The 57,671-nt window shown below is 37.1% G+C and carries 46 protein-coding genes; 15 read left to right on the top strand and 31 right to left on the bottom strand.

Annotated elements, in window-relative coordinates:
- Positions 1-349 precede the first annotated feature (349 nt).
- Entirely contained in the window at positions 350-1,576 is a 1,227-nt protein-coding gene (arcA, locus tag FC81_RS00255; protein ID WP_057741760.1) for an arginine deiminase, read from the bottom strand.
- 31 nt (positions 1,577-1,607) lie between these two features.
- On the bottom strand, positions 1,608-2,744 hold the full coding sequence (locus FC81_RS00250) for an ABC transporter ATP-binding protein (RefSeq protein WP_057741757.1): 1,137 nt from the start codon (positions 2,742-2,744) through the stop codon (positions 1,608-1,610).
- A gap of 129 nt (positions 2,745-2,873) precedes the next feature.
- Between FC81_RS00250 and FC81_RS00245 the strand changes: the two genes are divergently transcribed.
- The 8 genes from FC81_RS00245 (at position 2,874) to FC81_RS00210 (ending at position 11,233) form a co-directional block, all read left to right on the top strand.
- Complete coding sequence (locus tag FC81_RS00245) at positions 2,874-4,172, top strand: ABC transporter substrate-binding protein (protein WP_057741754.1); 1,299 nt, start codon at positions 2,874-2,876, stop codon at positions 4,170-4,172.
- Between the two features lie 5 nt (positions 4,173-4,177).
- A complete protein-coding gene (locus FC81_RS00240) occupies positions 4,178-5,032 on the top strand; it encodes a carbohydrate ABC transporter permease (RefSeq protein WP_057741751.1) in 855 nt (284 codons plus the stop codon).
- 4 nt (positions 5,033-5,036) lie between these two features.
- The gene (locus tag FC81_RS00235) at positions 5,037-5,855 is read left to right on the top strand and encodes a carbohydrate ABC transporter permease (RefSeq protein ID WP_201781893.1); all 819 of its coding nucleotides are present in this window, start codon (positions 5,037-5,039) and stop codon (positions 5,853-5,855) included.
- Between the two features lie 42 nt (positions 5,856-5,897).
- Entirely contained in the window at positions 5,898-7,262 is a 1,365-nt protein-coding gene (locus FC81_RS00230; RefSeq protein WP_083478706.1) for an MATE family efflux transporter, read from the top strand.
- Between the two features lie 80 nt (positions 7,263-7,342).
- Positions 7,343-7,768 carry an iron chaperone gene (locus FC81_RS00225; protein WP_057741741.1) on the top strand — a complete coding sequence of 142 codons (426 nt, stop codon included), beginning with the start codon at positions 7,343-7,345 and terminating at the stop codon, positions 7,766-7,768.
- A gap of 219 nt (positions 7,769-7,987) precedes the next feature.
- Positions 7,988-8,911, top strand: a complete 924-nt coding sequence (locus FC81_RS00220; RefSeq protein ID WP_057741738.1) for an ABC transporter ATP-binding protein — start codon at positions 7,988-7,990, stop codon at positions 8,909-8,911.
- Complete coding sequence (locus FC81_RS00215; RefSeq protein WP_057741735.1) at positions 8,904-10,520, top strand: ABC transporter permease; 1,617 nt, start codon at positions 8,904-8,906, stop codon at positions 10,518-10,520. The genes FC81_RS00220 and FC81_RS00215 overlap by 8 nt, the downstream gene beginning before the upstream one ends.
- A 65-nt stretch (positions 10,521-10,585) precedes the next feature.
- Complete coding sequence (locus FC81_RS00210; protein WP_057741732.1) at positions 10,586-11,233, top strand: TetR/AcrR family transcriptional regulator; 648 nt, start codon at positions 10,586-10,588, stop codon at positions 11,231-11,233.
- A gap of 108 nt (positions 11,234-11,341) precedes the next feature.
- On the opposite strand, the gene FC81_RS00205 is transcribed toward FC81_RS00210, so the two are convergent.
- The 5 genes from FC81_RS00205 to FC81_RS00185 all read right to left on the bottom strand — a co-directional run bounded on the left by FC81_RS00205 (position 11,342) and on the right by FC81_RS00185 (position 14,538).
- A complete protein-coding gene (locus tag FC81_RS00205; RefSeq protein ID WP_057741729.1) occupies positions 11,342-11,578 on the bottom strand; it encodes a PspC domain-containing protein in 237 nt (78 codons plus the stop codon).
- Positions 11,579-11,594: 16 nt separating this feature from the next.
- On the bottom strand, positions 11,595-12,539 hold the full coding sequence (locus FC81_RS00200; protein WP_057741726.1) for a DUF4097 family beta strand repeat-containing protein: 945 nt from the start codon (positions 12,537-12,539) through the stop codon (positions 11,595-11,597).
- A complete protein-coding gene (locus tag FC81_RS00195) occupies positions 12,539-13,156 on the bottom strand; it encodes a DUF1700 domain-containing protein (protein WP_057741723.1) in 618 nt (205 codons plus the stop codon). Before FC81_RS00195 ends, FC81_RS00200 begins: the two co-directional genes overlap by 1 nt.
- On the bottom strand, positions 13,156-13,479 hold the full coding sequence (locus FC81_RS00190) for a PadR family transcriptional regulator (RefSeq protein WP_057741721.1): 324 nt from the start codon (positions 13,477-13,479) through the stop codon (positions 13,156-13,158). Before FC81_RS00190 ends, FC81_RS00195 begins: the two co-directional genes overlap by 1 nt.
- Positions 13,480-14,124: 645 nt before the next feature.
- Entirely contained in the window at positions 14,125-14,538 is a 414-nt protein-coding gene (locus FC81_RS00185) for an OsmC family protein (RefSeq protein ID WP_057741718.1), read from the bottom strand.
- Between the two features lie 170 nt (positions 14,539-14,708).
- Between FC81_RS00185 and FC81_RS00180 the strand changes: the two genes are divergently transcribed.
- The gene (locus FC81_RS00180) at positions 14,709-15,203 is read left to right on the top strand and encodes a ferritin (protein WP_057741716.1); all 495 of its coding nucleotides are present in this window, start codon (positions 14,709-14,711) and stop codon (positions 15,201-15,203) included.
- Between the two features lie 75 nt (positions 15,204-15,278).
- Here the strand turns inward: FC81_RS00180 and FC81_RS00175 are convergent, their stop codons facing one another.
- The 9 genes from FC81_RS00175 to brnQ all read right to left on the bottom strand — a co-directional run bounded on the left by FC81_RS00175 (position 15,279) and on the right by brnQ (position 27,210).
- Complete coding sequence (locus tag FC81_RS00175) at positions 15,279-15,932, bottom strand: ABC transporter permease (RefSeq protein WP_057741714.1); 654 nt, start codon at positions 15,930-15,932, stop codon at positions 15,279-15,281.
- Entirely contained in the window at positions 15,925-16,869 is a 945-nt protein-coding gene (locus FC81_RS00170) for an osmoprotectant ABC transporter substrate-binding protein (protein WP_057741712.1), read from the bottom strand. Before FC81_RS00170 ends, FC81_RS00175 begins: the two co-directional genes overlap by 8 nt.
- Before the next feature lie 13 nt (positions 16,870-16,882).
- On the bottom strand, positions 16,883-17,512 hold the full coding sequence (locus FC81_RS00165; protein WP_057741709.1) for an ABC transporter permease: 630 nt from the start codon (positions 17,510-17,512) through the stop codon (positions 16,883-16,885).
- 3 nt (positions 17,513-17,515) lie between these two features.
- Entirely contained in the window at positions 17,516-18,745 is a 1,230-nt protein-coding gene (locus FC81_RS00160; protein ID WP_057741707.1) for a betaine/proline/choline family ABC transporter ATP-binding protein, read from the bottom strand.
- Between the two features lie 233 nt (positions 18,746-18,978).
- On the bottom strand, positions 18,979-20,781 hold the full coding sequence (locus tag FC81_RS00155) for a DUF2207 domain-containing protein (RefSeq protein ID WP_057741705.1): 1,803 nt from the start codon (positions 20,779-20,781) through the stop codon (positions 18,979-18,981).
- Between the two features lie 250 nt (positions 20,782-21,031).
- The gene (locus tag FC81_RS00150) at positions 21,032-24,241 is read right to left on the bottom strand and encodes a CotH kinase family protein (protein ID WP_057741703.1); all 3,210 of its coding nucleotides are present in this window, start codon (positions 24,239-24,241) and stop codon (positions 21,032-21,034) included.
- A gap of 283 nt (positions 24,242-24,524) precedes the next feature.
- On the bottom strand, positions 24,525-25,226 hold the full coding sequence (locus tag FC81_RS00145; RefSeq protein WP_057741700.1) for a LiaF transmembrane domain-containing protein: 702 nt from the start codon (positions 25,224-25,226) through the stop codon (positions 24,525-24,527).
- The gene (locus FC81_RS00140; RefSeq protein WP_057741696.1) at positions 25,223-25,678 is read right to left on the bottom strand and encodes a LytTR family DNA-binding domain-containing protein; all 456 of its coding nucleotides are present in this window, start codon (positions 25,676-25,678) and stop codon (positions 25,223-25,225) included. The genes FC81_RS00145 and FC81_RS00140 overlap by 4 nt, the downstream gene beginning before the upstream one ends.
- A gap of 128 nt (positions 25,679-25,806) precedes the next feature.
- Positions 25,807-27,210 carry a branched-chain amino acid transport system II carrier protein gene (gene brnQ / locus FC81_RS00135; RefSeq protein WP_057741694.1) on the bottom strand — a complete coding sequence of 468 codons (1,404 nt, stop codon included), beginning with the start codon at positions 27,208-27,210 and terminating at the stop codon, positions 25,807-25,809.
- Positions 27,211-28,105: 895 nt separating this feature from the next.
- Here brnQ and FC81_RS00130 point away from each other — a divergent pair.
- Complete coding sequence (locus FC81_RS00130; protein ID WP_057741691.1) at positions 28,106-29,734, top strand: peptide ABC transporter substrate-binding protein; 1,629 nt, start codon at positions 28,106-28,108, stop codon at positions 29,732-29,734.
- Positions 29,735-29,820: 86 nt separating this feature from the next.
- Here the strand turns inward: FC81_RS00130 and adhE are convergent, their stop codons facing one another.
- Complete coding sequence (gene adhE / locus FC81_RS00125; RefSeq protein ID WP_235804604.1) at positions 29,821-32,502, bottom strand: bifunctional acetaldehyde-CoA/alcohol dehydrogenase; 2,682 nt, start codon at positions 32,500-32,502, stop codon at positions 29,821-29,823.
- A gap of 329 nt (positions 32,503-32,831) precedes the next feature.
- Here adhE and FC81_RS00120 point away from each other — a divergent pair, with 329 nt between their 5' ends.
- On the top strand, positions 32,832-33,680 hold the full coding sequence (locus FC81_RS00120) for a DUF72 domain-containing protein (protein ID WP_057741686.1): 849 nt from the start codon (positions 32,832-32,834) through the stop codon (positions 33,678-33,680).
- A 394-nt stretch (positions 33,681-34,074) separates the two neighbouring features.
- Here FC81_RS00120 and FC81_RS00115 read toward each other — a convergent pair whose 3' ends face one another.
- Positions 34,075-34,854 (bottom strand): DUF1003 domain-containing protein, encoded by a 780-nt coding sequence (locus FC81_RS00115; RefSeq protein ID WP_057741684.1) that lies wholly within the window; start codon positions 34,852-34,854, stop codon positions 34,075-34,077.
- Between the two features lie 586 nt (positions 34,855-35,440).
- Positions 35,441-37,369 carry a PTS sugar transporter subunit IIABC gene (locus tag FC81_RS00110; RefSeq protein WP_057741682.1) on the bottom strand — a complete coding sequence of 643 codons (1,929 nt, stop codon included), beginning with the start codon at positions 37,367-37,369 and terminating at the stop codon, positions 35,441-35,443.
- A gap of 210 nt (positions 37,370-37,579) precedes the next feature.
- Between FC81_RS00110 and treR the strand changes: the two genes are divergently transcribed.
- Together treR and treC are read left to right on the top strand one after the other, a co-directional pair.
- Complete coding sequence (gene treR, locus FC81_RS00105) at positions 37,580-38,314, top strand: trehalose operon repressor (RefSeq protein WP_057741680.1); 735 nt, start codon at positions 37,580-37,582, stop codon at positions 38,312-38,314.
- 41 nt (positions 38,315-38,355) lie between these two features.
- Positions 38,356-40,026: an alpha,alpha-phosphotrehalase gene (gene treC, locus FC81_RS00100; RefSeq protein WP_057741677.1), complete on the top strand. Its 1,671-nt coding sequence runs from the start codon at positions 38,356-38,358 to the stop codon at positions 40,024-40,026.
- Between the two features lie 129 nt (positions 40,027-40,155).
- Here treC and FC81_RS00095 read toward each other — a convergent pair whose 3' ends face one another.
- A complete protein-coding gene (locus FC81_RS00095) occupies positions 40,156-41,358 on the bottom strand; it encodes a glycosyltransferase 87 family protein (protein WP_057741674.1) in 1,203 nt (400 codons plus the stop codon).
- A 284-nt stretch (positions 41,359-41,642) separates the two neighbouring features.
- Here FC81_RS00095 and FC81_RS00090 point away from each other — a divergent pair, with 284 nt between their 5' ends.
- Positions 41,643-42,455, top strand: coding sequence for a CHAD domain-containing protein (locus FC81_RS00090; RefSeq protein WP_057741671.1), 813 nt, complete (start codon positions 41,643-41,645; stop codon positions 42,453-42,455).
- Between the two features lie 319 nt (positions 42,456-42,774).
- Here the strand turns inward: FC81_RS00090 and FC81_RS00085 are convergent, their stop codons facing one another.
- The 11 genes from FC81_RS00085 to FC81_RS00035 form a co-directional block, all read right to left on the bottom strand.
- Positions 42,775-43,899 carry a family 8 glycosyl hydrolase gene (locus FC81_RS00085; RefSeq protein ID WP_057741873.1) on the bottom strand — a complete coding sequence of 375 codons (1,125 nt, stop codon included), beginning with the start codon at positions 43,897-43,899 and terminating at the stop codon, positions 42,775-42,777.
- Between the two features lie 11 nt (positions 43,900-43,910).
- Positions 43,911-45,221: a glycosyltransferase family 2 protein gene (locus FC81_RS00080; protein ID WP_057741668.1), complete on the bottom strand. Its 1,311-nt coding sequence runs from the start codon at positions 45,219-45,221 to the stop codon at positions 43,911-43,913.
- A gap of 152 nt (positions 45,222-45,373) precedes the next feature.
- Positions 45,374-46,234 (bottom strand): hypothetical protein, encoded by an 861-nt coding sequence (locus FC81_RS00075; RefSeq protein ID WP_057741665.1) that lies wholly within the window; start codon positions 46,232-46,234, stop codon positions 45,374-45,376.
- 253 nt (positions 46,235-46,487) lie between these two features.
- A complete protein-coding gene (locus FC81_RS00070; RefSeq protein WP_268871893.1) occupies positions 46,488-47,318 on the bottom strand; it encodes a YitT family protein in 831 nt (276 codons plus the stop codon).
- 356 nt (positions 47,319-47,674) lie between these two features.
- The gene (locus FC81_RS00065) at positions 47,675-49,237 is read right to left on the bottom strand and encodes a glycoside hydrolase family 31 protein (RefSeq protein WP_057741659.1); all 1,563 of its coding nucleotides are present in this window, start codon (positions 49,235-49,237) and stop codon (positions 47,675-47,677) included.
- Position 49,238: 1 nt separating this feature from the next.
- Positions 49,239-50,480, bottom strand: a complete 1,242-nt coding sequence (locus tag FC81_RS00060) for an MFS transporter (RefSeq protein WP_057741656.1) — start codon at positions 50,478-50,480, stop codon at positions 49,239-49,241.
- Between the two features lie 113 nt (positions 50,481-50,593).
- Positions 50,594-50,917 carry a PTS sugar transporter subunit IIA gene (locus tag FC81_RS00055; RefSeq protein ID WP_057741654.1) on the bottom strand — a complete coding sequence of 108 codons (324 nt, stop codon included), beginning with the start codon at positions 50,915-50,917 and terminating at the stop codon, positions 50,594-50,596.
- A gap of 50 nt (positions 50,918-50,967) precedes the next feature.
- Positions 50,968-52,356, bottom strand: a complete 1,389-nt coding sequence (locus FC81_RS00050; protein WP_057741651.1) for a glycoside hydrolase family 1 protein — start codon at positions 52,354-52,356, stop codon at positions 50,968-50,970.
- 6 nt (positions 52,357-52,362) lie between these two features.
- Positions 52,363-53,670: a PTS sugar transporter subunit IIC gene (locus tag FC81_RS00045; protein ID WP_057741648.1), complete on the bottom strand. Its 1,308-nt coding sequence runs from the start codon at positions 53,668-53,670 to the stop codon at positions 52,363-52,365.
- A gap of 36 nt (positions 53,671-53,706) precedes the next feature.
- A complete protein-coding gene (locus tag FC81_RS00040) occupies positions 53,707-54,024 on the bottom strand; it encodes a PTS sugar transporter subunit IIB (protein ID WP_057741645.1) in 318 nt (105 codons plus the stop codon).
- A gap of 387 nt (positions 54,025-54,411) precedes the next feature.
- Positions 54,412-56,316: a BglG family transcription antiterminator gene (locus tag FC81_RS00035; protein ID WP_057741642.1), complete on the bottom strand. Its 1,905-nt coding sequence runs from the start codon at positions 56,314-56,316 to the stop codon at positions 54,412-54,414.
- Between the two features lie 309 nt (positions 56,317-56,625).
- Between FC81_RS00035 and FC81_RS00030 the strand changes: the two genes are divergently transcribed.
- Positions 56,626-57,600 carry an asparaginase gene (locus FC81_RS00030; RefSeq protein ID WP_057741637.1) on the top strand — a complete coding sequence of 325 codons (975 nt, stop codon included), beginning with the start codon at positions 56,626-56,628 and terminating at the stop codon, positions 57,598-57,600.
- Positions 57,601-57,671: the final 71 nt, after the last annotated feature.

The raw sequence follows: 57,671 nt of genomic DNA, 5'->3' as shown, positions 1-57,671 counted from the left end.
AAATTGCTTCAAACAAGCAATAACTTCCTCAGTACTCACATCTATCAATGAGACATACTTAGCACTCTATCGGTTGCAACCCGGTCATTGAGCACGCATGCACCCACCAACAGCTCAGAGACCATCTTTAACCGCTCTTCATGATCTGCCCTCACACTATCAGCAGTCGCTTCTATCCTACTAACCGGTTTACTCTTCTCTTCAACGCAAAAATTATCTTGATTAAAATCATATGATAATAAAATTAAAAAGTCAACATTTTTATACTATAGAAGTTTGTGCTAACCTAGTTGAAGAAAGCGTTTGTTAGATACTCACATCTATTTGACGATACTACGCAGCTTAGCTCTTATATTTTCTCACGTAAGAGTGGCAACGACATGCAACGTGGGCCACCACGACCACGAGATAACTCACTGGACGAGATCTCATGAACCTTTATCCCATGTTTACGCAGAAGATCGTTCGAGATATAGTTTCGATTATACGTAACAACCTCACCTGGCGCAATCGTTAATGTATTGCTCCCGTCATTCCATTGCTCACGTGGAGCAGCTATCTCATCTCCAGCACCTGTATATATCAGGTCAAGCTCATCTAATTGTAAAGTATCTTTTAAAACACGTTCAAGACTAGAATATTTCAGATATTCAATCCCAGCATCAGCTGGATGTAAGACCCAAATATCCATCTCCTGATTTTTTTGCATAATATCAGGATATACCGTAAATTGATCATAATTTACCATTGTAAATACAGTATCCAAATGCATCATCGCGTGGTTGCACGGAATCTTAAGCGCAATGACAGTATCATAGCCTGAATTGTTTTTAAACAATTTATCTGCCAGTGCTTCGATTGCTTCCGCAGAAGTTCTTTGGGAAATGCCAACTGCCACCACGTGTTCGTTAAGCACCAGCACATCCCCACCTTCAATCCGCGTCTGACTATTTCTTTGATGCCAATAGGGAATTTTATCCTGTGCAAAAAATGGATGCTGTTTTAAAATATACTCAATAAAAAGTGTTTCGCGTTGTCTTGCCCTAAAAGTCATCTTACTAATACTTGCTCCTTTGCCAATAATTGCTGCTAGGTCACGGGTAAAATATAAGTTAGGCATCGGAGCCATGATGAACGGATTATCATCAACTTCCGGAAAACTCCGTAGATTTCTTAATTCATCGCCAAGCAGACCTTTCCGTATCCCAGCCATGAGTTCTGTAATCATTTTTCTTGGCTCTAAACTATTTAAGTATGTTTTTAAAGCTGTATGTGTTAGATTATCTGCAAAACCTGAAGCAGTAATAATCTCTTCTAAGAAATTACTTTTTATCGTTTTGTTCTTTAAAATATCTGTCATCAAGTCATCCAAATATAAAACATGAGTTCCATTTTGGCGTAAAATTGCCGCAAATTCCTCATGTTCTTTTTGAGCCTCAGGCAAATATGGAATATCGTCAAAAAGTAAGCCATGCATTGTTACTGGTGTAATATTCTCAATTTCTTTTCCTGGCTGTTTCAATAAGACTACTTTTAATTTACCAATTTCAGATTTTATTTCAATTTTGAGATCCATCTAACTAATCTTCCTTCCCACTGTACTGCCTTTACCTTTCTGCAACATCCCTTAAATTTAAACCAGTTTGTTCATCAAAAAAATAAATGTCTTGTGCTTTAACATCGATCCACAGCTTCTTCACATTGCTTTCATCCGCAATTTTTTCAACTGTCTCCACGACAATGTTAGTCCCACCGTCTGTTTTTAAATAGACTAAGGTGTGCGAACCCATATACTCAGCCAGTGTCTTTTCTGCTTCAAAGGAAAAATATTTATCTTTCGTCTGCTTCCCTGGTAACCGTTTTGAAACTGCTACTTGAGCAGCCTTTTCTGGACGAAAGCCTAAGACGATCTTCCTAGAATTATCTGGCAGTAGTGCTTGATCTATAATCCCGTTAAGATTATATCTCTGGCTTCCAGTGCTAAAGATTCCTTTCGAATCCAAAGTCCCCCGCAAAATATTCATACTTGGTGAACCGATAAAACGTGCAACAAAAAGATTACGTGGTTGGTCATAAAGTTGGTTTGGACTTCCATATTGCTGGACAACTCCATCCCGCATTAATAGAATTTTATCAGACATCGCCATTGCTTCTGCTTGATCATGGGTCACATAGATCGTGACTGTTTTTAGCTGCTGGTGCATCACAATAATATCTTGCCGCGTTGAGACCCTTAGTTTTGCATCTAAGTTTGAGAGTGGCTCGTCCATCAGAAAGATCTTAGGATCACGGACCAGCGCACGTCCCAATGCAACTCGCTGTCTTTGCCCGCCAGATAGCTGGGCTGGCTTCCGTTTTAAAAAATCAGACAACCCTAATCTCGCGGCTGCTTCTTTTACTTTTGTATCAATAGTTTCTTTGGATAATTTACTAAGTTTCAGGTTAAAAGCTATATTGTTATAAACTGTCATATGCGGATATAGTGCATAATCTTGGAAGACCATCGCGATCCGTCTTTTTTGTGGTGGAATATTATCAAATCTTTTACCATCAATCAGGATCTTCCCACGAGTTATTTTCTCTAATCCTGCAAAGCACCGCAGTAAGGTTGATTTTCCGCATCCTGACGGGCCAATAATCGAGATAAATTCTTCATTATCAATTGCAAGATTAATATCTTTTAATGTATCCTCATCTGCATTTTCATATCTCTTATACAGGTGCTCTATCTGAACTTTACTCACCATGGCGGCCTCCTTATGTGTATCCTTTGATTTTATCTATCTCCTGTTTCATAATAACACTATAAGATTATGATAAGAATTATAATGATTCGTTGACTTTGACAGCAAGTAAGAATAGGAGGCGGTGTAATGTTTCTCAAAAAACGCAAGTTCAGTGCAATCCTCTTTGTACTGAGCTTACTATTATTTGTGACAGCGGGCTGTACCTCTAAATCTCAGCCTAGTAATAGTAGCAAAATCACGCTCAACTTCTTCAATCAGAAACCAGAAATCAGCAGTCAATATCAGAAACTGGCACGAATATACACTAAGGAACAACCTAACGTCTCTATTCAAATAACAACCTCAGGTCAAGGTGGTGGTGCTGCCGCACTTCAAGCCAAATTTGCTTCTGGTGAAGCCCCAGATATTATCATGCTTGGCGGTCTACCTGAAATCGATCGCTACAAAAATCACTTAGTCAGCTTGCAAGGCCTACCGGCAACTAAAATGATCCTTCCTAGCTTGCGTAGCGGTGGAGTCTCAGACGGTCGTCTTGTCGGTTTACCTGTTGATCTTGAAGCTTATGGCTGGTCTTATAATAAAGAGGTTTTTGCTCGTGCCGGGGTTGATGCTTCAGCTATTCATAATTACTCCGATTTCGTGAAAGCGGTTAAAAAGATTGATTCACAAAAAGCTAAACTTGGTTTAAACGGTGTCTTCGGCTTTAACGGCGCTGATACCAATTCAATCGCCTCTGTCTCAGCACAGTTTACTTCACAAGCCTATGACAATGATCAAGTTAAGGCCTTCAAAAGTACAAAGTTTCCTTGGAAATATGGTTCGCAAATGCATAATTATTACACCTTAATCAGAAACTACAGTGTCCAACCAATCCTATCCGTTAAATATGATCCTTCTGTCCAAGATCTTTTCTACAACGGCAAGGTAGCTATGATCCCCCAAGGAAACTGGATCGTCCCGACACTTGATGGTATTGAAAAAGGCTTTGTTCAAAAAAAGTTAGGCATGTTGCCATTCTTCGTTAGAAATGATGGCTCTGATCGCCTTCTTACTGGTTCATCTTGGTATCTTGGTGTTACTAATGATCATCCTAAACGTGAAAAAGCCGCAAAAGATTTTGTTAATTGGATGTTTACATCCAGAAAAGCTGAAAATGTCATTATTAATGAAATGCGCTTTGTTCCTGCAACTAAGAACTTTGATGTTTCACGGTTACCCGATGATCTATCTAAAGATATCTACCGGATCGGTTCTTCTAAAAAAGCACGTGCTCCCATTCATAAACAGTATCCTAATGGTTTTGCCACTCAGGTCCTTGGACCATATATTCAGCGTTACTTCGTTAATGATATTTCATGGACCGAATTAGAAAAGGTAATAACAACTAAGTACCAACAGTTGCGTGACATTCAAAGTGGGGAGTGAAACGAATGCTTATAAAAAAACATCAGTACTGGGCCTTTGTCCTACCGGCTTTACTTTTTATCATTTTAATCATTGCTCTGCCGTTTTTAATTGGTATTTATTATTCATTTACTGATTCAAATGGCTTAAATTCTTCTTTCATTGGTCTCAAAAACTATCAAATCCTCTTTCGTGATACGATCTTCCTGCAAAGCTTATGGTTGACCGTTAAATTCTCAGTCGTCTCAGTCCTCTTAATAAACCTGATTGGTCTAGCTTTTGCTTTGATCGTTACTAGTTCAGACAATCGTTTTAACAAGGCACTGCGGACAATCTTCTTTATGCCTAACCTGATTGGAGGTATTTTACTAGGTTTTATCTGGCAATTTATTTTTACCTCAGCCTTCAAAGCTCTTGGCGGCAGTTTGAATTTAGATTTTTTTAACGGTTGGCTCAGTGACCCCGCTACAGGTTTCTGGGGGATCGTTATCTTATTCGTCTGGCAAATGAGTGGTTATATTATGTTGATTTACGTTTCCTTTTTAAATTCAATCCCGCAAAATACAATTCAAGCAGCCCGACTTGATGGGGCCGAACGATGGCAGATCCTAATGTTCATCAAACTCCCACAACTTGCTCCTGCCTTCACCATTAGTTTATTCTTGACCTTGGCTAATTCATTCAAACTTTATGAGCAAAACCTTGCTTTAACTAACGGGGGACCATATCGTTCCACTGAGATGATCTCTATGTATATTTACAATACAGCTTTTGTTAACTTTCAACAGGGTTATGCCCAGGCTGCTGGAATTATTCTCTTTTTCTGTGTAACTTTAGTCTCATTCTTACAATTAGCACTTTCAAGACGGGGGGAGCGATAATATGCTGCAGAAAAGAAGTCGTAAATTCATTAGTTTAACTATTTTCAGCATCATTGGTTTATTTTGGGTATACCCCTTTGTCATCGTCGTTATTAATTCAATGAAAGGTAAACGCGGTGTTTTCCAAAATCCACTTTGGTTTACCAAGGATTTTTCATTAAATAACTTCAAAACAGCTTTTCAAGCTTTAGACTTTGCTCATAGCTTCTTTAATTCTCTTATCATCACATTAGGAAGCGTAGCGCTAATTACAGTGGTCTCTGCTGCTGCGGCGTATGCTATCTCACGTGTGAAAGGACCATTCAGTTCTATCATCTACTACATCTGCGCTGGAACAATGCTTATCCCTTTTCAATCTATTATGATCCCGCTTTTATCGCTTTTTGGAAAAGTTGATTTTTTAAATAGGACTAGTCTAATTATTATGAATACTGGCTTGTCTGTTAGTTTATCCATTATTCTTTATTATGGAGCCTTTCAGGGTGTTTCAAAAAGTTTGGATGAAGCCGCTGCCCTAGATGGAGCCTACCCTTTAAAGACATTTGTATTCGTCATCTTCCCAGCAGTTAGTCCAATGACAGGCACGGTAATCATTCTTAATGCAATGAAGATCTGGAATGATTACCTCCTGCCATCCCTTGTCGTTAATAAAGACGGAATGTACACAATTCCACTTAAAATGTATTCCTTTTTCGGCGAAACTAACAGTGAATGGCAACTCGCATTAGCCGGTTTGGTTTTATCCATGATCCCAATTATCGTTTTATTCCTTTTACTACAAAAACAAGTTATGACTAGTGTGACTGAAGGTGCAATTAAATAAGATCTTTACCTTAGCTACTTATTACATCTTTTATAGGAGGAGATAGCAATTTTAACTAGCGGCAAGCCTTGGAAAGTTATTCTAAATTTTGGCTGGCCAATTCTACTAAGCGGCTTATTACAGCAGCTCTACAATTTTTCTGACATCATGATCGTTGGACAACTGATGGGAGCAAATGCTGTGGCCGCAATTGGGAGTACTGCCAGCTTAGTCGGTTTTATTCTCGGATTTGCACAAGGCATGACAGCAGGGATGGGTTTGTTGTTAGCTAATTCTTTTGGTGCGCACAATCCACAGCAAGTAAATCGACGTTTTAGTCTCAGTGCTGTTATCGCCTTATTCGTAGCTTTCATTCTGATGTTAGTCGGTGTTTTATTAGCTGGTGAAATTCTAGTTCTATTAGGTACTCCAACAACTATTCTTACAGCCGCGCAAACTTATATCCAGATTATTTTTGCTGGGATTCCAATTTCAATGGCGTTTAATTTCTTATCGAATATGCTGCGGTCAATTGGTAATAGTCGCACTCCATTGCTTTTTCTTGGAATTTCAAGCATCGCCAATATTATTTTTAACTTTATCTTTATCCTAGTCTTTCACTGGGGAATCGCCGGTTCTGCTTTGGCAACTGTCGCAGCTCAATTTATTTCAGTTGCCCTTTGTTTTTGGTACATTTATCGTAATGTTCCTCTACTTTACTGGCATAAACCCCTAAACATTAAGTTTAAGGAAATTAACATCCAACTTGCTTCTGGAATTCCCATGGGACTCCAATTTTCCATCATTGCAATCGGAGCCATCTTAGTCCAACGTTCACTAAACCAATTAGGCACAGATGCTATCGCAGCTTTCTCAGTTGCTTCAAAAATTGATCAGGTTTCAATGCTGCCGATGTCCGCGTTAGGTACTGCTCTTGGCACTTATGTTGCTCAAAATGCAGGTGGTCAAAAATATCAGCGTGTCTTAGCGGGAATTAAACAGACCTTTGTTCTTTCCGTACTAATGAGTATCGTTATTACTTTAATGATCTTGTTGAGCAGCCGTCAATTAACTTATCTTTTTATCTCTAACCCTAAAGAAATGTTATTATCATTGACACAGACTTACTTTAGACTAGTCACACCTTGGTATCTGTTGCTTTCAGGACTCTTTATTTTACGATTTACCCTGCAGGGGTTAAATTATAACTTTCTCCCTATGTTAGCTGGAGTAATTGAGTTACTAATGCGTGCTCTTGCAGCCATCTTTCTAGTCAGCATTTGGGGGTTCGTTGGGATCGCTCTTTCAGCTCCGCTTGCTTGGTTAGGCGGTAGTATAACATTGCTTTATCGCTTCTGGAAAGCCATTAGGCGAGTCCAGCAATCCATCGCCTTGCAAGAACGCAGCCAAGGCTTACCTGATGAATAATCTTATTTCCAGTTAATATTTAATTTTTGGCTTACGATATCCGCCTGTATTAACTTAACGACAAAGAACGGAGTGAAATAATGACACAAAAAAGCTTTTCTGAATTTGAACGTGCCGCTATGAAAGAACGTGCCCAAGAATTACGCGCCGAAAGTAATAAAAAGAGAAATCCGGCTGCTGATTTATTAGAAAAAATTGCTGAGCTACCGTCAGATGAAGCTTTTATTGCTTCTAACTTGCATAAACTAGTCCACGAAGTCGCTCCTACCTTACAACCTAAAACATGGTATGGCATGCCTGCTTACGCTGATAATACGGGTCAGGTCGTTCTTTTTTTCCAAGCCGCATCTAAATTTAAAGAACGCTACAACACACTTGGCTTTAATGGTGTTGCTGCTTTGGATAGTGGTAAAATGTGGCCTACTGCTTATGCACTTACAGTTTGGGATGATGAGGTCAGCCACTTCATTCGTAAGCTCATTATCAAAGCTATTTCTAAAAATTAATTTTAGTATTTTTAAGAGGGTTGATCTACACGCACAAATTTAAAGATTAAAATTAACGATAGTCATCAAAGCTGAAGTAGAAATTATTTTTGCTTCAGCTTTTTCTTTTTTATATCTTAATAATGACTCACAAGTCATTGACCAGCTGGTCATTAAGTATTATACTTACACTATCAATTAACCGCGCTATATTTAACCCAAGAAAGGAGCTTCATTCTAATGTCTGAAACAGTTCTTAAAATTAATAACCTGCAAAAAAAGTTTGGTAAATTAGCCGTTTTAAAAAATATTACTTTTAGCATTCAACGAGGTGAGGTCTTTGGCTTTATTGGTCCTAACGGTTCAGGAAAGTCAACCACTATCCGTATTCTTCTAGGTATTTTACGTGCCAATGGCGGTAGTGCTACTATTTTTGGACAGGACGTATGGCAAAATGCAGTTAGTATCCACCGTAGAATTGCTTATGTACCCGGTGATATTTATCTTTGGCCTAACCTAACAGGTGGCGAAATTATTGATCTCTTCTTAAAACTGAACCAACAGAAACATTCAACTAAAACGGATGAATTAATTAAGCAGTTTCATCTTGATCCGACGAAAAAAGCACGCACTTATTCTAAAGGTAATCGTCAAAAGGTTGCTCTCATCGCTGCTTTTTCAACAACTGCTTCTTTTTATATTTTTGATGAGCCAACAAGTGGACTAGATCCACTGATGGAAGAAATTTTTCAAAAAAATGTCTTGGCTTTAAAAGAACAAGGCAAAAGTGTTTTGCTATCTAGCCATATTCTTTCTGAAGTTGAAAAGATGTGTGACCGTATCGGAATTATTCGTGACGGTCAAATTATTGAAACAGGAACATTAGAAGATATGCGGCACTTGACTCGTACAGCTATCACAGTGGAGATTCAAGAACCCTTAACTAATATTCAACATCTGCCTAGTGTGCATAATTTCACTCCTATTTTAACAGCTGATAAAACTAATAAAGTTAGTTTTACCGTTGATTCTGAGAATATAAATCAACTAATGGAGCAACTAGTTAAGCATAAAATTATCAGTCTACAAAGTACCCCGCCAACTTTAGAGGATCTCTTCTTGCGCTATTACAATCATCATGAAGGAGGAGGAGAACATGAGTGATAATCTTTTCAATCAATTAGGTTACCTCACACGAATTTACCTGCGACGTGATCGATTATGGATAGCCGGTTGGTTAGTTGCTATTGTCGGGTTAATCGCCGGAACAGCAGTTTCTTTTGATGGTATCTATGGTACACAATCCACCTTGGCTTCAATTGCAGCAACCCTTAAAACACCCGCGATGATTGCTTTGTTTGGGCCTTTTCTTGCTAAACCACCATATACACCGGCACTTATTTTTGTAAGTGAAATGATGGTCTTTATGGGCTTGTTCTTTGTCATAATGAATATTTATTTTGCGGTCAAGAACACTCGTGCAGATGAGGATAATGGCGTTACCGAAGTAATCAGAGCACATGCTGTTGGGAAACTAAGCCCACTAACAGCTGTTGTAATTGAACTTTTTTTGATTAATTTACTAAATGGGATTCTCATCGCTATCTCTTTATCCTTTTCAGGGATGACTGGAACTGACACTAATGGTAACTGGCTCTTAGGGTTAGGCTTTGCTGGCTTTGGCTTTATGTTCGGTATTCTTTCACTACTACTAGCACAACTGGCCAGCAATGCCCGTGGAGCGACTACTTTAAGCTATCTCGTATTGGGTGCTGCCTATATTGCTCGTATGTTGACAGATGTTCAAAACAAGAATTACACCTGGTTTACAGTCTTTGGATTGATTGAAAAGCTAGCTATTTACACCGCAAATAACTGGTTGCCCTTACTTTACATGGGACTCTTAACACTTTTCTTTCTTACAATTACAGTTTTTCTCAGCCTACAACGTGATATTGGTGCTGGCCTACTACCAGCAAGAGCTGGCCGGCGGCGTGCCTCATTTTTCCTGGCTAATCCACTCAGCCTTATTTTACGCCTAGAACGCACCAGCATTATTGTCTGGGTATGTGGAATGTTTATCTTAGGCATCAGCTATGGTTCTATTTTCAGTAATATTGGTGACTTGATAAAAACCAACCCTATTATCGCGGATTTAATGAGCTCTGATGCACTTAGGGATAGTAATCAAGCTCTAATCTTAAATTTTGCCGCTACTTTATCTGTAATTTTTGCTATCATTGCAACTATTCCTGCAATAATAATTATTTTAAAAATCAATAATGACGAGAAAAAAGGCTGGCTGGAACAGATTCATGCTAAAGGAATTTCTCGCTTAAATATTCTCAGTAGTTATACAGCAGCCGCTTTACTTTGCGAAACCTTGTGTCTTTTATTTGCTTTACTTGGGATGGGAATTGCTGGTATGGGTGCGCCTGACCCTGTTCCTTTGGTACGTTTTTTACGGGCCTTCGTGGGCTATCTTCCAGCACTTTATGTTGTCACTGGGATCAGTCTTTTTCTTACAGCATTCATCCCACATCTGCAAAATATCGCTTGGCTACTTCCAATCTATGGTATCTTCTCCTTATACTTTGGAGAACTTTTAAAACTACCGCAATGGGCTAAAAACTTAACGCCCTATGGTTGGGTCAATCGTGTTCCACTCGCAAAAGTTGAATGGAGCCATGGATTCTTAATGTTACTTTTAACATTAGGGCTGATCATGGTTAGTTACTTGGCCTATTCACGCAGAGACTTATCTGGAACTTAGTTTGCTTATAGCTATATGTATCTATTATAATCATTACTTAAAGACTAGTTTAAAGGATGGTTAAAATGGCAATTTCAAAAGATAGTCCTAAGGATCCGCTCAAAATAAAACGTATTATGAAAAATGCGTTGCTTATCTTTGCTCAAGAAGGCTATCGTGACACCAAAACAGATAAAATTGCACAGGCAGCTGAGGTTTCCAAGGGTACACTCTTTCGTTATTACCAAAATAAGGCTAATTTATACTTGGCAACTCTGCGTTACGCTATGGATCGCGTTGATAAAGCTGCCGATTATTCTGTATGGACAGGTGCGGATGACCTTGTTGAGATGATTATTCGAGCAACTAAATACAAGATCGAACTGCAACTAGCTTATCCTACTGAATTCAAGCTTTTATTACATGCATATGGTGCACCTAGCTCACTACCTGCTCAACTGCGAGCAGAAACCCAACAAATTTATGCCCAAAACACACAGAAAACATTCGAAACCTTAATTACGCCTGTACTTCAGAAGATGCCGCTGCGTAAAGATATCCCTCTTCCACTGATCAGAAAAGCGATTACTGCTCTTGTTGACCTCGTTCAGCAAGAAGCACAAGACTTTATCAGAAAACATCCAGATGCCGCCATCAGTGATTTAGAGGAAATCATTATGCATGCCCAAAGTTATATGAACATCCTGCAAGATGGATTTAGCGCACCCGAATAAATAATTCCAATCTGAAGGTGCCCCATAATTGTTAGTTTCTATGTCTAACAATTATGGGGCACCTTCAGATTTTGATTTAAACTCTTTACTCGAACTAACTTTTCATTTCTATTCCCTAAATTCACCCTCGATAATATCATCTTTATGTCCTGTATCGCCTTTTTCAGGCATAATTGCTGCCGCAATAGCATAGATCAGCAATCCTAAGATAAGGTTTCCCGGGAAGATAATTAATATCGCGCCTATAATACGTGTCCATGACTTGTCCAAGTTAAAGTATTCTGCCACACCACCAAAGACACCAGCTACAACTTTATCACTCGACTTAGTTAACTTTTTCTTCATAGCAAACCATCCTTTTCTATTTAACTTTATTATCACCATCAGTGGTTATTAACTTCAAAATATCTGTTGTTTTACTATTCCAAACCAAATCATTATTTGAATTACGATCATATAAATAATTTGTTCCATCTGATGTTATTAGGTGATAACCACCCACTTGCGCATCTCTAACAGTATTATCACCATCATTGTTATTAACACTGTATGTCCCTATAACACTGATCTGTTCTGCCTCAAAATCACCATCCTGCATTTTTAAACTACCGTCATTCAACCGCATCTCAGCGTAATTAACATCCCCATCTTGATTTTGGATTTTTAGCTGTTTGATTTCACCCTTTTTCATTGTTAGATCACCATCATTTTGCGATATCGTACCTGAACTCAAGTTAGTTTGATTAGCCGTTATCTCTCCATCTTGAGAAGCAAGCTGTACATTAGATGCGGTAACATTAGCTAATTTGATATCACCGTCAGCCACTGTTAATTTTAGTGTAGCTGCTTTTTGGTTATCTAAAGCGATCATTCCAGAATCCGAACGTACCTTAACAGTTTTTAAAGAAATATCTTGTGGGACAGTAATCGTTATTTGATCTGTATCTTCACTATCACCATTATAGTTGAAACCGAGATTAACTGCATTAAATTTACCTTCAGACTGTTTGATAATCAGTCTCTGATGCTCTGTACTTACACTTGGTTTATATCTATCCCGGCCTGTATACTCAACTGCATACTTATCGCCTTTTACAAGTTTGACTCCTGTTTCAGAAGTTCTAACATCAATGGTATTAAAGCTGCTGATGTCAGTATATTTTTTAGTTATCAGCTTACTCCGACTTATCTTTGGCTGCCAGTTATCAAAGGTGATATTTTGGGCTCCATTCATTCGTATTCCAATTCCCAATAATACAAGTCCAATCACAAGTACCAGCCAGCCCCATTTAAGCATCTTTGTCATCAAGCTTCAGACCTCCCCTGGCGCTTCCTAGAGAAACGCTGGTACAAATACCTTGCAAAGTTTGCTACTACCTGTAAGATAGCGCTACAAACCCAATAAAGCAGTGGCATGGCAATCATTAACCCGCCTAACGCGGCAATCCCACATCCGAGGTAAAAAATACCAACTGTAAACTCTGTGAATAGCATCAATAATCCTGTATAGAGACAGACTGCTGTTAGAATGACCAGTGTTAGTAACATAGCCACCACAATAATTATGGCGGTCAAGATCATACTCATGAGCAAGATCAAGAGTATGCCGCCAATCCCCAGTGTCATTGGGGCGGAAATTATTGCCAGAATTATAATCCAGATCATCTTTGAATTCGAACGCGGGGACCTTTTGATATTATGATGCCTTTGATCTTCATCGATTTTAATTGAATGGTCTGCTAGAATTTTACGACTTAACTGCTTAGCCGTCCCCAACTTGTTCTCAAGTTCTGTTTTTGTCTGTAAACCTGCATCTTCAACATATTCACTGTAAAAATCAATTACATCATTCGTCTCCTCAGCAGTCAGCGGGCTTAAATAACGTTCAAGTTCGACAAAATAAACTTTCTTATCCTCTTCCATTATCTGTCCTCCTCCGCTGCACCTGAGAAAACTTTGTCCAAGCTGTCTTTATAGTTGTTCCACATTGTCAGTACTCTTTTAAGATGTACTTGACCAGTAGCCGTAATTTTATAGTACCGTCGATTTCTTCCTTGGTAAGATTGGTCATATGTCGTTAAATATCCATTGTTACGCATTCTTCTCAACACTGGATACATTGTCGACTCAGAAATACTAATTGCTTTTTGCATATCTTGCGTTAAAGCGTAACCGTAATAATCCTTCTGGGCTAGCAGTGCCAATACCAATCCATCTAGCAAATCCGCTGTCACTTGAATTTTCATAGTATCCCTCCCATAAAGTATGATATGTGTTTCTATCATAGTTATTTACAGTAATATTATATAACATATAGTATTATATTTCAATAAATGCATAACTATTATTTAGAATAATTTATAAAACAACAAAAAAGACTACATTAAAATTTACTTTTAACCTAGTCTTTTGCTTGTTCCATATAAGTACGCTCTTCCACAAGCTGTCTTCTTTAGTTACAAAAACAGCCCTGCTGATCTCAAAAAATAGCTTCGTGACAATATACAAGTTATTAAGTTCTTCAATATTAGCTATTTGCTTCACTGCAACTTAGAAAAAATGATGTCTGATACTATTAAAGGATCTATGAAATATATTTTTCTCCTTAATTTCTTTACGGAATGTCACACATTCAATCAGTCCACCTAAAGAAATAGAAACCAACACCATTAAAACCACTAAGTATATTACCTGTTCATTTGAAATCAACATTGGTAGCCTCCCTATCCTGAAAATCATCTCCTCTTTTAAGGTACACCTAACTTTTTTGTTTTGCAAATCAAAACAGCTTTTTTTTAGAATTATTTTTTAACTTTATCTCTTTTCACTGATTAAATCGTTTTAATTAAGTACTCTACTAACTCAAAAATTCGTGCAGCTGTTATACCTAATTAGAATTCTTCTACTACCTCGATCGTATAATTATCATTACTACTCAATAACTTTGATACAGGACAATTTTGCTCCGCTAATTTTACAAATCTTTTGGCTGTTTCTAACTCAACACTGGGTATTCTAATCCGGGCTTTAACTAAAAACTCTAAGCCTTTGCTTCCCTTAACCATTAAAACCTTAACTCTTACTTCTGAAGTATGTTCAAGACCTTGTTCACGCTCTATTGCTTGCAAAGTGGCATTCATGCATGTACTCAAAGAGAGCCCCAAAAGTTGTTCTGGATTTGTTCCTTCTGCTTGGCCGCGTGGATTACTGATTGCAATCTTTAAACCATCTTTAATAAATGCATGACCATTAAGACCATCTTTATTTATTGCTTCTGTTTCATACAGTACTTTTTTCTCTACCATCATTACACCTCTTTCTTTATTTATCTAAAGTATATCGCGCAGTTTCTCCTTTTACATTGTAGAATGCTCATCAATAAGCAATTAAATATATATTCTCTTTTTCTCCACTTAAGCTCTGCTTTAATTTAAATGCCAATAATGCTAAAATGACAGCAGAAAGGTGGATAATTATGGAAGAAAAGATATATACATTGTTAAATGAACAAGTTAACAAAGAGTTCCAATCAGCTTATGTTTATTTGGATTTTTATAATTTCTTTGAAGAAAAGTCTTTGGACGGTTTTTCAAAATGGTATAAAGATCAGGCAAATGAAGAAATAAGCCACGCATGGAGATTTATCAACTATTTACATGATATGGATCAACAGGTCAAGTTAACTCCAATTGAACATAAATCGCAAAAATACAGTTCTGTTAAAGAAGTCCTTGAAGGTGGACTGCACCATGAACAATATATTAGTGGATGTATCCGTGATATTTACAGCCAAGCTAATGAAACTAAAGACTTCGAAACTATGAACTTTTTAAACTATTTTCTTTCTGAACAAATTGAAGAAGAAGTTAACGCACGTAATCTTATTGCAAAGTATGATTTTGTTGGTGAAAGCGGCGTTCTAGGGATGAACGGTATCTTGCAAAATAGTAGTGATCATCAGGCTCAATAAACTTGCTTAGCAATTAAAAAGGACTAAAGTCAAAAATATTTTGGCTTTAGTCCTTTTTAAGTTATACCATCAGTCTCATGCTTTTTTAGGTTCAAGTCTTCTTTGTAAAAAACCTAAAACTAAATCTGAAACAATTGCCATTAGTGCGGTTGGCAGAGCTCCAGCTAAAATAATTGCACCACCGCCTGTTGCGTTGGTTCCGCGAACAATTATATCACCTAACCCGCCAGCTCCAACAAAGGCCCCAATCGCGGTAATACCGATCGCCACAACTAAAGCATTCCTGATTCCTGCCATAATAACAGACAATGCTAGTGGGAGCTCAACCATATAAAGGATCTGGAAACTGGTCATTCCCATTCCTTTACCAGAATCAAGGATCGTCTTATCAACACTAGTCATGCCAGTATACGTATTCTTAAGAATTGGCAATAGTGAATATAAGAAAACAGTAAAAATAACAGTATTCACACCTAACCCTAATCCCAACATAACGATTGACAACATCGCTAAGGAAGGTACAGTTTGAATGACATTAGCAGCACCGATCACAACTGCACTCAGACGACGTCTGCGGGCAATTAAGATCCCCACTGGAATACCAACGATCGCAGCAATTAAAACACCATAGATCGAGATTAAAAAATGGCGGGTAAATTGGCTTAAAACGTATGAGCCATTATTAGCTAGATAATACCAAAACTGTTCCCACGTGCTCAAATTAGTCATTCTTGTCACTTCCTTTAAAGTACTGATGTTTCGCCAAGAATTGTTGCGCCACAACTGCAGGTTCGAGTAAATCATTATCGACCTGATAGTTTAATGACTGCATTGTTTTTAAATCGATCTTCCCATCTAAGCGGTGTAAAAGTGGTGCTAGTTTTGGGTACTTTTTCAATAAACTATCATTAACCACCAGTGAACAATCATACGGTGGGAAGAAACGCTTATCATCTTTTAATAGTTTTAATTTATAACTTTTAATTCGTCCATCAGTGGAATACCCCAATACAGCCTGCATCTTTCCCGCCTCAACTGCATCATAAACCAAACCTATCTGCATTGGATAAACTCTTTGAAAGTTAAACCCATAAGTTTCAGAGAAGTCTTTGTACCCATCACCCGGACGGTTCATCCATGAACTATCGACCCCTGCATTCATCTCAGCTGCATACTTTCCTAAATCTGAAATTGTTTTAATATTCTTTTCCTTAGCCGTTTCTTGGGTCACCATAAAAGCGTATGTGTCTGCAAATCCATAAGTTGGAAACCAAGTTTGGTTGTATCTCTTTTTAAATTCCCTTTTTACAATCTGTGTCGCTTTTTGTGGATCCTTAACTACCGGCAGTTGCAAGGTCCCTGTTATATCAGTTCCTGTATAACGCGTCGCGGAGATATCTGCATCACCACGAATCATTGCTTGATGTGCCACAGTAGCTGAACCCAGATTGCTAATCAAAGCTGTTTTGTATCCTAACTCGTGGTTGATCAACTCAGCCAAAATATTAGCCATAATTTGTGATTCCGTTGAACTTTGTGATGCTATTCTAATTGCATCTTCTCCAGATCCACTAACACCAGGGAACGAACAGCCCGTCAAAAGGAACAGAGTACCGCCTAAAAACAACACTAATCTTACTAAAACTTTTTTAGTTAGTTTAAGCATTCATCCTTCCTCCTTACGATCTTAGGCTAACAGGTGTCAGCCATTTTTCTAATCGGCCCAATAAATAATCTGCAAGGAGAGCTAAAAGTGTTACAGGAATCGTCCCACCAATAATCAGATCTGGCTGAAATAAGTTTAAACCATTAAAAATCAGGTCGCCTAGTCCACCAGCTCCAATATAAGAGGCTAACGTTGCCCATGCAATAACGTAGACAGCTGATAACCTAATCCCTGCCATAATAACAGGAATCGCCATTGGAATCTCTACTTTTAAAACTGACTGTAGAGGTGTCATCCCCATTCCCTTAGCACTGTCCTTGAGAATTGGATCGACATCCTCCATTCCAATATAAGTATTCCGTAAAATTGGTAAAAGTGAATAAATAAAAAGTGCGATAATCGCTGGAATTTTTCCGATCCCGAAAATGGGGATCATTAATGCTAATAATGCTAGTGACGGTACGGTCTGCAGCATGCTTGCAATCCCAATCACAACTTTAGCAGTTTTCCCAAAGCGAGTCAGTATAACACCTAGCGGAACTGCGATTGTAATCCCTAGTGCTAGAGCTATACCCGAAATATAAAGTTGTTCCCATGTTTTAGTTACTAATTCACTGCCATGCTGATTTAAGAAATCAATCATCGGCTACACCTCCTTTGAACTTGAGGCTGAATCACTTTTTGTCGGATTGTCTTTATTTTCAGTATTTTCAAGCCCGGGTGCTCCTTCTTCAGCATCAGAATCACCCCAGATTGTGTCATACACCATATCTACTATCGCAGCACGAGTCACAATTCCGCGCAACTTTCCTGCATGATCAACAACTGGTACATACTTTAAACCACGCTTTAATATACGATCTACAGTGTCTCGCAACAAGGTATCATCGACCACATAAAAAATCTTGGTATTTAAAATATCTGAGACACTAGTTGCATGACGATAACTTTTGTCTAATGTCTCAATATCGATATAACCCTTTAGGTAATTATCATCATCTGTTACCAGTAGAGTATCCACTCTTCGTTTCCGCATCAAACGAATAGCTTCAACTAACGAGCGACCCGGCGTAATCGAAACCGGATTTTTAAGCATAATTTCACTAACAGTTGTAACATCTGCCCGTGCTTGCATCAATCGGTCTTCACCAATAAGCTCCTCCACAAAACTATTGGCTGGATGCTGTAAGATCTCGCTAGGTGTCGCATTTTGGATAACATGACCTGAATCCATCACAACTATTTGAGTTGCTAGCTTTAAGGCTTCATCCATATCGTGAGTAACAAAAACAACTGTTTTACCCAACTTTTCCTGCAAGTGCTTAACAAGTTCCTGTAGGCTCTCACGTGTAATCGGGTCTAATGCCCCAAACGGTTCATCCATCAAGATCAGATCTTGGTCAGCTGCCAAGGCCCGAATAACCCCTACACGTTGCTGCTGCCCTCCAGATAATTCAGATGGGTAACGTTCCAAAAAATCTTCTGGAAGTTCAACTAGTTTAATAAGTTCTTCTGCCTTCTTGCGTCTTTTTTCTTCTGGCCATTTCAACAATTTAGGTACAAGCGTGATATTTTCATAGATCGTCATGTGCGGCATCAAACCAATGTTTTGGATAACATAACCAATTTGCCGCCTTAATTTGACTGCATCTGTCTTATGTATGTCTTCTCCATTGTATAAAATAACTCCACCACTTGGTTCAAGCATACGATTAATCATTCGCATAGCAGTTGTTTTCCCTGAACCGGATCTACCAATAAAACAGACAAAGTCACCTTGATTGATCGTTAGATTTACGTGTTCTATCGCAACATTTCCACCGCGATAAACTTTTTCAATATCTTTAAAAGTTACAATCGGATTTTTCTCTGGCATACAGAACCTCCATCAACAAGTATTTAATACTTCGCTTTCATTTTAACATAATAAACTTCCCCCCGCGTTTATTAAGCCTACAGCCTCGTTAGGCATTTTCTTATCTTCGCTATTAAATATAATTTATAACAGGACTAGAAAAAGACTAGATCAAAAGTTATTTCTGATCTAATCCTTCACTTATTTTACATAATTTTTGTTTCTTGTAACTTACAATTATTCAATCTAGGCCACTAGAAAGCTCCACCACCGGAACCACCACCAAAACCGCCAGAGGATCCGCCGCTAAAGCCGCCAGAGCCCCCGCTTATTGAAGATGAACTACTTGTAATTGCACTTGAAAAACTATTGTTAAAAGCTGTTCCAAAATTAGTTGCCCCTAGGATAACGATCGGGTAGTAGACACCAAAATTAGTTTCAAGCTCTTCTGCTGAAAAGTTAGTCCGCAATTCTTTGATAACCTTTTTAGCTAGTCCAAAAGCTACTGCATATGGCAAAATCTGCTCCCACAAAATAAGATCACCAACCTTCTTCATATCAAAACGCCCAATATCTTGTAACATTTTCTTAAAACAGGAGATTTGATAGAATAACTGCCATCCGCTTGTCGAATATTTCGGTCTTCGTTTACGATAGGAATAACATAGGATAATATTCATTATAATCGCACCAATTAGTAGCCAACTCCACCACTTATCCCAGAAGACAGCTATTGTAATAACTAATAAAAAACTACTAATAATCGTGGCCCATAATGCCGCAATTCGCAAACCAGCATTTACTTGGTCATAGTATCCTAAGTCACGGGCCTCTCTAAAGACTCGTTTCTGCCAAGATGAAAATACAGCGTACAGCTGTGAACTATGTTTAGGCTTTTTACCAAACTTATCTAGTTGCTTTAATGAAAAGCTGTTGCCGTCCCCAACTTGTGTAAAGAGCAATTTTAACAAACTATCCTTATCCAATAGTGATTCGTTAAGCAGACTCACCGTATAATCATTTTTCTTAGATCCAGTCTTCTCGATCGTAATCTTCTTAGCAGCTGCTAATTCAAGTAAATAAGCACTGAATGCTTTTGAATCAGGATCCTTATTCTCAATAATTATCTGTGTAATTTCCGCTGAATGTAACGGTATTTCGTAAGAATGAACTAATGGGGGTAATGAATCCTGGGGGTTTCCTGGGTTCCGCCACCGCCAGAGCCACCAACCAACAGTACTCAATAGGCTCACTGCAAGGACAGTATATTTAATAACAGTCGTTCTTTGCCGACTGCGCTTACGTTCTTCATTTGCTTTACGAGCCAATTCTGCTTCTTGCTGCTGCAGCTTCTGTTTAACATTCTTATCTACTTTATTAGGATTATCAGGGGTCACGCTTATTGGAAATAGCAAGTGGCTCTCAATAAACTGGTTTTCTGGATTCTCTTTTGCTCTGATCAAAACCTGTCCCGCCTGTTTTTTAACAGTCGTTTGGCCATCCAATGTTCCATGTGTCCAGCCTTGAAGCTCCTTAATATTATTTTGCGGCAGTTGAATCTTTATCAAGACATTTTTCAGAGGAACATCCCACTTCTCACCGATTATCTTCCAGTTTAATTCAGCCGTATCATTATAGTTAGTTATTACCCCATGCAATAAGTAACGATACGTAAAAGTTGCAGAATCATCTGAAATAGCATGAAAAAGTTTAAGCCTCAAATTATCATTTGTCTGTTGCAATGTATAAGTATTATTAGCCTCCGTCTCAGCTTGCTGCATGTTTGATGTGACTCCATTTTGCAAGACTGAAACATTAACGTTAGAGGCTCCCTTTATTCCACGTAAATCTTGATTATAATAAACCCCATGAAAATCTCCATCAAATTTATATGTAATTCTTTGTGTTAGTTCTGCGTCACCATTTTTTAAAACGTTAACATCAACATGATAGCGTGTAATATCATATTCGTTATCTGCGTGTACAGGGGTAGTCAAAAAGAAAAATACTCCGCATAATGCTGCTATAAATCCTAGTACCCACCATTTATTTCGCATTAACTTATCCTCCATTTTAATTTCTACTGCTCTTTCTAGAGATCATTGCAGACTCTTCCCCCCTTAATGTACCAAATATTTTATTCATGTGCTAGTTTAGCAATAGCCATCTTTTTAACTATCTTCGGTTTCTTCACCTTTAAAAAGAGCTTACTATCGATAGCTCAATTCGATAGTAAGCTCTTTTTTAAAGGTTATTGTTATAAAATACTTTTGAAGTTATATCCGACAAAGCAGTCAACCTTACCTTTTAAATCTTCCACTGCTTATCCAATGTCGACAGACGGGTCGCAATGACATTAGCAAAATCACTAACTGAAACGTACTTGCGGTGGACATCACCACTGTTTACCTCAGGCCAAATAGCATCATTATTCTTGTAATTTGCTTCGCCTATTTGATTAAACCAATCTGCATACATCTTCTGGACACTAGCAGTCGACAAGACACCCTTGCGTAAATCACTGTATCTTTTAAGTAAATCTGTCTTATGGTGTGTATAAATCTGCTGTAACAAGTTATTAAGTGCAATATTACTATCAAAATTATTAGTAACACTCTTGACCTTACCTGTCCAATTATTATTCCATGACGTATCTAAATCATACGGCATAATAACCCATTTAGAATTATTAGTTGAGATATAAGTTGTGTTCTTAGCAGTCCCATCAGTATTATCAATTGCAGCTGAGAAAATAATAAAATCGATTGCAGCCGGTACATCAAGATACTGTTGTTCTAACTGATAATATTCATTATCCGTTTTGGCATTAGCAATTTTATTCAATTCACTTACTCTATCCGCAGTTGCTTGACTGACCTTATCTGGTGAAATAACTGAGAAACTATGGTTAAAGTCATCAACTGTTGTTGCTGCTTTTTTAAACTCAGTTGCATTATCCCAGTAATCACCTATTATCGCGATATCTGAAGCAGTGTCATCATCAAGCTTATATAGTTTTGCTTGGTTATGTGTATTTAAAGTATAAACACCTTGATCATTACCATTTATAATTAACTCAAGTGGGAAGCCGTTAATTTGCCCATAATTAGGCATCTCTTTAACTATGCTAGTACTTAGATTACTACGTGAGTCCGTTATTCGCTTAAATAATGCCGCATTCACAACATTAGTTCCCATTGTAGGATCAACATAATTAGATTTTAAGTTAAAACTGTCTGTCTTCAGCCAGCCATCGCCAAACTTGATTTTAGCCTCTTGTGTTAATTTATCATCACTAAACAGTTTGATCCGATAACCCTTTTTGACCCACTTGAGTGAACTATCTCCTTGCCATTTGATTGTAGCCCATAACTGTTGGACTTGTTGATCAGGCAAAGTTATTTTTAGTTTAATTACTTTTTTATTTTCTTTAGAAATACCTGACATATCGCCTTCGACCGTGACTGTTCCCAGCATGTTGCTGATGTTTGCGTCACTGTAGAAAACACCGTCACTATTAAAGATATAAATCAAATTATCAATATTTTGACGTCCAACGGTCATTTGGCCAGTATCTTTGTTGAAATAATATCTCTTACCGGCCAGAACCTGCCAACCATACTGCATTTGACCATCATTATTATAATAAACGCGTTTTTGTTGTTCGGGGATATTCTGGAAACCGGTCTGCATTGCACCAGTGTTTTTATCAAAGAGATACCAGTAACCGCCTATTCGCTGCTGACCATACTGCATCCAGCCATCATTATTGTAATAGACACGTTTTTGTTGTTCAGGGATATTCTGGAAACCGGTTTGGATCGCACCAGTATTTTTATCAAAGAGATACCAATAACCGCCTAGTTTTTGCTGGCCATACTGCATATGACCCTGATTATCATAATAAACACGTTTTGCTGTCCCAGGAATAGTCTGAAAACCGGTTAACATCGCACCGGTATCTTGGTTAAAGAGATACCAGTAATTGCTTAGATGCTGTTCTCCATACTGCATTTGACCAGCATTATTATAATAGACACGTTTTCGTTGTTCAGGAATATTCTGGAAACCAGTCTGCATCGCACCGGTATCTTTATTGAAGAGATACCAATAACCACTTATCTGCTGCTGACCATATTGCATTTGGCCCTGGTTGTTATAGTAAACACGTTTTTGCTGTTCCGGGATAGTCTGAAAACCAACCTGCAATGCACCTGTTCTTCTATCAAATAAATACCAATAGTTGCCTAACCTTTGTTGACCATACTGCATATGACCCTGGTTATTATAATAAACACGTTTTGCTCCCTCAGGGATAGTCTGAAAACCAGTTTGCATTGCACCGGTATCTTTATTGAAGAGATACCAGTAATTGCTTAGATGCTGTTCACCATATTGCATTTGACCTTGATTATTATAATAGACACGTTTTCGTTGTTCGGGAATATTCTGGAAACCAGTCTGCATCGCACCGGTATTTTTGTCAAATAAGTACCAGTAATTAGCAATGTGCTGCTGACCGTATTGCATCCGTCCCTGATTATTATAATAGACACGTTTTCGTTGCTCGGGAATATTCTGGAAACCGGTCTGCATTGCACCCGTATTCTTATCAAATAAGTACCAATAGTTAGCAATATACTGCTGACCATATTGCATCTGACCTAGGTTATTATAATAGACACGTTTTTGCTGTTCCGGTATGTTCTGAAAACCAGTCTGAACCGTGCCAGTCTTAACATCAATTAGGTACCAATGACCATTGATTTTAGTTTGAACAAAAGCATTGTTTGCCCGCGGACTGGTAGCAGTTGTTTTAACGTTTGCACTTAAACCTTCTATTTTATTTTCTGTTACAGTTGGTTCAGTTACATTAGTAGAATTACTCTTAGCATCGGCCACAACAGCTGTATTTTCTTTTTGACTAGCTTCATTCTCAGTTACAGCCTTTGAAGCTGCATCATCAGTCGAACTCGCTTCCTTGGTGTTAGATGTTGTTGCTGCTTGATGCGTATCTTGTGATGATTGCGCGCTTTGTGATGACTGCGTACTTTGTGATGATTGTGTACTTTGTGATGACTGCGTACTTTGTGATGATTGTGTACTTTGTGATGATTGTGTACTTTGTGATGATTGTGTACTTTGTGATGACTGCGTATCAGCAGAAGAGGTTATTTGTTTATTTGGAACCTGTTGTTGATCAGCTTGACCTTTTGACTGTTTAGTTTGTGCCGTTGAAGTTGACTTAGTAATTGTTGCTGTACTGGTGTTTTTTGTTGGCGCTTGTTCTTTTTCTTTTACACCAACACTGCTTTGTGACTCCGTTTGAATTGATGAAGTAACCTGATCTGAGTTGACCTTGCTACTTTGAGGGACTACTACCTGTGCTGTTTCAGCATGAACTGTAGGCCCTCCTGCATAGAAGCCCAACCCAATTGAAAGACCCACTAGCGATGCAAATAGCCAGCGTCGACCTGCCTTATACATTTTATAATGTATTTTTTTATCTCCGTGCATATTTCGCCATCTCCTCTTTATAATTCATTACCGTATCAATGATACCGCTTAACTACTACATATGTAAAATTAAAGGCTATTAAAATACCCTTTAATTTTCAAGAGTATAAAAATCGACTTGATTATTATGTCAAAAAAACTAGTGGGTAGAGTTAAAATTATCTTTTAACTCTACCCACTAGTTTTACTTTTATACAATATAGATTACTGCCTCATATTAATTAGTTTTTTAACTACATTTTATAATTATCAGGCCACTGTTTCTCTACAGAAAATCATCATTCTAAACATAATGAATCGTAACTCCACTTAGTCTTAAACTTCCTTTCAAGAAAACAGTTGGTCCATTGACTACGGTAGCACGTCTCTTCTCATCTAATCCGCTCAAAAAAGAATCGACTTGATCTATAACTCTCCATTCTTTTGGAAAATAAAGTTCAACACCACTATAAGCGGCACTAATATTGATTTCTGCACTATCCTCTGCAATTACTGCATTATCAAAATAAACTTTCATCCCAGAAAAACTGGCATCAATATCCGCACGCTTAAAGTTCTTTGATTGTACATACTGAATACTTGAATTCATATTGCCATTTAATTGGACGTAAGAATCATCTTGTCTTGCTTCTGTTGTTCTACTAAACGAATTTTTATGTGATCCCCACGACCATGCTGCTGGTCTTGTTTGAAACAGAAGTGACAGACCTATGCTTACTAAAACAGCTGCTCCGAGAATCGTCCACGGTACGAGGTGTTTTATTCCCAGTGGTTCAGCATATAGTATACTTAGAAAAGCTAATGAAAAAACTATCCCTGCAATAGCCTTATGCATTAAACTCTGCACAAGTGCTGCTATTAAAAACAACGTAATAATAATACTCCACAAACTGACTTGGGCACTAATCCAACCCATCTGTCCTGCAATCAGGACGACCGCACTCATTAAAAATAATAATCCCCAAAACCATCTTTGTCGTTTCATCTTTCTTCTTCCCTTTCTTCTAGGCGCTCTTTCAAATTTTTATAATATTTACGTGAAACATAGATTTGTTTATGTGAATTTTGAAATTGAACAAGGTTTGAAGATACAGAATGAGTTAATGCAAAAATTTGATCTATATTTAAAATAGCTGATTTGGAAACTCGTAAAAATTTCTGCGGTAAAGTTTTCTCTAATTCATATAGCCGGGCTTTAATACCATAGACATCATTTGCCGTGTGTACATATAGTTGCCGTGCACTTGTTTCAAAGAAAAGAATAGTCTCAGTTTTTAAATAGTACTTCGTCATTCCTTTATAAACTAACAGCGGCTCCTCCTCTTCTAGCGACTGAAGATTTTGGGTTAGCTGTTTTACTTCTTTACTATAACGTGCAGCCCGAATAATAATTTCTGTTTCGTTTAAATCACTATCAATATCAACTCTTATCTTCATAACTGCTCTCCTTCATATCCTTAGTAGAACACGTTTTGAATATAGGGTAAATAATTTTGACGTAAGTGGTACATTATCTTGTTTAAGTGGTTTATTTTATTAAAATGCAACATCAAAAAATTACTATTCTAAAGACTTTCATTATCTTTAGCTGCTATCTTTTCTGAAATATTATCATTCTCAGTTATTTTTTCTGTATTATGATTTTTTCGCCAATGCAACAAGAGACCTAGTACTAATCCGATCGCTGTCGGTAGAATCCATCCAAATCCAACTTCTGAAAAGGGCATGTATTGGTAATACTTATCTAAAGCAAGACTAAAAATATTTCTAATTACTGCCGGAGCAGCATTGATCCCGTCTAATACTGCAGCTAAACTCGTGAAGAACAGTGTTGGTCGATAAACAACGTTATCAAGTTTGAACATAAAAACAAGTAATGAAAGTAGAATCAACGCCATTGCTAACGGATATAAAAACATTAACAACGGTGTTGCCCATGCAATAATCTGTGTTAAACCTAGATTAGAGGTCCCAAATGAAGCAATTACCGTGAAAACCAAGAAAAAATTATAACTGATTTTAGGAAAGATACTGTGCATATCTTGTGCAAAAGATGTTACCAGACCCATAGCAGTCGTAAATACCGCCAACGTTCCCATTATACCTAAGAATGCTGCCCCAAAAGAGCCCAAATAATACTGTATGATTTGTCCAAGTGCGATTCCACCATTTGCAGCAATTTTAAATTGCCCTAAGCTCGTTGCGCCTAACATAATCAAACCAATATAAATCACTGCCTCCACACCCATTGCTAGCATTCCTGTTTTTACTAAAGAGCTAGCGATCTTTTTAGGATGAGTAACCTTCAAAAAACTAAGTGCCTTTATGATAGTTACACCAAAGGCTAATGCTGCTAAAGCATCCATCGTGTTGTAGCCTTCTAAGAAACCATTCGCAAAGGCTGCTTTGTGGTAACTAATTGTAATATTTTGATGCAAGCTTCCCATTGGATTAATAAGGGCGACCAGAAAAATAACCGCTAGAAGAAGTAAGAACAATGGATTAAGCCATTTACCAATATAGCGTGTAAGCTGTACTTGATTTTTGGCAAATAAATATACTAGCAAAAAGAAAACCGCTGAAAAGAGAAATAAACCCATTGTTTGATATTTAGCAGGCAACACACCAGCAAATGCTAATTGATATGCAGTTGATGCTGTACGTGGAGTCGCGAACAACGGTCCCAAAGATAAATGTGTCACTATTAAGAAAAAAGCCGCAAATTTTTTACCAGCTGGTGCTCCAAAATCATATAATCCATTACTTCTGGAAACCCCTAGCGCTATTAACGCTAACAATGGTATTAAAACACCTGTTACCAGGAAACCCACAGCTGCTGGGAGCCAGTTATTTCCAGCTAATTGGCCTAAATATACTGGAAAAATAAGATTTCCTGCCCCAAATAACATTCCGAAAATTAATGATGCAATTAAACCCATCCCTTTAAAACCTAATTTATTTTTCTTCATAATACAACCTCTCTCCTTCTCTTACCCAGAAAATTTATACTTGTCCTTTTACTTCAAATCTTTCTATTCTAACCAAAACAAAAGCGTCCTTGGAATAAAATCCAAGGACGCTTTTAACGCGGTACCACCTTCATTATTTAATATCTGCTATTATAAAAACAACAAAAATTAAACTCTCATGCGCAGCTCTAACAAGAGCGATGCATTAGCACTTTAATGGGTGCACACATCAGTAACTAAAGAATTGATCATTCTTTTCGTTACCGCTACTCAAAGATTACAAACAGCACCTAACCAGATATTCTTTCACCTAATGAATACTCTCTATGCAAGCTGACGGTGCTGTTCCTTCTTCTCGACGTATCTTAATCGATTATTAATGTTAAGATATATTATTCTGTAAAATACACCAAAAGTCAAGGGACTTTTCATTTTTGATCACTGTATATACAATTTTTTCTTGTAATATAATTAATTTAATCTGTTTAAATTTAAAATACTTAGTCAGGTAGTAGAACTTACGATAGTTTATAGAAAAGTTAAAATTAAACGTTGACTTCTTAATTTTGGTTGCTATAATATAATTATTCATTAATAAAGCTGGCTAACAGCTAAAAAATACGGGAGGTTAGATGGACATGACGCATTTTTATCAGGATACTAGATCTTATTCAACAATAAATATTATTAGCCTAGTCATTATTAACATGCGTGATGTGTTGTCTAATGTCTCGGCTTTTTAAGTAAACCAGGTATTAGATCCATCGCGCGGATGCAACTACTGCAGCGATGGGGAGTGAACTTAGAACAATAACACCCACCTGCAGCAATCAAACTGCGTGGTGGGTGTTTTTTTGTTTTATGGAAAGCTGAGTACTCCCAAGGAGGAATTTTCATGTATTGGAAAAAATTTTTATCTCTCTCTGTTACTTTAGGTGCTTGTACTTTAGCACTTGGTGCATGCGGCTCTAAGAACGCTGGTCAAGCATCATCTCAACAAACATTACGTTGGTCAGAACCTTCTGAACTGCAGACATTAGATCTTTCTAAAGTTGTTGATACCGTTAGTTCTGACATGATTGCTAATAGCACTGAAGGTCTCTACCGCTTAGGGAAAAACAGTAAAATCGAGCCTGGACTTGCTACAAAAACTCAAGTTTCAGATAACGGTCTGCAATACACTTTCACTTTACGTAATAATAGCCACTGGTCTAATGGTGACCCTGTAACTGCTAAAGATTTTGTCTATTCCTGGCGCCGGACCGTTGCTCCAAAAACGGGCTCTGAATATGCCTATATTTTTGAAGGAATTAAGAATGCTGCAGCTGTTACAGCAGGCGAAAAACCAGCTTCTGAATTAGGTGTCAAAGCCGTTGGTAAATATAAATTAGTTGTTACTTTAGATAAAGATCTTCCTTATTTCAAACTACTGATGGGTTTTACCCCCTTCTTTCCACAAAACCAAAAAGCTGTTGAACAATTTGGCTCAAAATACGGGACTTCAGCCAAGTATATGGTCTACAATGGTCCTTATAAAATGACTGGGTGGACAGGCTCCAATTTAAAATGGCAATTAACTAAGAATAAGGGTTACTGGGATAAAAAGAATGTTAAATTAGACAATATTTCTTTCCAAGTAGCGAAGAGCCCTACTACTTCCTATAATCTTTACCAAGACAACAAGTTAGATGCAACTTATCTAAATGCTGAACAGGCTAAGCAGTTACGCAACCATAAAGACTTTGTTTCTTTAAAACAATCACGTTCTAATTACTTAGAATTTAACCAAACAAAAAAGGAATTTCAGAATAAAAAAATTCGTGAAGCAATCTCATATGCAATCGACCGTCAACAATTAGTTAACAAGGTCTTAGGGAATGGTTCACTCGTCTCTAAAAGTGTTGTTTCAAAAGGCTTAAGCAGCCATAAAGGTCAAGACTTTACGGCCGCGGCTACTACATCAACCGGAGCTCACTACAATAAAGCTACTGCTCAAAAATTATGGAAAGAGGGTTTAAAAGAATTAGGTGTTAAAAAGCTAAGTTTTTCTTTACTAGGTGATGATGACGATGCTAACAAAGATGTCTCAACTTATCTTCAGAGCCAGTTAGAAACTAACTTGCCCGGCGCTGATGTTTCTGTTTTAAATTTACCCAAGAAAACAAGGATCACTCGTTCTACTAATGGTCAATTCGATATTGTTGTTTCAGGTTGGGGCGCTGATTTTTCAGACCCTATCAGTTTCTTAGATTTATTTACTAAAGATAATTCATATAATAATGGTAAGTGGGATAATCCACAATATGATAAACTAATTACAGCTTCAAAAACAACTGATGTTAATAATTCGGAAAAACGTTGGGCTGACTTAGTTTCTGCTTCAAAATTATTAAACAAGGAACAAGGTGTCGCTCCGCTCTACCAACTATCACAAGCACAAATGGTTAAAAGTAATGTCAAGGGTGTTATCTATAACACGGCTGGTGTCGCCTTTAATTTCAAAGAAGCTTATTTAACAAAATAAGCTAATTACGCTATCTGTTAACACTAAAAAAGGTTAGGCCAAAGATAATTTTGGCTTAACCTTTTTTAGTATTCTCTGTTTAAAAATTAGAACTGGTCAATCAGTAATTGACGAATTTCTTCTAACCGTGGCTGTCTTGGGTTAGCTGGTGTACACTGATCGTTATAAATCAAATCAACTAACTTATCAAGCGAAGCATCAAACTGCTGCTTAGTTACACCATTAGCTGATAAAGTCGGAACAACTTCAACTTTCTTCATCAGTACGGCAATTTTATCGCAAAATGCTTCAACTAATTCTGCATCTGTATTACCCTTCAAACCTAGATAACGTGCGATATCAGCGTAATCTTTTTGACCACGATAGACTTCGTAACGTGGGAATGGTGTCCGTTTTACCTTACCATCGACTCCGTTGAAACGAATTACATGCTGCATTGCAATTGAGATAACCAAACCATGTGGCAACCCAAACTCTCCACCAGTTTTATGAGCAATTGAGTGATTGATTCCTAAGAATGCATTAGCAAATGACATTCCACCCAAAGTTGCGGCATAATGCATCTTCTCGCGTGCTGTCTCTCCATCTAAGGTTGGATGCTTAGGATCAAATTTATAAGAGTTCTCAAGATTTTCGAAAACGAGTTTGATTGCTTGCAATGACCATGGACGAGTAAAGTCAGAAGCCATAACTGAAACATATGATTCCAAAGCATGTGATAACGTATCTAAACCTGATAAAGCAACTGTCCTCTTTGGTACTGTCATAACAAATGCTGGATCAACGATTGCAACTTGCGGTGTTAATTCATAATCTGTTAATGGATACTTAACATGTGTTTTATCATCTGTAATAACAGCATATGGTGTTACTTCCGACCCAGTCCCAGATGTTGTTGGAATTGCTACCAGTTTGGTATGTGTTTGATGATGGAACTTAACGATCCTTTTCCGAATATCAATGAATTTTTGTTGTAAGCGTGTAAACAGTTCACTTACAGCTTCATAGCTATCCAAGAAACCTGGTTCTTGATCAAGTGAATATTCATAAATAAAACGTGCAATCTTAGAAGCATCTAACGCAGATCCACCACCAATAGCAATGATCGTATCTGGTTTGAAATCACGCATTTGCTTAGCAATTTCAATCGTCTGGCCTAATGTTGGGTCAGGACGAACTGTTCCATAGATTGATGTTTTGACTTTATCGTCTCGAACTTCAAGTTGTTCGTAAATTTTATCAACAAAACCAAACTTAACCATCCCAGGATCAGCAACAACAAAAGCTCTAGTAATATTCTTAATATCTTGTAAATAAGAGATAGCATTCTTTTCATAGTAAATATTTTCAGGCAAGCGTACCCATTGTGGACGGTTACGGCGCTTAGCTACTGTTTTAACATTCAACAAATCTTTGGTTGATAAGTTATGTGACAATGAATTCTTCCCCCATGATCCTGTTCCTAATGTTAAACTCGCACGTAATGCATCTGTATAAAGATCACCAATTCCACCAATTGAATCTGGTTGATTAACTAAAATACGAGCAGCTTTGGTTTTATCACCGAATTCATTCAAGAAAGGATCTGATTGTGAGCCGATTTGAATGGCTGCATTATGACCTGCACCTTGATAATCCAAGAGAGCTGCAACAATATTAATCCCATCTTCGCGATTCTTAGCTTTGTAAACTGACAGTAATGGTGATAATTTTTCAGAAGAAAGTTTTTCACCAATATTCTTAGAATCTAGCTCAAACAACATAACATCTTTACCTTCTGGTAATTTAACCCCAGCTTGTTCAGCGATCCATTTTGCTGGACGACCTGCAACCGGCCCATTAACACCATGGCGATCATTGAAAACATAATCTGCAATCTTCTGATAGTCTTTCTTAGGAACGACATATGCTCCCTTTTCTTCCATCTCAGCTAACCATTCATTGTAAACCGGAGCTTCAACTACAACAGAGTTTTCTGTCGCACAGATCATTCCATTATCAAAACGTTTTGATAATAGTAAATCTTCAACTGCTCGTTTGATATGTGCAGTATGGTCAACAAAGACTGCTCCGTTACCAGCACCTACACCCATTGATGGGTTTCCTGACTTCAAAGCTGCGTTAACCATGCCTGGACCACCGGTTGCTAGAATTGAAGCAAGTTTTGGATTTTGAATCAGTGCTGTTGTGTTATACAATGATGGTTTCCCAACCCATTGAATAATATCCTTAGGAGCACCGGCAGCTACTGCTGCATCATATAAGATCTTAGCAGCGTGAACTGAGCATTTCTGTGCCTGTGGATGGAATGCAAACACGATTGCATTCCGTGTCTTCAATGCTAACAAAGACTTAAACATTGCTGTTGAAGTAGGATTAGTTGTTGGGACTATCCCAGCTAAAACACCAAGTGGAGCAGCAATTTGAACTTCTCCAGCGACCTTATTCTCATAGATTACACCAACAGTTTTATCATTTTTAATAGTATTATAGACATTCTCAGTTGCGAAACGGTTCTTAGTATCTTTATCTTCAACCACTCCACGACCTGTTTCATCAACAGCTTCATGTGCAAGTGTTAAAGCTGCTTCAGAACCTGCTAGTGCAGCTGCTGCAACAATTTTATCAACCTGCTCTTGTGTGAACGTTGCATATTCTTTCTCTGCAACTACGGCTTTGCTGACTAAACCATCTGTATACTTACGGGCCTCATCCATCAATGCCGCTTTTTCCTCAGCGGACAATACCTTCTTAGCCTTTGGCTTCATTACTTTTACCATCTAATAGTCCCCTCCTACACTTATTAAACATGAAATAGATTTAAGCAATTCACTTATTGTGAATAACTTCACTTATTATATTAGAACTATTTGGTAACGATTTCAAGCTTTTTTAACAACTTTTTTAATTTTATACAGAATAAAGGTTTTAAACAACTAAACATCCAGTCCTATCAAGGTCTCTCATTTTAGTCTTACCTTAACTAACTCACTTAGCCGCTGATAATATATAGCTAGCCACTATGCAAAAATCTTAGTAATATGTTTAAATTAAAGATAACTTATCTTTTTATAGATATGAAAGGACGATAATACTTATGATTACAATTGGTTTGACTACTTGGAGTGAACACCACGCACTACTGCACGGTCAAGAACGTCCAGTCAGATTAGATGAATACGCGGCTTATTTTCCAACCGTTGAGGTCGACACTTTCTTCTATGGCATTCCACAATCAACAACCATTCAAAAATGGCAAGCTCACGTGCCAGCTGGTTTTCAATTTATTATCAAGGCACATCAAGCCTTAACCCTTCATCCTGGCCAAGAGCTCGATACAATTCAACTGCAAGAACGATTTAAACAATTTGAATCAGCTGCCCAACTATTACTTGCCGCTCAACAGTTAAAAACCGTCCTCTGCCAATTTCCACCATCATTTAATGCCACAAAACAAAATATTAACTATTTAAAATACTTTCGAAAACAGCTTCTCGCTCTACCTTTGACCCTAGAGTTTCGTAACAAAAGCTGGTATGTTCCTCATATTCTTTCTTCACTAGTTCGTTTTTGCCAAGAAGAAAAATACACTCTTGCTGCTGTTGACGAACCTACACAAAGTATTGGTTCAATCCCTTTTTATCCTGTCATGACGACACCTGATTTGCTATTACTGCGTCTCCATGGCCGTAACCAGCAAGGTTGGCTTAAAGCTGGGAAAGATTGGCGTAAAAAGAGAACTCTTTATCGTTATAACCATGACGAGCTCTACGACTTCAAGCAAACGATTATAACCATGCAGAAGCAGGTCAAGGAAGTCTGTATTATCTTCAATAACAATTCTGGCGGTGATGCAGCTGATAACGCTCTAGAACTTAAGCGGCTGCTAGGGGTTAGCTTTGAAAGTTTAGGTCCCCTTCCGCCAGAACAATTAGATTTATTTTAATGACCCTTGAGCAAGAACATTCCTATACCGCAGATTTAAATATTAAATTGAATTTATTAGTAATAAGCTTAATATATCTATAATTTGAAATGCTATATAGAATTTAGCTTTTTAGACCCCGCTGACATCCCTAACTAAATTAAGTAATAGTTCAAAAAATAGCGTAATAAGGAAAAACGTTTTTCCCTATTACGCTATTTTTATAAAAGACTTACTTACCAAGAGAATGTAACATTATCTTAGTTTATAGAACATATTTATACAGAAGCAGTAAGTAAACCTAATTAAAATTGATTTTTGAGCTAAACTCACTACCGTTAAAGTTCTTGTTAGATTAAATACTGCTTAATTAATTGCATCTTTACCTAAAACGTAATCGTTATTAGGTTTTCTCTCACTCATCATTATGCGTTTCTTGTTCTTTTATTTTTTCTTGTTTCTCAAAATATTGTTGTAACCTTCTTAATTCACTAACCTGTGACTCAATTGAACCTAGCATTTCTGTTTGGATCTTTTGAATTTGTAATAAATTAGGCTGATCTTGCTGAATCATATGATCGATCTTAGAATGCAATACACGAATTTCTTCTTCTGATTTCAAATTAACATGATAATCATTGCGTGACTCTAAGCGGTCATACTCCGAAGAACGATTCTGACTCATCATAATCAATGGTGCTTGAATCGCTGCTACCATACTTAAGAAAAGATTTAATAAAATAAACGGATATGGGTCAAAATTAAAACCTAACCAATGAAAGGTATTAATCATAATCCATAAAATCATAACTGTAATGAAAGAAATAATAAACGGCCAGCTACCCCCGAAGTGCGCAACAGCATCCGCAATTCTTTGACCAAATGTCAGTGAGTGTTCCAACTGCTCACGAACATCAACCATTTGATAAGCATCTTTCTCCATCACTCGTGTGAGTTTTCGATTAAGCTTATTATTTTGGCGATAGTCCTTTGCAATCATCTGATCCATCTTTAATAACCGATAACGTACCAGATGCCCACTACAAATAAAGTCTTCATTTGTCGCCTTAGGAAAGTCCCGGCGAATCAACGCCTTTAAGGGTCCATCCAAGTCTCCTAAGAATACACCATCCACTAGATCATACTGTTTATGATCTGCTACACAATTAAATGTACGATCATTTGTTTTCTTCATTAGAGATATAAACACCTCATTTGAATACTAAAAGAATGTCCAATGGGTAAAATGGGCTAAATGCCCATCAGTACCCTGACTAGACGCGGGACCATCGTCACTTGTTGAAGAAGCCACATGATTATCAGACATTTAACCCACCACCTTTCTAGGAGCTTGTTTTTTTCACTACATTCGCACTATATACTGTTAAAACGCTAATGTCAATTAGAGTAATTTAAAGAAACTTTTCTTCAGAATTTCTTAAGATATCTTTCTACTGCTTGTAAGCTATTACATTGTTATTAATGTCTAGTTCTTTTATACTGGTGATAGTTAATTGCTTAATGACAACCATGGAATGAAGGGAAGTTTATGAAAAATAAATTAGGGTTCTGGGCTAAATTATCTCTGCTCATCACAATACTTCAGTTCGTTTTCATTTTTCTCAAAAAACTCAAGCATTATCGTAAAAAACAAGTTCAAAGGCAAACACAAAAACAACGTTAGTTTTTAATTTCTCCTATTTTCTTTAATCTAAAAAGTGTTTCATAACTACAGTCAAACTGTATGTTATAAAACACTTTTTTTATGGTCTTAAGTAAAATCAATTAGTTCCTGGCCGCTGCTTTTTTGCAACTTTCTTTCCTTCTGTCATCTTATCGTTATAGCCCCAGACCCAAGTCAATGTGAAGGCAACAACTAACGCGAAGAAACTCGAGATAAGGAAAGCATAGAAACTGTTTAGATCCGTTGGGCTCTTTGTATTGAAGAATGATGAAAACCCAATTAGTGACCCTGTAAAGCCAAACATCGAGCCATGCATCAAACCTGTAATAAAGCCTCCAACAGCTGAACCAATCAATCCTGAAATAAAGACTTTTTTATAACGTAAGTTGATCCCATAAATTGCAGGTTCAGTTACCCCGCAGAACGCTGAGATTGCTGCCGCTATCCCAAGTTCTTTCATGTTAACTTTCTTAGATTTGATCGCCACTGCTAAAACTGCCGCACCTTGCGAAACCATTGTCACGGATATAATCGCATTCAATGCACTTTCACCGTTACCAGCAATTTGTTGTGCCACCAATGGAACAACACCCCAATGTAGGCCAAAAATGACCAGCACTTGGTAAAAACCACCAATAATCAAACCACCAGTCCAACCTGAGACATGTACAAGCCAATTAATAAAATCAGCAATACCGTTAGCTGCACCTTGAATAATTGGTCCAGTGACAATTAGTGTAATGGCTGAAACGATTAAGACAGTAATTAGCGGTGTAAAAATCATTTGCAGGTAACTTGGCAAGTGGTCTTTCAACCACGTTCCCAGTTTTTTAGCCATCCAAGCCGCTAAGATCATTGGGAAGATTGAATAAGTATAGTTTAAAAACTGAAATTGAAAGCCACCAATCTCAAACATTTGTTTGAATGACTGTCCCCAGGTAACGATCTGCGGATATGCTAGAACACCACCGATCGTTGCTGCAATGATTGGGTCACCGCCCAACCGCTTAGCAGCTGCAAAACCAACTAGAATTGGCAAAAAGTAAAAGGCGGAGTCTGCCATCGCACTTATTGTCGTATACACAGTCCCTTTAGCATCTAATAAAGAACCAAGTTGCGGTAATGTCAATAATGCCAAAATCCCCTTAATAATACCAGATGCCGCAATTACACCGATCACCGGGCTCATTGAACCAGTAATAAGACCGATCAAGTTACCAAAGGCTCGGCTAATTGGATTCTTACCGTTATTTTCAGTTGTCGGTTGACTTGAATCACTCTCAAAGTCAGAACCGAGTTGCTCCATGATCGCATCATAAACCTGTGTAACTTCATTACCAATAACAACTTGATATTGCCCACCAGCATGCATCACATCAATTACACCATCTGTCTCTTTTAATACATCATCTTGAGCGCTAGCCTCATCCTTAAGGGTAAAGCGTAAACGTGTAATGCAATGGACTAGACTATTGATATTTTCCTGACCACCAACATTGGCTATAATAGTGGTTGCTAATTCAGCATAGTTCTTTTTCTTAGAACGTTTTTTAGCATTCTTAGCATACGCTGTTGCGACTACTTCCCCTGCCTCAGTGCTTCCTTCGACAAGGTCTAAGCCTTCAAGTTTCTCTTGAGAATTAGTTATAACTACCATAATTGTTTTAGCTAAGCCATTATCTGCCACAACTTTGAGATCCATTGTCGCCAGTGGATCGCCCTTCTTTACTTCCTGCCCTTCGGCCACAGATACTGAGAAACCTTTTCCCTTTAAACCTACCGTATCTATCCCCATATGTACAAGAACTTCTAATCCATCAGTAGTTGTAATTCCCAGTGCATGCTTTGTTTCTGCCACCATTGAGATTATGCCGCTAACAGGTGCAATTATATCGCCATTTTTTGGTTCTACTCCAAAACCTTCCCCCATGGTACCTCCAGAGAACACTGGATCGGTTGTTTTATTAAGCGCAACAATTTCACCTGCAGTCGGTGCAATCAGTTGTAACTTTTTATTTTGGACCATTTACTTATCCTCCCTTTGTCTAAAACGTTTTCTTTTATATCCATAAAAATCATACAACTTGTATAGTCAAGCTGTCAAACTTTAAATATCGACTCTCTACCGCCCATATATTAAAGCTGTTTATTTTATTTTTCAGTTATCTTGCTTGTCTATACAAAATATGCTTAAATTAAACTTGTTAAAACTAGTAAAGGAGTACTTAAGTCTTTTATGGAACGGTATAATAAAAACAAACAGGATAGCATCGCGCAGGATATTGCGCTCAAAATACAGCATGGCCTATACCAAGCAGGAACTTTTCTGCCTAGTGAACACCAATTATGTGATCTTTACGGAAGCTCCCGGGAGACCGTTCGTCGTGCATTAAGTCAGCTAACCGAACTGGGACTAATTCAAAAAATACGGGGGAAAGGATCTCTTGTGTTAGATTTGCAACGTTTTTCTTTTCCGATATCTGGTATTACAAGTTTCCAAGAGCTGAATAAAACATTGGAAATGCATGCTACTACTGAGGTTCTACAAAAGAAAACAGCTATAATTCCTGCTCACCTTGCCGCAGGACGCGTGGACGAAGGACGGACAGCTTTGCACATTGAGCGTTTGCGTAAAATTGACCGGTTTCCAATTGTAGTAGATGAAGATTATCTACTTAATCCACCGATTAAAGATGTTCCGGATAATGCTGCTGCAAATTCACTATATGCTTATTTTGAAAAAGAACTTGGCCTTGATATCTCATATGCAACTAAGGAAATAACTGTCGAGACCGTTTCACCTCGAATTGCTGCTTTACTTAATCTTGATAACAGTAAGTTAGCAGTCGTTGTTCGTAGTATGACTTATTTAGCTAATACAACCCCGTTTCAACTAACAGCTTCGTATCATCGCCCTGATCGTTTTAAGTTTATTGATTTTGCACGACGTAGAAAAATTTCTTTCAAATAGGTTATACTAAAAATTTTAACTTAGTTAAGGAGGTCCTTTTAATGACAAATTTAGGAAATAAAGTTATTTATCAAATTTATCCGAAATCATTTTATGATAGTAACGGTGATGGAATTGGAGATTTACGTGGAATAATTAATAAAATTGACTATCTTGCAAGGCTAAATATCAACATGATCTGGTTTAATCCATTTTTCGTTTCACCCCAAAATGATAACGGCTATGACATTGCTGATTATTACCAAATTGATCCTAAGTTTGGAACAATGGACGACTTCAAAGAATTAGTTGCTGCCTTAAAAAAGATTCATGTTGGTGTAATGCTTGATATGGTACTCAATCATTGTTCAACTGAACATGAATGGTTTCAAAAAGCTCTAGCAGGAGATAAAAAATATCAAAAATACTTTTATTTACGTCCGGCTAAAAAAGATGGTTCCTTACCAACTAACTGGCAATCTAAATTCGGTGGTTCAGCTTGGGCTAAATTCGGTCAAAGTGATCTTTACTATCTCCACTTATATGACAAAACTCAGGCTGACCTTGACTGGCACAATCCGGCGGTTCGTAAGGAAGCCGCTTCAGTCGTTAACTTCTGGCGTAACAAAGGTGTTCAAGGTTTTCGCTTTGATGTTATCAATGTTACAGGAAAAAATGAAAAGCTTGTTGACTCTGAGAACCCTCTCCAAGAAAAGACACTTTATACCGATACGCCGATCGTTCATCAGTATTTAAAGGAACTTAATCATTCTAGCTTTGGACAAGATCCTGCGACAATTACAGTTGGTGAGATGTCCTCGACTAGTATCAAGAACTGCCTTGAATATTCCAATCCCACTGAAAATGAATTATCAATGGTCTTCACCTTCCATCATCTTAAGGTCGATTATAAAGATGGGCAAAAATGGTCACGCACCCCTTTTAACTTTAAGAAGTTAAAATCACTGTTATTTGAATGGCAAACTAAGATGGACCACGGCGGCGGTTGGAACGCACTCTTTTGGAATAATCATGATCAGCCATGGGCACTCAACCGTTTTGGAGATCCCACCAAATATCGAGAAAAATCAGCCGAGCTGTTAGCAACCGCTATTCACTTAATGCGTGGGACGCCCTATATTTATATGGGTGAAGAAATTGGGATGGTCGATCCTAAATATCGTTCTCTCGATGAATATGTTGATATCGAGAGTCTAAATGCTTATCATGAACTGATGCAAAAAGGGATGTCTTCGCAGGAAGCCTTTGACTTGGTCCGCACTAAATCACGCGATAATGCCCGGGTGCCCATGCATTGGGACAATACATCCAATGCTGGCTTTTCAACTGGCACTCCTTGGTTACGCCCCACAGATCAAGAAACCATTAATGTGAGGGACGAATTAGCCCACGGTGAAATCTTCAAATACTATCAACAGCTGATCAAACTTCGAAAAACTGAGAAGCTGATCTCAAATGGTCATTTTAAAGGTCTCCTTAAGGATGACTCTCAAGTATTGGCATACGAACGTTATTTGCAAAAAGATGATCACTGTGAACAAATGATCGTCATTAATAATTTCTACGGCGAGCCAAAGAAGATCACCATTCCGCACCAATATCAGAACAGACCAGTTAAGCTACTACTCTCTAACTATGTCAATTCATTAACCAATATTGGCACTGAACTAACATTGCGCCCTTATGAAGCTTTAGCTGTTAAGTTTATCTAATCAGAGATCAGATTCCCAGTTTAAAGAAAAATGCATATTTAAATCGATATAAATAAAAAGATAGTATCAGATCAAATACATTTTTTGATCCAATACTATCTTTTTTAGACTATCAAATATTCGAATTTATCAATGACTTCGTCTATACTTTTTTTCAGCCCCAACTTTACTCTCAACAGTAATTCTCATCATTTTCATCAAAGAATACGTATAAACTGCATATGCAGTTAAATAACCGATGCCTATCTCCACTTGACCTGCCTCTGTTCCGAATAAAAGGGCACTATATTCAAGCATGCTAATCCCAATGGAGATACATGCAAATAAACTGAATCTTTTATCTTTGAATGCTAATATGACCAAAAAAATATCCAACATATAAGCATAACGGTCATGCATGCTTGGTAAAAACATTACGCTGGTCCAGATGGTCCAAACTAGGATTTCTAAAAAGAATTTATCACTATGCAGAAGGTTCTTCTTACCCAAGAACCACACCAAGCCTGCCCCAAGAATAAAAATAGTTAACAATGATGCAAAATCTTTTAAAATATCATACTGTTTCCCACCAACGATCGACCAAAGATTCATAAAGTTCATCTGCAAGTTATGATAAGTATCTGTTTGTGAAGTATAAATTTCAAAAGGAGCCATAAAATTACGACCAAAAATAAAACTCGGTACACACATTAAGTACATCACCGCTGGGACGAGCAAGAAATGGAAAACACTGTAATTCTTCTTTACTAAATAGATGTAAATAAAGAAAGGAACAATAAAAATCGTCTGTAACTTAAATGAAAAGGCTAATCCTAGGAAAATAAAACTAACGATCGGTTTGTCTCTATGTAAAAAGAGTACTGCCAGCACCGTGAACGCAACAAAAATTGAATCGCACTGCCCCCAGTATGCTGAATTCCATATCACTGTTGGTAACATCAATACCGTTGCATAAACAAACGTAAATAATTTTAATGACCTTTTCTGCTTCAATTCCATTGCGCATAACCCACTTGCGATGGCTAAAACAAAATCAAAGAAGACGGAAACAATTTTATACATATATAACGGCTTGAATGGTAAATATGTCATCAATGCGATTATAGTCTGATAAGGAATATTATAATCACCTACTTGTTCTCCTAAAGATGCAAGACCGCCATGGTGATCGATCACATCAAACCATGGTAACAAGAAGACTCTAGCATCTGTAGAAACCAAATCCGCTCCGCCTATCCTAATCCAAATTGCTAATACAGTTACAACTGCACCCAATAAAATAATTCTCTTATCAATTATAAAATCAATTATCTTTTCTTCTATTCTAGTCATATCTACTCCTATAAAAATTTAATTTGTTAACACTAGCCGATCTTTCATTGATAACTGCCACTTAAGTTATCAACAGTGAAAAACTATCTAATAAATCTTTCTTCAAACTATAATTCTCTATATGTCATATTGTATTAACTATTTTTTTACATTAGTTTAGACCAACTTCACGCAAATTATTTGCCTTAGTGTTACTTTTTTTATACACTTTCTAAAAAGGTATTCATTTAATTCAAACTTCAGCATTCATTTGCTCGTTAACTTAGGAAAAGGGGTCGTTTACAATGACAACTATCCAATTAATTTTACAACAGCAATATGCTTCAATTCAAACTGAACTGATTCGTTTTAAAAATAATCCCTACGATCCAGAACGTATCCATGATCTAAGAGTTACACTTCGAACACTTCGTGGTTTATTTAAATTTCTAAAACGCAAGCTGCCGGAAACAACCTACACTACTATCGATCATAATCTTAGCCAAGCTGCCAAACTTTTCAGTTCTTTACGCGACCTTGATGTCTTGATTATAAACACTGGTGAGTTTGCTGCTAAACACTTTAAAGAGAGCACTCATTATTATCAGCTTTTTCAAATCTTGCATACTAAACGTGAAAAGGAAATGCATGCGATCTTAGCTCCACCAAAACAGCAAAAACTAGCTACTGCTCTCACACGAGTCAAGAAACAATTTAACACTTTAAATTTCACCAAACATTCAGCTTGGTCTCATTATATTTCACAAGAATTACACCGCCGCAAGAAGAAACTCTTCAAACACTATCAACGACTGAATTTTAAAGATTACCCTCATGTTCACCGACTGCGCAAACAGGCTAAAACTTTACGTTATGCAGCAACTTACTTTACAGATCTACTTCCTAAGAACAGCCTAAAGATTGCCAAACATGCTAAAGAGATCCAAAGTACTTGCGGAATTATCACTGATGCACATGTTAATTATACTTCGTTATGTCACTTTGCAAAACGCGCCGATAATAAAGCTGTTCAAAAACTTATCTTAACAATCGCTCACACTCAGCAGAAGATATTTAATACCCCACTGAAAAATGGACAGGACGTAAAAACGCCTTAAGATCCCACACTAACACCGCTACTGTCACTATATTATTTTGAATTTGCTTATTTAAGCGCTTTATCTATATACAAGCAGTAGAGTAATCTCCAACTTATTATTTACAAAAAGAATGGAAAAAATACATTTAATATATTTTCCTAATCACACAGGCTTCTTTATGTTTAATTTTTTAGTATCTAAAGTATACAGCTTTCTGGATCATTGAACAAGGTACAAGTTATCGTGCTCAACTAATAATTTGTTTGCAGATATTAAATAAAACCGTAACCTGCCTTCTACTTACAGCATAGTTCCAGTTTTAATCTTTAAGAGACTATCAATGATTCTTTAAACCATTGATTGCCGTCAGCACTACCAATGTTGATTGATAATAATTATTGACATCAAGTTTTTGTATAAAAATAAATTTTTCTTGTTGGATCAGCTTAGAGTATTTCTGATTATGCAGAGCAGCAAATAAAATGGGTGCTGCAAAACTTGCAGATTGATAGTCATTTAGTTTCTTTCCATTAAGCTGATAGCCACCTGTAATAGTTTCTTCTGTCATAAAGAAGTTCATCATTTTACCTAAGATGCGCTGACTTAAACTAGCTTGGCTTTGTGCTAAATTATACGGGATGCGACAAGCATTATAATAATAACAACCATCATATCTTGAAGAAATAGCCTTAGGTTTTACTGGAATCACTTTTTCTTTCTTAATCCAAGCAAAATCTGGCAGTAATCCTGTTTTGTTCTGCTGACTTAAACTTTGCAGTTTTTGTAGCATTGAATCTTTCAGCAATAACCACGTTTTATTCTGTGTAAGGCGATAAAACTCATTAAATTGTGCTGGTAAAACATCTGATGTCCGAAGCAGATTACTATATTCACTGGTATCTGTCGCCCAATTTCCAACAGTTAGACTCCTTGTTTCGCTATTATAATTATATTTTAATAGGTCCGTAAGTATCTTCTTGGCTTGCTGATTATAATCTTTTGCTTGGTTAGGCCATTTTTTCCCGGCTTCAATCAATGCATATGCAATGTACAAATCGCCATCTGTTGCATTATTCTTGAACTTCTTAATCATTCCTTTTTTTGAGATAGTCTGTTTCCATGACATTAATGCTGTACCTGCATCCCTGTTTTTTAAATAATACCTATCAAGTTTATCAAAGTCCTTTTGTGTTGCGTACCCACATTGAGCTGCTTTCACCGTTAGCAAGAGTCCGTATCCTTGCCCCTCAGATAGAACTGTTCTTTCTTGCCCGCTCCTCTTAGTTTGAATATAAGCTGTGTTCTTATCTTGTTTATCTATAACCAAGAACGCTGTTCGCCACTGCTGATAAAGACTCTTTTCAGCATTGGTTGAATCACTAAGCCGTACACAGACTAAAACTCCAATAAAGAGTAATAAAATAAAAATGAATAAAATATAATTCAAAATATTTTTTTTCAAAACTTTTCCTTTCAATCATTAAACCGTTTTGTTTTGACCCATACATTACCGTCACGGCGTAAAAACTTATCTATAATTACTGAATAAACTGCAGAAATAGAGACAATAATAAAAAGCTGTGAGTAACTGAAGTAGGAAGCTAAACCTAGCCATATTTGTCCCGATGTTGCTTGACCAAACTGCGTAACTAAAGCCATACTGATTTGCAGTAAATATAACAATATCATCAGCGACCAGTTAAAAAATAAAAGTTGGGTAATATAAATATTACTTGCCGAGAACATGAAGGGTAGTGTGAGCTTCGGAATAAATATTCCTAATAAAAGTGTTCCTAAATTGGCAGAAAAAATAATATCCGATAAGATTATTGCACAATTAAACCACAGAAACGTAGCTACATAATAGAATGTCTCAAATTTAACTCGCCAATTACTTCTATCAAAAAGATGTTTAAAATTAGCAATAACAACTTCATAATTTCCTTTAGCCCAGCGCTTACGTTGCATGTAATACGTTTTTAAACTTTCTGGTTCTTGCTGAAAAGCTTCTGAGTTGTAAGCCAGAGCAATTAACTTACCGCTTTGCATTATTTTAAAAGAAATATCAGTATCCTCAGTTAGTGCCCCATTCCGCCAGCCACCAATTTTTTTCACAAAATCTGTCTTAATGATAAAATTCGTTCCAGGTATCCTTCCAATTTTAAATAAATGCCATAAACCAATATGCTGGATGCGCTGCGTGACAACTATTTCCTGATTGATACAGCGCGTCAAAAAATTCTGTGTTGCATTACGTGTTTTGTTTCTTCCAAAAGCGGCCACATAGTGTTCTGGATCCTTTAAGGTCTTTGCAATTAAAAAATAAAGTGCATTTTTTTCCGGCATTGCGTCAGCATCATAGACAGCAATATATTCACCTTGGGCCATTGCTAAAGCATCATTTAGTACTCCTGCTTTCCCACCTGAACCCTTTCTTCTTATTACCTTAATATTCCTCTCTTGATACTGCGTGAATTGCCTAATGGTCTGCATTACGCCGTAAGTGTTATCGTCACAATTATCTGCAAAAAGTAATAATTCAATTTTTGACTGTGGATAATTCATATTCAAAATTGCTGTAACGGTTTGCGCAATAACGACTTCCTCGTTATGAGCTGGCACAACGATCGTGACTTTAGGATATCGCGATAACTTTTTAATCACTGTCTTAGTCCGACTATTTTTCAACCAAAAATGGGTAGCTCCTGTTAAGATGAGGATAGACATTGCCAAAGAGAACCAGATCGAAATTAAAGTTACAATCATTAGAATTTGACTAATCATCTTTTTCTACCGCCTTAAAATTTTTATTGATCCTATGGTAAACAACTAGATGGCAAATGAAAAAAACAACTGTGCAAAAAGAAAAGAATACGCTGATTACAACGGCTAATACAAAGAAAAAATCTGTTAAGCTCACTTTATTTACCTCAATTCTACTGATACTCTACAACTATTTTTGTCTCTAACTGTCTTTTTAAATTATTGGTCAAGTCCGTAAAGTTTTTAAATTTCTTTACATTTCGATAATTAACAGTCTGGTAAGCGTACTTATATTGCAAATTATGCTCCACCCCTTGATCCTGATACTTTATCTTACCTATGCTTTTTCTGACTGCTCGACTAATACTCTCTTCCAACGCTTCTTCCAGTTTAGAAGAAAAAATCAGAAAGCTGCCTGAACCTATGTAACAGATAACCTCATCTGGTAAGCGCTGGGCTTTTAAAACATCAGCTATCTCCTTTAAGACTCTTTTGTATTCAGTATAGTTAAGTTGACGGTACTGATTATTATGTGCCCAATTAATACATGTCACTCCTACTGTTAATTCCTTACTACCCAATTTATTGATGAAATTAACATATCGTTCATAGAAGCGAGCAGCGTTATCTTTGTTCTTTAGCTTAGTTATAGAGTTAACATGGGTAGTATAATTGATAATATTACTTTTATTTGAAAGCGCAGATTCACGTACTCCGCCCAATGCTTTGACAAGTACTCCTAATCCCCCTAAGAATGGCATTGTACAGACCAAAATAAGTCTCTCAATAAGTGGTAAATATACAATTCCTACCATCATAGTAAATATTCCTGCCATTATCGCTAGAATAATAAACCACGTTAGCAAAACATCCGGTAAAACGAAGACGCTCACGAGGCCTAACAAGCTCAGAATTGAAACAGCACCAAAAATATCCGTGAACATCGTTTGGGTTAAATACAACAATAAAGTCAAAACTGCAACCAATAGCATTATTCCATATTCATATTTAAAAAAACCAAATAACTTACGCATTTAATTCTCCTTACACTTAAAATTTTAAAAAAACTCTCCTTAATAAACCTTATATTATCCGTATTTTTAAACACTTTTCTAATATTGTCAAATAAACTTCAGCACTACTCATTATAGTCCGAGTATATATGTGTAACTTTTGAGACTTAAATTAATAAAAAAAACCAGGTGAAGCGATAAGGATTTCCGCTTCACCTCGTCTATTAAATTACATTAGGTATATCAACAATAATTATTATAAAATTTGGGGATTTTAGAGTAAACGATAGAGATCATTAGCACGTACACTACGAACATTTTCTGTAATAATCAGTGCACTAGAATCGATTTCTTTGAGTAGTGGAATAATACGTGCCATTTCTCGTGGTGTACAGATAAAATAAATAATTGGTCGGTCTGTCTTACTATAAAATCCGGATGCTTGCACCACTGTAACTCCTTGCCCCAGATTATCAGAGATTGCTTGGGCAATATCGCTATATCGACTGGAAATGACCTGCAATACGCGTTTAGCACCAAAACGAGCAAGCATCATATTAGTGATTTTCGCGGAGATATATAATTCAAGTACCGTTAAAAGCATATTCTCAAAGCCGATAATAAAGATTGCTGGAATAGCTACTGCCAGATCAAAAAAAAGCGTTGCTGAACCAATAGAGATCCCAAAATATTTATTCAAAATCCTACCTAGTACTGTACTTCCCGCGATCGAACCACCTGCATTTAAAATTAAACCCATCGCAATCCCAGTCAAAACACCACCTAACATAGTTGGAATAAGTGTCTGATTAGTGTGATAAGTATAGACAACAGGTAATTTTAACCAGATTGACAGCCACACCACTGCCCACAACGAACGCAAAATTGTTTTACGGTCTAAAAACTTAAGTCCAACCAATAGCAACAAACCATTTAAGACGAAATTAGTCAGGTAAGTTGGAATTTTGAGTGTGTAGTAGGCAATCGTCGTCAAACCAGTAACTCCACCTTCTCCTAATCGTGTTGGTATCAAAAAGTAATTAATAGAGATTGCAAAAACTAACGACCCTAGCATAATATAAAATAAATCTCTGTAACGTGCTATAAGCTAACGCTCCCCTCGAAGATAGAGAATATATAAACCTAAAAGGATCAGTTCAAATATCAAACTGCAACCTAATCCTCTTGTGTATTCCATATAAAAGTATGTCATAAGTCAAGACTACCACTTACCCATTATTATGAATTCATTATTTTCATAATTTTAAGTTTCTACTTAAGTTTACTCGACTTAGTCACTTTCTTATAATATATCATACCCAGCTAATGTGCTTAATAGCGGGTCACCAAAGCTCTAATATTTTACCTTGGTATCTCAGGGTGGACAATCGTTTTTTTTACTATATCATCTATCAAAAGGAGTGCCTACATCGTTATCTTATTAAAATAATTCTGCATAAATTACTCTGTAATACGTTTATATGCAGGTAAAGATGCCAAGTTAACGGGAACCTTTTTAACTATCGGTCCTGTAATAATCTCCTTATTGTCACTAATTGCTTGCCATTTTCCAGCAGGAAAATAAATCTCTTTTTCTGATGCCCCTTTTTCTAATACCGGAGCTGCCAGTAGATCTTCTCCCAATTTAAACTGTGTTTTCAAAAATTTGATCGGAGTTTGGGGGTGATCATAACTCATGGGGCGTGTTATTGGTTCACCTTTTTCAGCCGCATATCGAGCTAATTGTAAAATATAATCTGCATATTCAATATGCAAATCAGCTGCAGCTTTACAAACTTTTAGATGTTCTTGATCTAATACTCGCCAAGGTGCAACGGAGAATTGCATCATAGCCATTAAAGCTGAGCATTGTGCAAAACGAACAATTAATTCCTGATCCAGTTCTTGCTTATCCCGAAAACTGAAGTAGTCACCTCCACCAATCATATCCGGACAATTAAAGTAATATCCTAGCAACCCTTGTGCTAGGGTATGCGGTATTAAATCTGCTAAACCATCTTTCCCCCATTCAAAAGCTTTGTCTTGAAGCCTATTGATCAAAGGCCAACCTTGATTTTGGTAATTCGAGCGAAACTCATTATATGGAAATTCGGCACCAAACTGCCCCCATAATTCAGTTTGCTGTTGGGCAGTTAATTTCATATATGAGATATCATCGTTCCGATAAAAGCGCTGGTCCCCAGCATCAAACTTAAAGCCATCGATATGATATTTATTCTGTAACTCAACTAAAGACTCTTTCAACCAGCTATATGCAGCTGGATTACTTAAATCAAGAATTGCACTATGCCCATTCCACCATTCTCTTATAGCGATTTTACCGTCTTTTTGACGCAATAACATATTACTCTCTGAAAGATAACGATATTCAACTGTGTCTGCTGTAATAAATGGGCACACCCAGAGCATTACTTTAAAACCCATGCTGTGTAACTGAGCAACCATTTGCTTAGGATCAGGAAACTTACGCTCTGAAAACTCCCACCGTCCACAATATTCTGCCCATGAATCATCAATAATCATAATTCCAGCAGGAAACTGGTGATCTAATATTCCTTGCGCGTACTTTAAAATGTCATTTTGATTTTGATTATATAAAACTTCAATCCAAGTGTTCCATTGTGGTACTTGAAAAAAAGCTTGCGGTGGTAATGTTCCTAGTGAAAAAGTCTGTTGCGCAAGAAAAGCCTGTGCATCCTTTAAATTCTGACCACTTTCATCCATATAAATCGTACTTTTAGCAATAACTTCTAGCTGATTACCCTTTACTGTTAAGTTAAAAGGTTGTTTACTCCAAACTACGCGACCCTTAGTTGATAAAAAAGCTGGTGCTGCCTGATTAACCGTATCAAGGTTAATTAAATCTAGTGAATAACCATCATTAGCAGTAAAAGGATACTTGCTTCCATCCATAACACAACCGCCATACCAATATTCTTCCTGTAAGATAGGAATCTTTATTCTTTCTTTAAGCTTAATTTTAATTTCCTTATATTGCATCATTTTAACGTTTCCTTTCTAAACACTGACCTTCTCCGTTGTCTCCATCCAAATCGTTTATAAGAGACCTCTTTTTCAAACCAGAAGTGAATCTACTAAGTTGATTTTTCAAAAATATTATTAGTAGATGGCCTCCTCCTAACAAAGTAAACATAATAATTGATAATTTAATTGCCTGCTCTGGTGAATCACCAAACAGCGTCTGTGCAAGGCGACCTGCAATCAATGGTGAGAGAAAAATTCCTAAGTTGACACCTACCAGTAAGATCGTAGTTGTCAGCCCATCAGAATTCGCGGGACTAAGTTCTGCTGCTTGACCATAAATGGCTGGGATAAGTAACGCAAAAAAGATTCCGGTCAAAATAACCCCTAATGCTAAACTAAATAATGAATAGCTTATCTTAATAACGATAAAGCCACTGCCCATTCCCAAAAGGCTTATTGGAATTAGATAACGGCGAAAGAGGCTAAATATCGGTGCGTAAACGAGACCGACCACAACTGATACAATTGAAATCGAACTTAAAATAGCTGCCGCTATACTGGTGTTCCCTAGTCCTTTGTGTACGATAAGTTGCGAAAGTTTAACTTGCATTATTGTGTAAAATGCATAGATGATCAGTAAATATATACCATATAAAACTACTTGCCAGTTGCACCTTTGTTTACCAACTACCTTCGAACTACGTTCAAAACCTTGACCATAAAGCAAAACAAGTATCAAGGGGATAACTGCTATCAGGTATACTGCAAAAACAAGTTTCCATTGAATAGTCAACAACCATCCAACAAGTAGTGAAAGTAGTGCCGCTCCAAAGTTTTGAACACTATTTTGATACCCTAACAATTGTGCTCGTTCTCCGCCACGATAAAATTCTGTAATCAAACTGATTGACAAAGCATTGAAAACACCTACTCCTACCCCAAAGCAAAAACGAGCACCTAAAATAACGAAATAATTACTTATTAGCAGTGGTAAGACACCGCAAAACAAGGTTAATAACAGTCCCCCTATAATTACCCTTTGACGGCCAAAGCGTTGGATAATAATTTCGCTCAGGGTAATCGCAAGCAATATTCCTAAGCTTGGAATCGTCATTAATGTTTCAACCTGAGCTGCAGAAAATCTAGTAAAATACTGCTTCATTTGTGGTAAGACTGGATAGATAACTTGCGCTGACATCAGCATTAATGCGATTGAAAGAATAGCACTTTTAAAACTTTTTTTACTGCGATCATTTTCCATGCTTACTTTTTTAACTCCTATATTTTTAATATTTAATTAAAAGGCGGCCACTTTGGGAAGTAAACACCATCGCAACCGCTCTTTTTAGGCTTCATTTTTTATTTCCTTGAAAACTATTTTCTAAACTCTTTATACATCTCTATCATTTCCACAACTAACTGATAAATTGTTTCTGTACTCATTAGCTGACTTTCTGCATGGACAAGTAATAATGATAATTTTACATGATCTCCTTCTGCTTCTTTTTGGACTAATGATGCATGTGTTTTATGTGCCTGTACATAGTAGCTATTTGCTTCTTTCAACTTTAAGTTCGCACTCTCATAGTCTTTCTCTTTCGCTGCATAGAATGCTTCCATCGCTAAACTCTTAGCAGTTCCGGCATTACTAATAATTTCAAAACATACCTGTTCATTTTCATCTACTTTCTCTCCCAAAACCCAACACTCCTTTCTATTATCTTCTTTCACTTAGCTAAACATATTTCTTAATCTGTAATTCCACCATTATTTTTAATAAGTTTTTGATACCAATAGAAGCTCTTCTTAGGAATTCTCCTTAAATCTTTTAAATCTGAATCACTTCGGTTAATAAAGATGAAACCATACCGCTTTCTAAAACCTTCGTGGGTACTAACTAAATCTAGCGCTGACCATGGACTATACCCCAATAACTCCACGCCATCCTCAATTGCTTCATGCATTGCTTGAACATGTTGACGATAGTAATCGATCCGGTCTTGATCATCAACTTCACCATTTTCATCTACTGTATCTTTTAAGCCTACGCCATTTTCAGTAACCATTAACGGCAAGCGATAGCGGTCATAAATTTCGCGTAATGTGATCCGCAGTCCTAATGGATCAATAGCAACACCAAATGGTGAAACATCAAAATTATTATTACCGACTTCGTAAAAGAAATCTTTTTCAGCTGTAAAATCGTCGCGCATTAACTTGCTTGCGACTGGTTCTAGTGCTGCAGTAGAAGAATTGTAATAATTAAAAGCAATGAAATCCGGTCGTCCAGCCTTTAAAATTTCCATATCACCATCTGCAATATCTGGAAGTGCATCCCTCTTTTTTAGATACGCATAAACAACTGGGTTAAAAGTCCCCTTTACTCCAGCATCAAGATACAGCCAGTTCCGCAGTGATCTCCAGTTGCTGGCGGCAAGATTATCTTCTGCTTTATCAGAAGCCGGATAAACACAAACAATATTTGGCGCTGGCGCAATTTTAGCGTGGGGCAGCATTTGGTGACATAAAATCATTGCTTCTGCTTGGGCTAACAACATGTGATGGTTTTGCTGATATGTCGCTTTCAAACCGTTTGTTGTAGCAGTTCCTAATAAGTCGCCATGCAGCACCATCATGTTTTGTTCATTAATTGTCAACCAGTACTTCACCCGATCACCATAAGCTTCAAACAGTACTTTAGCATAATTTTTAAAGTCCGTAACAATGGAGCGATTCGACCAGCCACCTTCTTGAGCTAAGTCTAGAGGTAAGTCGAAGTGGAACATCGTCACAATTGGTTCAATATCATATTTAAGTAGTTCATCAATCAGCTTACTGTAGAACTCAACCCCTTTTGGATTGACCTTGCCGCGACCTGCCGGGATTATTCGTGACCATGCAACCGAAAAGCGGTAAGACTTAAGTCCCATTTCAGCCATTAATTTAACATCATCCTTCATGTGATGATAAAAATCACTGGTAACTTTGAAATCAGTTGTATGCGGGGGCGGTGTCAAAACATCTTGGGTTGATTTGCCCTTTCCATCTTCGTTCCACGCACCTTCAACCTGATAAGCTGAGGTCGAAGCACCCCAGAGAAAATCTTTAGGAAATTCGTTGCTTTGCTGTTTAACCATAGTCAGTTAAGCCTCCTTAGCTTCTGCTTCTGCTTGTCCTTGTTCTTTTTGAAATTCAATATTATCCTGAACTTTGAAGAATGGATAATAGATCGCCATTGAAACAAATATCTGAACAACATTCAGAGCTGCTCCACGCCAACCACTAAGTAAGAACCCTGAAACAACTGGTGGCGTCGTCCACGGCAGCATCGTCCCATTAGCATAGGGGACGATCCCGGTTGCCATGGCAACATAAGTCATTAATGCCATCACGATAGGTGTGATTAAAAATGGAATTAACATAACCGGGTTTAACATAATCGGCATCCCAAAGATCAGTGGCTCATTAATCTGGAAAATTCCTGGCGCAAGAGCTAACCGTCCCAGTACTTTATATTGTTTTGATTTAGCAAAAAAGAAAAGTAAAATAGCTAGTCCCAAAGTTGCTCCAAAACCACCGATTTTCATAAAATTAGAGTAGAATTCATTTACGAATATATGTGGTAAGGGTTGTCCAGCGGCGTAAGCCTTTGCATTTTCAGCTGTTGCAGTAATCCAGATGGGAAACATCACATTACCAACAATTGAAGACCCATGAATACCAACACTCCAGAGTAAAACTTCAAAAACAGTTAATAAAAGAATTGCTGGTAATGAGCTACCTAAACTTTGAAGTGGAATCTGCAAGTAATGGTAGATCAAAGTCTGAACTGTATCAAAAGATGTCAATGTAAATACTGCACGAATTATATTAAAGATAATAATAACCATTAAGGTTGGGATCAAAGACGAAAATGAGGTCGCAACATTTGCTGGAACAGAATCGGGCATCTTAATTTTCCAACCGCGATTTTCAAAAAAGCGAACTATTTCAACAGCTAGAACAGCTGTAATCATCCCTACAAATAGCCCTTTAGAACTCAAATTTTCAGTTGGGATCCCAGTTAGACCACTTGCTCCTTTTAACGCAAGTTGTGGCGTTAGAACTAAAAAGCCGGCTAAGGCTGAAGTAATACATTCAATACTATTCAGTTTATAAGTCTTACCCAAACTACGTGCCATTGAAATAACAACGTATAATGTCATAATATTCATTGAAATATTAAATGGTACGTTGAAAAAATCACTCCATCCTTTGCCAAAAATGGAAGTCATAAATGCTGCATAACCTGTAATAGGAATATTAGCTAGTAAAGCAAAAAATGAACCGATAATCAATAATGACATTGCACCGAAGAAACCATCCTTAATCGCGTTAATATAACGATTAGAATTGATTTTCTCAACTAGTGGTCCCAAGAGACTCTCTAGTTTTTCAGTAAACTTATCCATAAATGTTCCTCCTTCTTAGGCTCAGTGTTACTTTAGTTACTTAAAATACCCTTGAATTTGTTCGAGTACTTTTTTAGCATCCATCATGCCATAACTAATTCGGTCAATTGAGTCAATTGGAATTCCAGTGTCTGCTACCTTACCTTGAATTTGTTTCTTCATAAATGCAATTTGTGGTCCTAAAAGAATAAGATCTAATTTTTGCTTTTCAAGTTCTTCATCTGTTTCTTGCGCTGCAATTGCGAATATATCTAAGTCCAACCCTTTTTCTTCCGCCAGTTTTTTAACCTTTGACGCTAACAAACTCGTACTCATACCACCGGAACAAATCAACATAACTTTTTTCATCTTCATACACTCCTGTCTGTTATAAATTATTAGTAACAACCAACAACTTAACTATAATAGGAAAGCGCTTTATCTTAAACTTGTTATTTTTCCGTTATATAACGGAAAAGGTTGTACCTAGTTAGAGGTGATAAAGTAAAAGTTAAGTTTTGATCACAGCTTCTTGTTGTGTGGGTACAAACATCTTCCACAAAGTTGGACCAGACTTGTGGCTCACTTCGAGCTACCTATAGCACTCACCATGTCTATCTTTAGGATCAAGACTCAAATTTTACCGACTTACATCATGCTTTCATTTTTATATCAAACTTGCCTTATCCAATTTAGTTTTTCCATTAACTTGATAATCCTACGATTAAGTACTCTATAATCATTCTCTCCCAACTCCTAATATTACTCACCCAGCAGCTTGATTACCTCACTCTTAGTGTTTGCCTTAACCACTTTCCTCACCAGTTCCTTATCTTCTAGAAAAGCCAAAAGCCGCTGGTACATCTGTTCTAAATTATTCTTTTCGCCTTTTTTTATATTCATGAGGCAAATAAATTGCACTTGATGTCCTGCTTTATCCCAGGTTAACGGCCGCTCTAAGGTGCAAATCGTCCAAAAAGTCTTTTTAGTAACCATATGCACTGGATGAGGGATAGCTGTTAAGTTTCCAAAGTACGTAGACGCAAAGGACTCCCTCTGCAATAATAAGTTCTCATAATCTTTTTCTACTAAATGCTGTGATATCAACTGGTTACTTAAAAAGTGCAGGACCTCTCTTTTATTACTAAACTTTTGCTGAATAAAAATATGCTTGCTGTCTAGAAAAGTATCTTTTATACCTGTTGCAGTTAAAACTAATTTTTTTATAGCGTATACATCCTGCTCATTCAAAAATTCGTCTAAAACATAAACCGGTACTGGTAGTTGTTCTTCAAGTGGGATAGTACTAATAATCAGATCAATTTTAGTTAGATCCTGTTTAAGTAATTGGTAGTAACTGATCGTTGAAATGATTTCTAAGCTCGATCCTAATAACCGCTCCAGTTTAATACTGATCAATTTTGCACTACCCAAGCCTGAAGTACAGACTACAAGGATCCTTTTCTTAAACTCCTCATGGCCTTTAACTTGTTGCTGCAATACAGATTCAATATGGATTGCAATATAGGCTGCTTCATCTTCATTAACAACTACCCCTGTCACTTCTTTAACGCATTGCCCAGCTATAACAGCTCCTTCAAAAGCTGCCCAGTATTTTTGCTTGATTTCACTTTTTAATGGGTTTCTAATACTCATTCCATAACGCAAACGATTTAAAGTAGTTCTTAAGTGCAATGTTAATGCCTGTTTAAAATCCTTATTATTTGAAAAATCCCAGCCAAATTTTAAATGCAGCTTTTCAATAATTACTTGCACCAGATGCTGTGCTTCTTTGAACTCACTCTTATTAAAAATATCGTCACCATAAATCAACTTAGTCCCCAACAGCTGCACAACAACATACTCTAATTCTGTATAAGGGAAAACTAAACAAGTATACGTCTCGATATGTTTAATTATTTCACTAGCTAGTTTCCGTTCAAATGAATATTTACCACTTAAATGTCCAGGTAGTACATCAATTAATTTTCCTTGTTTGATGCGCTCACATGCGATCGCAATATGCACAGCTAGATTTTCTAATGCTACATCTGAAAACGCCACATGATAAAATTCTGCTTGAGTTAGAATAATTTCCTTGATTTTTTTAAAAGATTCACGGTCAAATTGCCAATGACGATTTAATTGGTCAAAAGGCTGTGTATCCTGATAAACATATTTACTTAAACACAGCCTTTTATCATACTCTTTTCCATTGACTGCCATTCCATAATAAGGTCTATTCAGCAACTGTAACTTCTCTTGCAGCAGTATTGCTCTAACTTTTTTTAGGTCGTTTTGAATAGTTGACTTTGATACATACATTTCATCTGCAAGAACATCAAGTTTTAAGTACCCATCTGCTAATAATAGTTTTTTTAACAAATACGTAATCCGATTTTTCTGAACAGAAAAATCATAACTCATTATCGTCTCAGTATTTTGACTTAGTTTGTTTAGATATGCTGGTTCGTACTCCTGTAATTGGTACCCTTTTCCTCTAACAGAAGTTATCTTGAACGACGTTGGTGAAATGGTGTTCATCCGATGAATTTCATCACGCACAGTTCGACTACTAAGGTTAAGTTCTTTAGCGATCCACTCACTGGTAACAAACTGCTTACTACTTAGAGCTAATAATATTCGACGTTGGCGTCCGGAAATCATAATGTCATCTTCCCTTCTAAAAAAATCAAGAGCTTTTTAACTATTGTTAACATCATATTTTCTAAAATCTCTAAAAATCATTAATTTTATCTATATTATTCTATTAGATATTTCTTATAATAATACAATAAACCGATTTTAACATAAAATAGGTTTATTATGTCTTCGTTGATTTAGCTAAACTACTAATAACTGACTATTAAGTATGTTTCACAAATATTCTTTCTAAGCCTCGTCCAACCCTTTAAAAAAAACTGTATTCGGGTTATTATGAAGGGCAGTCCTATTATTTCCCGGAGGTTAGAAAATATGAAAACAATTTTGGCGATCCACACTGGTGGAACTATTTCAATGTCCCAAAATGAGAACGGCGAGGTCGTTCCTAACAATGAGAACCCTATTGCTAAAGAACAAATAATTTTAAAAGGACAAATTAATTTAATTACTGATAATCTTTTCAACCTGCCTTCCCCACATATCACACCCCAAGTCATGCTTACCCTTAAACAGAGAATTATGCTTGCTATTGACCAGGGGATTGATGGAGTAGTTATTACCCATGGAACAGATACCTTGGAAGAGACTGCATATTTTCTTGACTTGACACTTCCTAATACGATTCCAGTCGTCTTGACAGGAGCTATGCGTTCTTCGAATGAAGTAGGATCAGATGGACTATACAATTTTCAAAATGCTATTTCAATTGCTGCTTCCACTGAGTCTTACGGCAAAGGCGTTCTTGTCGCAATGAATGACGAAATTCATACTGCGCGTTTTGTTACTAAAACGCACACTACTAATGTAGATACATTCCGAACTCCTACCTTTGGTCCAATTGGGCTTGTTACCCAACACCAAGCTAAATATTTCCAAGAATTGATTCGAACTGAAGTTTGTGACATTGACCATGTTGTTGAAGGTGTTTATCTCTTAAAGGCTTACGCTGGCATGGACGGAACGCTCTTCTCAGCACTGGATAACGAAAAAACTCGTGGTCTGGTTATTGAGGGATTGGGCGCAGGAAATGTTCCTCCGCAAACATTAGCAGCTATTCAACGACTGCTTGACCTTAACATCCCCATTGTTTTGGTCTCACGCTGTTACAATGGTGTTGCACAAAAGATTTACGACTATACTGGCGGTGGCATTCAGCTTGAAAAAATGGGTTTAATTCTTTGTCAAGGATTAAATGGTCAAAAGGCTCGTATCAAGCTGCTCGTTGCTCTCAGCAATCATAAAACAGGTACCGAGCTACGTCGCTTTGTCAGCAATGCCGTTTCCTAAGTTCTATCCTGTTCATTTTTAGGTTCTACAATATCTGTTGTTGGTAATAGATTTCTCTATTACTAATGACA

The sequence above is a fragment of the Liquorilactobacillus capillatus DSM 19910 genome (assembly GCF_001434915.1).
In the GTDB taxonomy this organism is placed as follows: Bacteria; Bacillota; Bacilli; order Lactobacillales; family Lactobacillaceae; genus Liquorilactobacillus; species Liquorilactobacillus capillatus.
This window is presented reverse-complemented; position numbering and strand designations above follow the sequence as displayed.

Coding starts and splice junctions, on each gene's coding strand:
- FC81_RS00110 (WP_057741682.1), bottom strand. CDS start 37,369: ATGGTCCAAAATAAAAAGTTACAACTGATTGCACCGACTGCAGGTGAA.
- FC81_RS00080 (WP_057741668.1), bottom strand. CDS start 45,221: ATGATTAGTCAAATTCTAATGATTGTAACTTTAATTTCGATCTGGTTC.
- FC81_RS00150 (WP_057741703.1), bottom strand. CDS start 24,241: ATGCACGGAGATAAAAAAATACATTATAAAATGTATAAGGCAGGTCGA.
- FC81_RS00180 (WP_057741716.1), top strand. CDS start 14,709: ATGGAAGAAAAGATATATACATTGTTAAATGAACAAGTTAACAAAGAG.
- FC81_RS00245 (WP_057741754.1), top strand. CDS start 2,874: ATGTTTCTCAAAAAACGCAAGTTCAGTGCAATCCTCTTTGTACTGAGC.
- FC81_RS00045 (WP_057741648.1), bottom strand. CDS start 53,670: ATGGATAAGTTTACTGAAAAACTAGAGAGTCTCTTGGGACCACTAGTT.
- FC81_RS00050 (WP_057741651.1), bottom strand. CDS start 52,356: ATGGTTAAACAGCAAAGCAACGAATTTCCTAAAGATTTTCTCTGGGGT.
- FC81_RS00030 (WP_057741637.1), top strand. CDS start 56,626: ATGAAAACAATTTTGGCGATCCACACTGGTGGAACTATTTCAATGTCC.
- FC81_RS00145 (WP_057741700.1), bottom strand. CDS start 25,226: ATGAAACGACAAAGATGGTTTTGGGGATTATTATTTTTAATGAGTGCG.
- FC81_RS00160 (WP_057741707.1), bottom strand. CDS start 18,745: ATGCCAGAGAAAAATCCGATTGTAACTTTTAAAGATATTGAAAAAGTT.
- FC81_RS00065 (WP_057741659.1), bottom strand. CDS start 49,237: ATGATGCAATATAAGGAAATTAAAATTAAGCTTAAAGAAAGAATAAAG.
- FC81_RS00165 (WP_057741709.1), bottom strand. CDS start 17,512: ATGATTGATTTCTTAAATCAGCATGGCAGTGAATTAGTAACTAAAACA.
- FC81_RS00060 (WP_057741656.1), bottom strand. CDS start 50,480: ATGGAAAATGATCGCAGTAAAAAAAGTTTTAAAAGTGCTATTCTTTCA.
- FC81_RS00170 (WP_057741712.1), bottom strand. CDS start 16,869: ATGCTTAAACTAACTAAAAAAGTTTTAGTAAGATTAGTGTTGTTTTTA.
- FC81_RS00175 (WP_057741714.1), bottom strand. CDS start 15,932: ATGACTAATTTGAGCACGTGGGAACAGTTTTGGTATTATCTAGCTAAT.
- FC81_RS00195 (WP_057741723.1), bottom strand. CDS start 13,156: ATGGAAGAGGATAAGAAAGTTTATTTTGTCGAACTTGAACGTTATTTA.
- FC81_RS00095 (WP_057741674.1), bottom strand. CDS start 41,358: ATGACTAGAATAGAAGAAAAGATAATTGATTTTATAATTGATAAGAGA.
- FC81_RS00155 (WP_057741705.1), bottom strand. CDS start 20,781: ATGCGAAATAAATGGTGGGTACTAGGATTTATAGCAGCATTATGCGGA.
- brnQ (WP_057741694.1), bottom strand. CDS start 27,210: ATGAAGAAAAATAAATTAGGTTTTAAAGGGATGGGTTTAATTGCATCA.
- FC81_RS00120 (WP_057741686.1), top strand. CDS start 32,832: ATGATTACAATTGGTTTGACTACTTGGAGTGAACACCACGCACTACTG.
- FC81_RS00090 (WP_057741671.1), top strand. CDS start 41,643: ATGACAACTATCCAATTAATTTTACAACAGCAATATGCTTCAATTCAA.
- adhE (WP_235804604.1), bottom strand. CDS start 32,502: ATGAAGCCAAAGGCTAAGAAGGTATTGTCCGCTGAGGAAAAAGCGGCA.
- FC81_RS00140 (WP_057741696.1), bottom strand. CDS start 25,678: ATGAAGATAAGAGTTGATATTGATAGTGATTTAAACGAAACAGAAATT.
- FC81_RS00215 (WP_057741735.1), top strand. CDS start 8,904: ATGAGTGATAATCTTTTCAATCAATTAGGTTACCTCACACGAATTTAC.
- FC81_RS00220 (WP_057741738.1), top strand. CDS start 7,988: ATGTCTGAAACAGTTCTTAAAATTAATAACCTGCAAAAAAAGTTTGGT.
- FC81_RS00210 (WP_057741732.1), top strand. CDS start 10,586: ATGGCAATTTCAAAAGATAGTCCTAAGGATCCGCTCAAAATAAAACGT.
- FC81_RS00040 (WP_057741645.1), bottom strand. CDS start 54,024: ATGAAGATGAAAAAAGTTATGTTGATTTGTTCCGGTGGTATGAGTACG.
- arcA (WP_057741760.1), bottom strand. CDS start 1,576: ATGGATCTCAAAATTGAAATAAAATCTGAAATTGGTAAATTAAAAGTA.
- treC (WP_057741677.1), top strand. CDS start 38,356: ATGACAAATTTAGGAAATAAAGTTATTTATCAAATTTATCCGAAATCA.
- FC81_RS00115 (WP_057741684.1), bottom strand. CDS start 34,854: ATGAAGAAAACAAATGATCGTACATTTAATTGTGTAGCAGATCATAAA.
- FC81_RS00075 (WP_057741665.1), bottom strand. CDS start 46,234: ATGCGTAAGTTATTTGGTTTTTTTAAATATGAATATGGAATAATGCTA.
- FC81_RS00185 (WP_057741718.1), bottom strand. CDS start 14,538: ATGGTAGAGAAAAAAGTACTGTATGAAACAGAAGCAATAAATAAAGAT.
- FC81_RS00205 (WP_057741729.1), bottom strand. CDS start 11,578: ATGAAGAAAAAGTTAACTAAGTCGAGTGATAAAGTTGTAGCTGGTGTC.
- FC81_RS00190 (WP_057741721.1), bottom strand. CDS start 13,479: ATGAAAATTCAAGTGACAGCGGATTTGCTAGATGGATTGGTATTGGCA.
- treR (WP_057741680.1), top strand. CDS start 37,580: ATGGAACGGTATAATAAAAACAAACAGGATAGCATCGCGCAGGATATT.
- FC81_RS00130 (WP_057741691.1), top strand. CDS start 28,106: ATGTATTGGAAAAAATTTTTATCTCTCTCTGTTACTTTAGGTGCTTGT.
- FC81_RS00035 (WP_057741642.1), bottom strand. CDS start 56,316: ATGATTTCCGGACGCCAACGTCGAATATTATTAGCTCTAAGTAGTAAG.
- FC81_RS00240 (WP_057741751.1), top strand. CDS start 4,178: ATGCTTATAAAAAAACATCAGTACTGGGCCTTTGTCCTACCGGCTTTA.
- FC81_RS00225 (WP_057741741.1), top strand. CDS start 7,343: ATGACACAAAAAAGCTTTTCTGAATTTGAACGTGCCGCTATGAAAGAA.
- FC81_RS00200 (WP_057741726.1), bottom strand. CDS start 12,539: ATGACAAAGATGCTTAAATGGGGCTGGCTGGTACTTGTGATTGGACTT.